Annotated in this window: 55 protein-coding genes and 2 pseudogenes (1 of these 57 cut by a window edge); 12 read left to right on the top strand and 45 right to left on the bottom strand. The window is 50.9% G+C overall.

The window, feature by feature from the left end; all coding sequences use genetic code 11:
- From HGKM_RS09150 to HGKM_RS02475, 9 genes and pseudogenes are all read right to left on the bottom strand, one after another.
- Positions 1-347, bottom strand: the start of a protein-coding gene (locus HGKM_RS09150; protein WP_019133764.1) for an InlB B-repeat-containing protein. Its footprint begins 2,284 nt before the window's first position; only the first 347 of its 2,631 coding nucleotides appear in the window; its start codon is at positions 345-347; its stop codon lies off the left edge, out of view.
- 20 nt (positions 348-367) lie between these two features.
- A complete protein-coding gene (locus HGKM_RS02515; protein WP_019133763.1) occupies positions 368-1,756 on the bottom strand; it encodes an MBOAT family O-acyltransferase in 1,389 nt (462 codons plus the stop codon).
- 3 nt (positions 1,757-1,759) lie between these two features.
- Positions 1,760-2,956 carry a hypothetical protein gene (locus HGKM_RS02510; protein WP_154645906.1) on the bottom strand — a complete coding sequence of 399 codons (1,197 nt, stop codon included), beginning with the start codon at positions 2,954-2,956 and terminating at the stop codon, positions 1,760-1,762.
- A gap of 186 nt (positions 2,957-3,142) precedes the next feature.
- Positions 3,143-3,646 (bottom strand): helix-turn-helix domain-containing protein, encoded by a 504-nt coding sequence (locus tag HGKM_RS02505; RefSeq protein ID WP_019133761.1) that lies wholly within the window; start codon positions 3,644-3,646, stop codon positions 3,143-3,145.
- A gap of 143 nt (positions 3,647-3,789) precedes the next feature.
- A complete protein-coding gene (locus HGKM_RS08190; RefSeq protein ID WP_019133760.1) occupies positions 3,790-4,230 on the bottom strand; it encodes a hypothetical protein in 441 nt (146 codons plus the stop codon).
- A gap of 453 nt (positions 4,231-4,683) precedes the next feature.
- Positions 4,684-4,956, bottom strand: coding sequence for a GNAT family N-acetyltransferase (locus HGKM_RS02490; RefSeq protein ID WP_019133758.1), 273 nt, complete (start codon positions 4,954-4,956; stop codon positions 4,684-4,686).
- A gap of 15 nt (positions 4,957-4,971) precedes the next feature.
- A complete protein-coding gene (gene hcp / locus HGKM_RS02485) occupies positions 4,972-6,609 on the bottom strand; it encodes a hydroxylamine reductase (RefSeq protein WP_019133757.1) in 1,638 nt (545 codons plus the stop codon).
- Positions 6,610-6,622: 13 nt separating this feature from the next.
- Positions 6,623-6,808, bottom strand: coding sequence for a ferredoxin (locus HGKM_RS02480; protein WP_034579368.1), 186 nt, complete (start codon positions 6,806-6,808; stop codon positions 6,623-6,625).
- Between the two features lie 21 nt (positions 6,809-6,829).
- A pseudogene (locus tag HGKM_RS02475) lies at positions 6,830-7,168 on the bottom strand (cupin domain-containing protein); the annotation flags it as partial.
- Between the two features lie 82 nt (positions 7,169-7,250).
- Between HGKM_RS02475 and HGKM_RS02470 the strand changes: the two are divergent.
- Complete coding sequence (locus tag HGKM_RS02470) at positions 7,251-7,916, top strand: Crp/Fnr family transcriptional regulator (protein ID WP_019133754.1); 666 nt, start codon at positions 7,251-7,253, stop codon at positions 7,914-7,916.
- Positions 7,916-8,284, top strand: a complete 369-nt coding sequence (locus HGKM_RS02465) for a DUF488 domain-containing protein (protein WP_019133753.1) — start codon at positions 7,916-7,918, stop codon at positions 8,282-8,284. Before HGKM_RS02470 ends, HGKM_RS02465 begins: the two co-directional genes overlap by 1 nt.
- A gap of 75 nt (positions 8,285-8,359) precedes the next feature.
- Here HGKM_RS02465 and HGKM_RS02460 read toward each other — a convergent pair whose 3' ends face one another.
- The 3 genes from HGKM_RS02460 to HGKM_RS02450 form a co-directional block, all read right to left on the bottom strand.
- Positions 8,360-9,535 (bottom strand): DUF438 domain-containing protein, encoded by a 1,176-nt coding sequence (locus HGKM_RS02460; RefSeq protein WP_019133752.1) that lies wholly within the window; start codon positions 9,533-9,535, stop codon positions 8,360-8,362.
- Between the two features lie 485 nt (positions 9,536-10,020).
- A complete protein-coding gene (locus HGKM_RS02455) occupies positions 10,021-10,293 on the bottom strand; it encodes a type II toxin-antitoxin system RelB/DinJ family antitoxin (protein ID WP_034579360.1) in 273 nt (90 codons plus the stop codon).
- A gap of 86 nt (positions 10,294-10,379) precedes the next feature.
- The gene (locus tag HGKM_RS02450; protein ID WP_154645905.1) at positions 10,380-11,192 is read right to left on the bottom strand and encodes a hypothetical protein; all 813 of its coding nucleotides are present in this window, start codon (positions 11,190-11,192) and stop codon (positions 10,380-10,382) included.
- Between the two features lie 208 nt (positions 11,193-11,400).
- Here HGKM_RS02450 and HGKM_RS08800 point away from each other — a divergent pair, with 208 nt between their 5' ends.
- Complete coding sequence (locus HGKM_RS08800; protein ID WP_172634679.1) at positions 11,401-11,724, top strand: hypothetical protein; 324 nt, start codon at positions 11,401-11,403, stop codon at positions 11,722-11,724.
- A 78-nt stretch (positions 11,725-11,802) separates the two neighbouring features.
- Here HGKM_RS08800 and HGKM_RS02445 read toward each other — a convergent pair whose 3' ends face one another.
- Both HGKM_RS02445 and HGKM_RS02440 read right to left on the bottom strand, forming a co-directional pair.
- The gene (locus HGKM_RS02445; protein WP_019133749.1) at positions 11,803-15,210 is read right to left on the bottom strand and encodes an SHIRT domain-containing protein; all 3,408 of its coding nucleotides are present in this window, start codon (positions 15,208-15,210) and stop codon (positions 11,803-11,805) included.
- Between the two features lie 55 nt (positions 15,211-15,265).
- The gene (locus tag HGKM_RS02440) at positions 15,266-16,525 is read right to left on the bottom strand and encodes an ATP-binding protein (RefSeq protein WP_019133748.1); all 1,260 of its coding nucleotides are present in this window, start codon (positions 16,523-16,525) and stop codon (positions 15,266-15,268) included.
- A 313-nt stretch (positions 16,526-16,838) separates the two neighbouring features.
- Here HGKM_RS02440 and HGKM_RS02435 point away from each other — a divergent pair, with 313 nt between their 5' ends.
- The gene (locus HGKM_RS02435) at positions 16,839-17,606 is read left to right on the top strand and encodes a TatD family hydrolase (RefSeq protein WP_019133747.1); all 768 of its coding nucleotides are present in this window, start codon (positions 16,839-16,841) and stop codon (positions 17,604-17,606) included.
- A 60-nt stretch (positions 17,607-17,666) separates the two neighbouring features.
- On the opposite strand, the gene HGKM_RS02430 is transcribed toward HGKM_RS02435, so the two are convergent.
- The 13 genes from HGKM_RS02430 to HGKM_RS02365 form a co-directional block, all read right to left on the bottom strand.
- Complete coding sequence (locus HGKM_RS02430; RefSeq protein WP_019133746.1) at positions 17,667-18,944, bottom strand: ATP-binding protein; 1,278 nt, start codon at positions 18,942-18,944, stop codon at positions 17,667-17,669.
- Positions 18,945-19,452: 508 nt separating this feature from the next.
- Positions 19,453-20,352 carry an acyltransferase domain-containing protein gene (locus HGKM_RS02420; protein WP_019133744.1) on the bottom strand — a complete coding sequence of 300 codons (900 nt, stop codon included), beginning with the start codon at positions 20,350-20,352 and terminating at the stop codon, positions 19,453-19,455.
- Positions 20,353-20,520: 168 nt separating this feature from the next.
- Positions 20,521-20,706 (bottom strand): hypothetical protein, encoded by a 186-nt coding sequence (locus tag HGKM_RS02415; RefSeq protein ID WP_019133743.1) that lies wholly within the window; start codon positions 20,704-20,706, stop codon positions 20,521-20,523.
- Between the two features lie 145 nt (positions 20,707-20,851).
- A complete protein-coding gene (locus HGKM_RS02410; RefSeq protein WP_019133742.1) occupies positions 20,852-21,601 on the bottom strand; it encodes an ATP-binding cassette domain-containing protein in 750 nt (249 codons plus the stop codon).
- Positions 21,598-22,665: an ABC transporter substrate-binding protein gene (locus tag HGKM_RS02405; protein WP_019133741.1), complete on the bottom strand. Its 1,068-nt coding sequence runs from the start codon at positions 22,663-22,665 to the stop codon at positions 21,598-21,600. The genes HGKM_RS02410 and HGKM_RS02405 overlap by 4 nt, the downstream gene beginning before the upstream one ends.
- Positions 22,662-23,426: an ABC transporter permease gene (locus HGKM_RS02400; RefSeq protein WP_019133740.1), complete on the bottom strand. Its 765-nt coding sequence runs from the start codon at positions 23,424-23,426 to the stop codon at positions 22,662-22,664. Before HGKM_RS02400 ends, HGKM_RS02405 begins: the two co-directional genes overlap by 4 nt.
- A 212-nt stretch (positions 23,427-23,638) precedes the next feature.
- On the bottom strand, positions 23,639-24,316 hold the full coding sequence (locus HGKM_RS02395; protein WP_019133739.1) for an NAD(P)H-hydrate epimerase: 678 nt from the start codon (positions 24,314-24,316) through the stop codon (positions 23,639-23,641).
- A 12-nt stretch (positions 24,317-24,328) separates the two neighbouring features.
- Entirely contained in the window at positions 24,329-25,297 is a 969-nt protein-coding gene (locus HGKM_RS02390) for an ATP-binding protein (protein ID WP_019133738.1), read from the bottom strand.
- Complete coding sequence (locus HGKM_RS08185) at positions 25,297-26,133, bottom strand: DnaD domain protein (RefSeq protein ID WP_019133737.1); 837 nt, start codon at positions 26,131-26,133, stop codon at positions 25,297-25,299. The genes HGKM_RS02390 and HGKM_RS08185 overlap by 1 nt, the downstream gene beginning before the upstream one ends.
- Before the next feature lie 27 nt (positions 26,134-26,160).
- Complete coding sequence (gene dnaB, locus HGKM_RS02380) at positions 26,161-27,534, bottom strand: replicative DNA helicase (protein WP_019133736.1); 1,374 nt, start codon at positions 27,532-27,534, stop codon at positions 26,161-26,163.
- Between the two features lies 1 nt (position 27,535).
- Positions 27,536-27,982: a 50S ribosomal protein L9 gene (rplI, locus tag HGKM_RS02375; RefSeq protein WP_019133735.1), complete on the bottom strand. Its 447-nt coding sequence runs from the start codon at positions 27,980-27,982 to the stop codon at positions 27,536-27,538.
- Complete coding sequence (locus HGKM_RS02370) at positions 27,963-29,978, bottom strand: DHH family phosphoesterase (RefSeq protein WP_019133734.1); 2,016 nt, start codon at positions 29,976-29,978, stop codon at positions 27,963-27,965. The genes rplI and HGKM_RS02370 overlap by 20 nt, the downstream gene beginning before the upstream one ends.
- Positions 29,956-30,912, bottom strand: coding sequence for a DUF2232 domain-containing protein (locus HGKM_RS02365; protein ID WP_019133733.1), 957 nt, complete (start codon positions 30,910-30,912; stop codon positions 29,956-29,958). The genes HGKM_RS02370 and HGKM_RS02365 overlap by 23 nt, the downstream gene beginning before the upstream one ends.
- Before the next feature lie 126 nt (positions 30,913-31,038).
- On the opposite strand from HGKM_RS02365, the gene HGKM_RS02360 reads away from it, so the two are divergent.
- Positions 31,039-31,821, top strand: coding sequence for an NADPH-dependent oxidoreductase (locus tag HGKM_RS02360; protein WP_019133732.1), 783 nt, complete (start codon positions 31,039-31,041; stop codon positions 31,819-31,821).
- Here the strand turns inward: HGKM_RS02360 and dtd are convergent.
- A complete protein-coding gene (gene dtd, locus HGKM_RS02355) occupies positions 31,818-32,264 on the bottom strand; it encodes a D-aminoacyl-tRNA deacylase (RefSeq protein ID WP_019133731.1) in 447 nt (148 codons plus the stop codon). The two genes, HGKM_RS02360 and dtd, sit on opposite strands and share 4 nt — an antisense overlap.
- Before the next feature lie 143 nt (positions 32,265-32,407).
- On the opposite strand from dtd, the gene HGKM_RS02350 reads away from it, so the two are divergent.
- A complete protein-coding gene (locus HGKM_RS02350) occupies positions 32,408-32,731 on the top strand; it encodes an ArsR/SmtB family transcription factor (protein ID WP_019133730.1) in 324 nt (107 codons plus the stop codon).
- A 79-nt stretch (positions 32,732-32,810) separates the two neighbouring features.
- On the opposite strand, the gene HGKM_RS02345 is transcribed toward HGKM_RS02350, so the two are convergent.
- Positions 32,811-34,451 carry a phosphoenolpyruvate carboxykinase (ATP) gene (locus HGKM_RS02345; protein ID WP_019133729.1) on the bottom strand — a complete coding sequence of 547 codons (1,641 nt, stop codon included), beginning with the start codon at positions 34,449-34,451 and terminating at the stop codon, positions 32,811-32,813.
- 181 nt (positions 34,452-34,632) lie between these two features.
- Between HGKM_RS02345 and trhA the strand changes: the two genes are divergently transcribed.
- The 3 genes from trhA to HGKM_RS08180 all read left to right on the top strand — a co-directional run bounded on the left by trhA (position 34,633) and on the right by HGKM_RS08180 (position 37,231).
- A complete protein-coding gene (trhA, locus tag HGKM_RS02340) occupies positions 34,633-35,310 on the top strand; it encodes a PAQR family membrane homeostasis protein TrhA (RefSeq protein WP_019133728.1) in 678 nt (225 codons plus the stop codon).
- Positions 35,311-35,319: 9 nt separating this feature from the next.
- Positions 35,320-35,748 carry a hypothetical protein gene (locus HGKM_RS02335; protein WP_019133727.1) on the top strand — a complete coding sequence of 143 codons (429 nt, stop codon included), beginning with the start codon at positions 35,320-35,322 and terminating at the stop codon, positions 35,746-35,748.
- Positions 35,749-36,424: 676 nt separating this feature from the next.
- The gene (locus HGKM_RS08180; protein WP_019133724.1) at positions 36,425-37,231 is read left to right on the top strand and encodes a PDDEXK family nuclease; all 807 of its coding nucleotides are present in this window, start codon (positions 36,425-36,427) and stop codon (positions 37,229-37,231) included.
- Between the two features lie 2 nt (positions 37,232-37,233).
- Here HGKM_RS08180 and HGKM_RS02325 read toward each other — a convergent pair whose 3' ends face one another.
- Positions 37,234-37,710 (bottom strand): hotdog fold domain-containing protein, encoded by a 477-nt coding sequence (locus tag HGKM_RS02325; RefSeq protein WP_034579328.1) that lies wholly within the window; start codon positions 37,708-37,710, stop codon positions 37,234-37,236.
- A 23-nt stretch (positions 37,711-37,733) separates the two neighbouring features.
- The gene (locus HGKM_RS02320) at positions 37,734-38,594 is read right to left on the bottom strand and encodes a YitT family protein (protein WP_019133722.1); all 861 of its coding nucleotides are present in this window, start codon (positions 38,592-38,594) and stop codon (positions 37,734-37,736) included.
- 226 nt (positions 38,595-38,820) lie between these two features.
- On the opposite strand from HGKM_RS02320, the gene HGKM_RS02315 reads away from it, so the two are divergent.
- Positions 38,821-40,020 carry a glycosyltransferase family 2 protein gene (locus HGKM_RS02315; RefSeq protein ID WP_019133721.1) on the top strand — a complete coding sequence of 400 codons (1,200 nt, stop codon included), beginning with the start codon at positions 38,821-38,823 and terminating at the stop codon, positions 40,018-40,020.
- A gap of 727 nt (positions 40,021-40,747) precedes the next feature.
- Here HGKM_RS02315 and HGKM_RS02305 read toward each other — a convergent pair.
- The 7 genes from HGKM_RS02305 to HGKM_RS08175 form a co-directional block, all read right to left on the bottom strand.
- Positions 40,748-41,854, bottom strand: a complete 1,107-nt coding sequence (locus HGKM_RS02305) for a hypothetical protein (protein WP_154645903.1) — start codon at positions 41,852-41,854, stop codon at positions 40,748-40,750.
- Positions 41,855-41,968: 114 nt separating this feature from the next.
- Positions 41,969-42,412 (bottom strand): hypothetical protein, encoded by a 444-nt coding sequence (locus HGKM_RS02300; RefSeq protein ID WP_019133718.1) that lies wholly within the window; start codon positions 42,410-42,412, stop codon positions 41,969-41,971.
- A gap of 90 nt (positions 42,413-42,502) precedes the next feature.
- Positions 42,503-43,204 carry a DUF4367 domain-containing protein gene (locus HGKM_RS02295; RefSeq protein WP_019133717.1) on the bottom strand — a complete coding sequence of 234 codons (702 nt, stop codon included), beginning with the start codon at positions 43,202-43,204 and terminating at the stop codon, positions 42,503-42,505.
- Positions 43,185-43,745, bottom strand: coding sequence for an RNA polymerase sigma factor (locus tag HGKM_RS02290; RefSeq protein WP_019133716.1), 561 nt, complete (start codon positions 43,743-43,745; stop codon positions 43,185-43,187). Before HGKM_RS02290 ends, HGKM_RS02295 begins: the two co-directional genes overlap by 20 nt.
- 503 nt (positions 43,746-44,248) lie before the next feature.
- On the bottom strand, positions 44,249-44,698 hold the full coding sequence (locus HGKM_RS02285; protein ID WP_019133715.1) for a hypothetical protein: 450 nt from the start codon (positions 44,696-44,698) through the stop codon (positions 44,249-44,251).
- On the bottom strand, positions 44,695-45,600 hold the full coding sequence (locus tag HGKM_RS02280; RefSeq protein WP_019133714.1) for a DinB/UmuC family translesion DNA polymerase: 906 nt from the start codon (positions 45,598-45,600) through the stop codon (positions 44,695-44,697). Before HGKM_RS02280 ends, HGKM_RS02285 begins: the two co-directional genes overlap by 4 nt.
- 116 nt (positions 45,601-45,716) lie before the next feature.
- Positions 45,717-48,152, bottom strand: a complete 2,436-nt coding sequence (locus HGKM_RS08175) for a cell wall-binding repeat-containing protein (RefSeq protein WP_019133713.1) — start codon at positions 48,150-48,152, stop codon at positions 45,717-45,719.
- Between the two features lie 216 nt (positions 48,153-48,368).
- On the opposite strand from HGKM_RS08175, the gene HGKM_RS02270 reads away from it, so the two are divergent.
- Positions 48,369-49,241 (top strand): pyridoxamine kinase, encoded by an 873-nt coding sequence (locus HGKM_RS02270; RefSeq protein ID WP_019133712.1) that lies wholly within the window; start codon positions 48,369-48,371, stop codon positions 49,239-49,241.
- Positions 49,242-49,303: 62 nt separating this feature from the next.
- On the opposite strand, the gene thyA is transcribed toward HGKM_RS02270, so the two are convergent.
- From thyA to HGKM_RS02255, 3 genes and pseudogenes are all read right to left on the bottom strand, one after another.
- Entirely contained in the window at positions 49,304-50,134 is an 831-nt protein-coding gene (gene thyA, locus HGKM_RS02265) for a thymidylate synthase (RefSeq protein ID WP_019133711.1), read from the bottom strand.
- Between the two features lie 564 nt (positions 50,135-50,698).
- Positions 50,699-51,337: pseudogene (locus tag HGKM_RS08990) on the bottom strand (epoxyqueuosine reductase QueH); the annotation flags it as partial.
- A gap of 97 nt (positions 51,338-51,434) precedes the next feature.
- Positions 51,435-52,841, bottom strand: a complete 1,407-nt coding sequence (locus HGKM_RS02255; RefSeq protein WP_019133709.1) for a uracil-xanthine permease family protein — start codon at positions 52,839-52,841, stop codon at positions 51,435-51,437.
- A 640-nt stretch (positions 52,842-53,481) separates the two neighbouring features.
- Here HGKM_RS02255 and HGKM_RS02250 point away from each other — a divergent pair.
- Positions 53,482-53,991, top strand: a complete 510-nt coding sequence (locus HGKM_RS02250) for a GNAT family N-acetyltransferase (protein WP_019133706.1) — start codon at positions 53,482-53,484, stop codon at positions 53,989-53,991.
- Positions 53,992-54,071: 80 nt separating this feature from the next.
- Here the strand turns inward: HGKM_RS02250 and HGKM_RS02245 are convergent, their stop codons facing one another.
- From HGKM_RS02245 to HGKM_RS02230, 4 genes are all read right to left on the bottom strand, one after another.
- Positions 54,072-54,752 (bottom strand): ABC transporter ATP-binding protein, encoded by a 681-nt coding sequence (locus HGKM_RS02245; protein WP_019133705.1) that lies wholly within the window; start codon positions 54,750-54,752, stop codon positions 54,072-54,074.
- Positions 54,749-55,933, bottom strand: a complete 1,185-nt coding sequence (locus HGKM_RS02240; protein ID WP_019133704.1) for an ABC transporter permease — start codon at positions 55,931-55,933, stop codon at positions 54,749-54,751. The genes HGKM_RS02245 and HGKM_RS02240 overlap by 4 nt, the downstream gene beginning before the upstream one ends.
- A complete protein-coding gene (locus HGKM_RS02235) occupies positions 55,926-56,945 on the bottom strand; it encodes an ABC transporter permease family protein (RefSeq protein WP_019133703.1) in 1,020 nt (339 codons plus the stop codon). The genes HGKM_RS02240 and HGKM_RS02235 overlap by 8 nt, the downstream gene beginning before the upstream one ends.
- Positions 56,946-57,008: 63 nt before the next feature.
- Positions 57,009-57,392 carry a hypothetical protein gene (locus HGKM_RS02230; protein WP_019133702.1) on the bottom strand — a complete coding sequence of 128 codons (384 nt, stop codon included), beginning with the start codon at positions 57,390-57,392 and terminating at the stop codon, positions 57,009-57,011.
- Positions 57,393-57,414 lie beyond the last annotated feature (22 nt).

Raw genomic sequence — 57,414 nt, 5'->3', positions numbered from 1 at the left:
TTGTACATCTGATCAATGGCTTGATTGATGGTGTCGTATTCGCCAACAGCTTTCCCATCTTTAATCAGCGTGATGGCTTTTTCATCCTCTCTAGCGAGCGAATGCGTTGGAAAGCCTGTCAAGGCAAAGAGAAAGACCAAAACCATTGCCATCAATACGATACTTCGTTTTTTTCTAATAAAATTCCTCATGATGTCACCTCCCGGTATGTTTTCGTTCACATCAATCTGTACTCTAATAAATATATTATAACATGAATGAAACCGTCTAATCGAGGCCCCCTCCTGCCCTACCTCATTAGTGGTAGTTTGCCGTTTTCGCCGAATCAGCACTATCGGCAGCACCACCCCCAAGACCCCTACAGCCATTAAAAGCGGAAATAGATAAAGGGGTTGAAGCTTGCACTCACAGAAAAGAGGATGCAGATTGCAAAAAGAGCCAGGCAGAGAGTATTACGGACGACCTCGGCCCGCCAACTGTCGCCGAGCCGGATGTCCTGACTGATAGGGGTAGAGAAGATGAGGGCAGGGACCATCCAGAGGAGGGGCGGGACAATGCTAACGTCTGCCGCCAGGGACCGGACCAGGGGAACGTGGGTGAAGTTGAACATCCGGACCAGGGCAAAACGCATCTGGGCGAAGTCGGTCAGGTTGAACATGACCCAGCCTACGCAGACGACGATCATGCAGAGGAGCCAGCGGACGGGCTTGGGGAGGCGTTCCAGGTACTTGCCCAGCCAAAGTTTCTCGACCAGGAGGATGAGGCCATAGGAGAGGCCCCAGGCCAGGAAGTTCCAGTCTGCCCCATGCCATAGGCCCGTCAGTCCCCAGACAATGAGGATGTTCCGGATCCACTTTCCTCGGGAGACCCGGTTCCCGCCCAGGGGGATATAGACATAGTCGCGGAACCAGGTGGACAGGGAAATGTGCCAACGCCGCCAAAACTCGGTGACCGAGAGGGAGATATAGGGGTAGTTGAAATTCTCCAGGAAGTGGAAGCCGAACATCCGGCCCAGGCCAATGGCCATGTCGCTGTAACCGGAGAAGTCGAAGTAGATCTGGAGGGTATAGGCAATGGCGGCCAGCCAATACATGAGCGAGCCATAGTAATTGGGGTCGCCGGCGTAAACAATGGTCGCCACCTGGGCCACCTGGTTGGCCAGGAGGAGCTTTTTAGCCAGGCCCATGACAAATCGCCGAAAGCCGGTGGCCAGGTCATCCATGGTCACGCTTCGGGAGCGAATTTCTTTTTCCACCGTCTCATAGCGGACGATGGGGCCGGCGATGAGTTGGGGGAAGAAACTCACATACATCAGAAGATAGAAGAAATTCCGCTGGAGGCCGATCCTCCCCCGGTAGAGGTCGATGACATAGGAGAGGACCTGGAAGGAGTAGAAACTGATCCCGATCGGAAGGGCGAGATTGGGGTCTTCCAAGCCCAGAAAGGACAGGGTCCGGCAAAGGAAGTTGAGGTATTTAAAGACGAAGAGGTTGCCGATAATGACGAAAATGGCCACCACCAGGACCGCCTTCTTGGCCCCGGGCCGCCCCTCGAAATGGACCATGGCAAAGCCGCTGAGGTAGGCGACCAGGGTAACCAGGGCCATGAGGACCACCATCTTGGGTTCGCCCCAAGCGTAGAAAAGGAGGGAGGCCATGAGGAGGAGGGCGTTTTGCAGGGGCTTGGACCGGACGAAGACGCAGAGGCCGGCCAAGGGGAGGAAGAAAAAGAGGAAGGTTTGACTGCTAAATACCATAGCTTAGTCCTCCAAAAGAAAATCATCGACTGAAAAGTAGTTCATACAACCAACCCAGAGGACCTTGGTGATCCGGTGTTCATCCAGGTAGTCCGCCAGGCGGAAGGGCTTCCCCATGTCCTTCTCATAGCTTCGGAGGTCGACACTATAGACCCGGTCAAAGTGGCTGGCCATGAGCTTAAGGATGGCGTTGTCGTAGGATTCGCCGACCATGAGGAGGTTACCTCGTCCGGTCGTCCCGCTGTCGAAGATGATCTCGCCATCATCCTGGCCATAGATCTCTCCATAGCTGAATGATGTGACCTTTCCCTCCGCTGCGGCCGTCTGCTGGCCATAATCTTCCACCGACTGTCCGCAGATTTGGATGGCCATGGACGGAAAGGAAAAGCGGTAGATGTCCATGGGCTCGAAAAACTGGCCTTGGGCGCCAAGAGACCGGGACTTGGACCCGGCAAAGTGGTCCGTTAAAGAGACCCTCCCCTCCGGCTCCACCAGGTCGGTGAAGCCGAACATGGATGCGGCCTCGCGGTAGCCCCGGTAGGATCCTTGGTAGGACCAGTGGTGGTCGGTCTGGTAGAAATCCCGCTCGAAAGTTTCCAGGTCATCCACGGCGAATTTCTTCATCCGGTCCTTGGGGAGGTTCACGCGGGAAGCCAGGTATTCATAGGCCCCGGTCTTTTCCCCACTATCGAAGAAATTGTCAGAGTCCCGCTCAATATAATAGAGATAGAAGGAAACATCCGGGTGGGCGGCGATGAGCCGGTTACAATTTTCCACACGGCGGTCAAGAGCCTCGGTCACGCTCTCCAGCATGGTCGGTGGATAGGCAAGGTACTTCCCGCCATAAACAAAAAATTTCCCATACCGGACGGGGATATCCGGATGCCGGGAGGAAATCCGCATCATGGCCTCATATCGAATCTGGTTTTCTATATCGTTATAGGTCTTTTTCATTGTCTGGGCTAAGAGAACCTGGTCGCTGAGTGCTGCCTCCACCGAATCCTGAAAGGTCCCATCCAACCAGGAAGCCAATGTCGGAGCGGCGACCCGATTGGCCGGACGGTTTTCATAAAGATTGATATCCTTGGGCTTGACCAAGGTCCTTGCTAGGCCTGCCAGGAGGACCAATTGGGCCAGGCAAAGCATGAGTCCATTGCAGATATTTCGGATACGTTTGTTTTTCTCAGCGGATTTCACCAATCATTCCTCCCCCATCTAAAATTGAAAAGAGTATCGAAATAATCATGCCCTCCACAGGCCGGATTGTCAAGAATGACCATGAGGCGATTTCCTTGCCTTGATTATTCCGCCTCATTCGTGGTGGTTAAGCGTTTTTCGACGAACCAACACTATCTGGGGGCAAAATCAATAGTGGTGAAGCGAGGATCATTTTCTCGTCCGAATGATCCCAATAACCGCAAGGATCATAGCGATAGGGGCAATGCGGGCAAAAGCCCATTCAAAGGAATGATAAGCAGTCCCAAGAACCGCACTTTCCGGATTACCATAGTCCCAATTTAGGTATGGACTATTAAGGAAGAGTAAGACCAGGAAAATGACCGGGATCATCAGAGCCAAAATAATAAAGAGACCATGAATTCTCTTTCTCTTTTTTTCCTTCTCCTCAGAGAGCATAAAATTGATCACTTCTAATTTTTTAGCAAGGATATCCAGGTCATCTACCTCTGCTTTTATCATATTTTCCCCCAGCAAGCTGCTAACCGGTGTTTCAAGTGCTTTGGATATGGCAATCAACATTTCCGAATCCGGCACAGAAAGCCCCTGTTCCCATTTCGAAATCGTCTGTCGCACCACATACACTTTGCCGGCAAGTTCCTCCTGAGAAAGTCCCTTTTCTTTTCGTATTCTTTTGATATTCTCACTTAGCATAGCTGAATCCTCCTTTTGTGGGTAGGATACCGCCATTGTCCCCATTGCCACAAGCAATGAAAACTAACATCAGGATGGATTGGGCTCATGAGGCTTGTTTACACAATCTACGGATTCGAATACGCATCGGTTACCGCCAAAAATCATTTCATCGAATCCTTATCTTCCAACTTCACCAGCTGGTAAAAATCGTCAAAGTTGAGCGGATGGTCGTTGGAGCCACCTTTTTCCACCGCTTTATGACCATTGGAAAAACAGATCTCCAAGCTCCAGGAGTATCCATCCAAAACATTCCAATTGTCGTAGCGCTCCTCCCACTCGCCAATATGTAAGGAAGTAAGGGCCTCTAAAAAAACTTTTTTCTTGCCGGGGAACTTCTGAGTAAATGGCTTTGCACCATTCTGATTGAAACAAGAATAATCGACATCCAGGAAGAGATCTTCCCCTTTGAACGTAATCTTCCTCGTCTCATACCCAACAAACCATTCACCATAAGTAAATTTAATTTCTTTAATGAAGGGAATACTCTCCTCAAAAGATTGGATCCCTTTTTTCCGCCCGTTTGGCCCAGGATTCGTCATCATCTAGCCTCCTTTCGCTTTTTATACCAACCGACTCCCCTTGATTCTCTAATGTTATCAAATGAAAACCAGGATTTGTCGCAACCGTAGTGGTGGTTTGCCATTTTTTGGCAAATCAACACTACGATTTTGAAGGCCCAATAGTGTTGGTTTGGACTTTTTCGTCGAATCAACACTACCATGAGCCACCCTTCTCCCCGCCTCAATAGTGGTGGTTTGGGCTCTTTCGGTAAATCAACACTACCATGAGCCACCCTTCTCCATGCCACAGTAGTGGTGGTTTGGACTTTTTCGTCGAATCAACACTACCATTAACCATAAAAAATAGTGTTGGTCTGGCCTTTTTCGCCAAACCAACACTATTTTCTCCCCGCTAGAGTAGTGGTGGTCTACCATATTTCCCCAAACCAACACTATTCCGAGGCCAAAACACTAGTAGCCGTCTCCTCAATTTCCCTAAACCACCACGTCCGCATAGTCCGGATGCGTGGAAAACCACTTGATAGCATAGGAGCAGGATAGCTCCGCTTTCATCCCCTCATTGCGAAGCCGGTCGGCCAGCTCCTGGGTGATTTTCCCCGCAATGCCTTGACCGCCATAAGAAGGATCCACCTCCGTATGAAGGATGTTGACGACACCTGGTCGGATCACCGAGTGGTCAATCCGTGCAATCTCCCTGCCTGACTCATCTTCCAGCCAGGTTTTTTCATCGTTATTCTTAAAAATCATGATAGATGCTCCTTTTTAGCCGATCAAGATCTCCAGATCCTCATCGACCGTCTTTATTCCTGCTATCCCGAAATTCTCTACCAGGACCTTGGCTACATTGGGAGATAAGAAGGCGGGAAGTGTGGGTCCCAGATGAATATTCTTTACCCCTAGGGAAAGGAGGGCTAAGAGTACGATCACGGCCTTCTGTTCATACCATGCAATATTGAAGGCCAGCGGCAGGTCATTGATATCCTCAAGTTCAAAGATCTCCTTCAACTTGAGAGCAATCAAGGCCAGTGAATAAGAATCGTTGCACTGCCCCGCATCCAAAACCCTTGGAATGCCGTCGATATCACCCAGGTTCAACTTATTATATCTATACTTTGCACAACCGGCGGTAAGAATAACCACATCCTGGGGAAGGGCCTTAGCAAACTCCGTATAATAGTCACGGCCTTTCTGTCTCCCGTCGCAACCCGCCATGACAACAAACTTGCGAATGGCTCCTGCCTTCACGGCATTGACAATGGGTTCCGCCAGAGCAAACACCTGGTTATGGGCGAATCCACCGGTAATTGTTCCGGTCTCGATCTCGGTTGGGGCCGGACAAGCTTTTGCTTGTTCAATGATCGCAGAAAAATCTTTTTCTTGCCCATATTCTCCCGGGATATGTTGGCATCCCGGATATCCCGCTGATCCTGTCGTCCACAGGCGGTCTTTATAGCTCTCCTTTGGCGGTACGATGCAGTTGGTGGTCATCAGAATAGGGCCATTGAAGCTTTCAAATTCATCCTTCTGTTTCCACCATGCATTGCCATAGTTGCCGGCAAAGTGAGGATATTTCTTGAATGCCGGATAGTATTGGGCCGGCAGCATCTCGGAGTGCGTATAGACATCTACCCCGCTACCCTCCGTCTGTTCCAAAAGCATCTCCAGATCGCGAAGATCATGTCCGGAAATCAAAATAGCGGGATTCTTTCGGACCCCGAGATCAACACTTGTGATCTCCGGGTTGCCATAAGTTTCGGTATTGGCTTTATCCAAGAGGGCCATACCCTCCACACCGAATTTCCCTGTTTCAAGTGTCAAAGCAACAAGTTCATCGACTGAAAGAGAATCATCCTGAACTTTGGTCAAGGCCTCCTGGATAAAGGCATCAACCTCTTCATTATCATGAATGAGTGTATTCGCATGTTTGGAGTAGGCAGCCAACCCCTTCAATCCATAAGTGATGAGCTCCCGAAGGCTACGAACATCCTCATCCTTCGTCGAAAGGACACCCACTGTTCCTGCTTTTCCTTCAAACTCTCCTTCACTGCCATTCCAAAGCGCCGCCTCAGTCAATCCTTCCTTGTGGTCAAGCCGGGCAAGCTGGTCTTCCTTCACTTTCAGCGTTTTCTTAATCGCTCCAATAATTGCCTCACGGTCAAAATTTGCATTCGTGATCGTCATAAAGAGATTCATTGTGACAAGGTGATTCACTTCTTTTGGGATTTTCTTCCCCTCTTTACGAAGACCTGTTGTTACTGCTGAAAGTCCTTTTGTCACATAGACCAGAAGATCCTGCATTGCTGCCACTTCCGGCTTCTTCCCGCAAACTCCTGAAATCGTACATCCTTTGCATCCTGCTGTTTCCTGACACTGGAAACAAAACATCTTATTATCTGCCATAGCCTGTCCCTCCTTATGCTTCCTCGATCACTCCAACCGGACATCCGTCCATCGCTTCTGCCGCTGCTTCTTCGAAACCAGCAGGGACATCACTTTCGATCGCCTTAGCCACACCTTCATCTGTCATAAAAAAAACTTCCGGGCAGGTTCCCTCACAGAGTCCACATCCGATGCATCCTTCATTGACTCTATACTTCATTGTCATCGACCTCTCATTCTTTTACTCTAATGTAAGAAGAAGTGCCATCTTAAACTGTTTTGTCGCTTTTACTGAGTGACGATCGGCTTTTGCAAAGTGGAAATTCTCGCCCGCCTTGATCGTATGGTCTTGTCCCTCATAGCTAATCACGGCCTCACCTTCCAAAGCGAAGACAATGGCATCGCCTGGAGCGGCGTGTTCCGGAAGTTCCGATCCTGCATCAAAGGCCATAAGAATCAATTTCACCCTATCATCGTTCACCACATTCATCTTGGCGATCTGGCCTTCTGCATAAGAAACAAGACCTGCCAATTTGAAAACTTCACCTGCTTTGATTACATTGTTCATCCTACCCTCCTTCGACTTCTTTTGATTTCCTACCTCGATCATACTATAATTATTGCAACTAGTATGTTGTCATGGCAACGTATCGGAGGTTTTTATGAATACTTCTTTCTTATCAAACACTCTCCTCTTCCGGGGGATCACCGAAGACGAGATCTCCGTCTTGCTCACCTGCTTAGATGCACAGGAACGCACCTTCCAAAAAAATGAAGTCATCTTCCGGGCCGGCTCATCAATCAGCGAGATCGGCCTTATAGAATCCGGCAGCGTCAATATCGTGGTGAATTTTTATTGGGGGAACAGCAATATTTTTGGCCATATCACCAGCGGAGAGATCTTTGGAGAAAACTATGCGGCGATCCCCGGCAAAGACCTCATCTGCGATGTCATTGCCAGCGAGGAGACTCGGGTGCTTTTTCTTAATATGCAAAAACTCCTGACCCCATGCCAGCGGGCATGCGCCTTCCACACCCGGCTCATTAAAAATATGCTCCGGATTTCCGCCCAAAAAAACCTCAACCTTTCTACCCGGATGATGCATACCGCTCCTTACTCCCTGCGGGAGAGGCTCCTGTCCTACTTGTCCGAACAAGCGCTGGAAGCCGGAAGCTCCCATTTCACCATCCCCTACAATCGCCAGCAACTGGCCGACTACCTCGCCGTCAATCGGAGTTCGATGTCCAAGGAACTCTCCAAAATGCAGGAAGACGGATTGATCACCTACCGTAAGAATGAATTTACTTTAAAGGGAGGCTATGCATAATGAATAAAATATCGTGCAAGCGCATCTATGAGGCATACGAAGAAACAGACGGTTTTCGTATTCTTGTGGATCGACTATGGCCGCGAGGCGTCAAAAAGGAAAAGGCTAACATTGATTTGTGGGCTAAGGAGATTGCTCCATCTAACGAACTCCGAAAATGGTTTTCTCATATTCCCGAAAAATATGCTGCATTTCATGAACGCTACAGAAAAGAATTAGCTGACAACCCGGCTTCGGAGGAATTTAAAGATCTATGCCTACAAAAGATACAAGACAATGCAATAACTCTTCTTTATTCGGCAAAAAATGAGCAGTGTAATCACGCTCTTGTTCTCAAAGAATGGTTAATGGAACAAATGCGTGGATAAAAGAAATAGGAGGGTCATCCCAATCATAGCAGATAGCCCTCCCCATTCTCTACAATTCTATCGCATTGAACAGGCTTATCCCTCGTTTCCAAGAAAATGATCCTTGGCAAATTCCATATCCTGGACCAGCTCGACCGTCCCTAAATACTTGCCGTCCCTATCCCGGACGGCCATATATTTAACCAGCATGGTGCGTCCGCCCTTCTCCATCCAAACAGACACTTCGTCGCGGCCTTTATTCCTGAAGTCCTCGATGATCTTCCGCACCATCGGCTCAATCTTCGGCGGATGGCAGGAGAAGACATTGCGGTCAATCGCCATAGTGGGACGTTTGAACACCTTTGGCCCCTCATTGAAGAAGCGGTTGATGTTGTCCGCATCGACAAAGGAAATCTCCAGAGGGATTGTGTTCAGAAGGGCCGTCAGCTGGGTGACCGTCAGGTGACCACCCGGCATGACGATTTCCCCCTCTCCACCGGTCGACACGGGGGGTTCTACATTTTCAGCATCCTGCCAGACCTCCTGTCCCACGCCAAAGCAGACCTCATAACCCTTGGAATCTCGATAAATCCCAACCCATTCCTCTTTTGTAAAATTGGCGGCGCAGATGGGAAAGAGAATATTCTGTTCTTTATCAACCATCTCCTCGACACGGGTCAATACCGCATCCATGCGGTCCTTCCATGTCTCATCATGGTCCCCCTCAGCAGAAAGACGCCCCAATTCATCTCTGATCTCATCATCCACCGTCCACATCACATCGGACGGCCCGGATATGCCATACTTCACCTTCAGCAAGGGATAGAGAAGGTCTCCTTTCTTGGCATAATGGGACGAAAGCTGACGAATCTCAGGGAGGAGATCCTCCCTGCCTTCCTTATATTCTGCAAGCAGCTTGGATAGCGCCCTATTTTCCTTGGTCAGTGTATACAAGGGATGGCCAATCACCATCTCCAATACATCAGCATTGACCTTCCGATCTTCTGTCGTGGCCCCATGGAAAAGTGCCGCATGAACATCGCAAAGCTTCTGGACCTCGGTAAGCGGCGTTCCCTCCTCCAGCAACTCCTGCTCCGCCTGCATAATCTCAGCCGCTTCCACCTCCCCGAACTCACGGGCAAAATCCGCCCGGACCGTCTCCAACGCTTCCCCTTGGCCAAGCCTCTTCAAATAGCCCTTGAGCTGGTCCGTCCGACTGTTGGTCGAATTGTCGCCTGCCTTTTCTTTATTAAAATCAAATTTCTTTGTCATCGTAATCACTCCTTTCCTTGTTTGTATTTAGCTTAGCCCCATCTCAAGGCAAAGTCTGTTGTTATGGCAACACACTTGTGCAAATTGCAATTTTTTCTGCCGCCGCAATAGTGTTGGTTTGGGCTATTTGGAGAAACTAACACTATGTTTTTGGCGGCTCAATAGTGGTGGTTTGGCGTTTTTGGGCAAACCAACACTACTATGAGCCACCTTAACCCTCGCCACGGTAGTGGTGGTTTCGCCTTTTTCGCCAAATCAACACTACCATCGGGCATAAAAAATAGTGTTGATCTGGCCTTTTTCACCAAACCAACACTATTTTTCTCACGCCAGAGTAATGGTGGTTTGGCCTATTTCCCCAAACCACCACTATAACTACCGGAAAGAAACGAAACAGCCTCAGCAAAGAGACTTAGGATATCAGAATTTTTTAGCATTTTCAGAATTTATACCTCTTAAACACCTTGCATAACTTACTTCATATTTCATAAATCAAGATCTGCCTTGAGGTCATCTACGTTGCGATACCCCTTGACACGAGTGTCAGAAGCAATTCTCCTGCCCTCCTCAATAGCAGAAGCCGTTACCTCATTGGGCACATCTAGTTTTAGTGAGAAAGGTATTCCCTGTTCACGAATGCTTGTCCTTAAAAATAAGTTAATCGCCGTTGTCATATTCAACCCAAGTGCAGAAAAAACAGCATCCGCTTGTTCTTTCACTTCCTTATCGGTTCTAATATTTAAATTTGTAGTAGCCATGCGTATCACCTCCATTGAATATATTATATGTATAAATTCGTCTATTGTAAATACATCGTCATTACTCTGTGATGATGCACTCCCCCTCACTCCGGCCATTTCAACCGCTCTTCAACGGTTTGGCGGATTAGGTCAAAATCGATATACACCTCGTTGGATTCAAAGGAAACCAACAAGCGCTCGCCCAGGCGATAGCCCGATCTTCCGTAAAGCTTCATTTTCTCAAGAGCCCGATTCATATAGTCCACATCATCCATCAAGCCAAAATGCTCCCAATAGACTTCCTCCAAGGTCCTGGAATCCAGGAAGGTGAAATCCGGATAGAGGATGCGGCCATCCCGGAGCCGCAATGGACACTCATATTTATACGGCACCCTGGCATCATGAAAAAAATCCGCCAATATCTTCTCCGATTTGGACCGGACGCTTTCCCCAAGCTTCGTCATAATGGCACGAGAACTTTTGGGCATGGGGTTAGGTGAGTAGGCCTCATCCATCCATTGGGCTAAGCGGTCTTTTTTCGTCATCATCACCGGCTGAATGAGCTCCTTTCGCACATCCGGTAAGTCATCGTAGAGCTTGTCGAGGTCCTCCTCATCAATTCTCCGGCTCAGCTCCTCCATCAAAGGAAGACAGCGATTGATGGAAGATTGGATTTTTCCATAATAGGCCTTTTGCGCCAGCTTCTTTGCCAGGCCTTGCTGATCTTTTCGAAGATATTTCCGCACAGTCTTTCCCTGGTCCCGGTCATAAACACAATAATAATAACGCCTAGCCGCCCCCCTTTGCCGAGTCTCCAGCCAGCCCTCCATGGTCATTACCGGCTCTTCCTCAATGAAACTTTTCACCGCCCGAAATTTCTTCGCCCTTTTCCTCAGCTCATTCTCCAGCTCCGTCATATCCTCTCCCTTCCCCATCAATTCGTCCAACGCTACTTATGTATAGAGTATAAAAGAATGAGGCCGCCTACGCCGTCCCGGGTTGTCTCCATTTTCCATCCCTCCGTCCCAATCTGAGGTTTTCAGGGGACCGCCACTCTAGTTTTGCCGCCTCATGGGTGGTAGTTTGGCCTTTTTCGGCGAACCACCACTATGATTTCGCCGCCTCATGGGTGGTGATTTGCTCTTTTTCGGCGAACCACCACTATCGTTTTGCCGCCCCATGGGTGGTAGTTTGGCCTTTTCCGGCGAACCAACACTCCCAAAAGCCGCCAATCTCCCCGTCTCAGGGGTGGTAGTTTGCTCTTTTTTTGGCAAACCAACACTATGGTTTTGCCGCCTCATGGGTGGTGATTTGGGCTTTTTCGGCAAACCAACACTATCCTTGGTCGCAAAAAGGAGTAGCGGTTTGGCCTTTTTTGATAAACCACCACTATTCGTAGGCAATAAAATAGGGGTAATTTCCTATTCTTCTCAAAAAAACAACCGCTAAGAAAAAACTCTTTGGCGGTTGTTTCCTATTCTATAGAAGCCGGCTGGGATCTAGGCTTTCACTGTATCCAGAATTCGCTTAGTCTTCCTTTTTCCGGCGACCTGAGTGATGAACGGTCCCTACTAATCCTCCACTGGCCAGCAAGAGGGCAGATACCTGGAGGGCAAGCTCGTTGCCCATGGCACCCATATTGGGATTCTTATTCGTCTTGCCCTTTTTGACGTCCTTTGGTGGATTCACCTTCGGCGTCTCATCTTCCTTGCCCGGCTCTGGCTTTGGTACCGGCTTGGGTTCAGGCTTTGGATCCGGCTGGGGTACTGGTTTCGGCTCGGGCTTTGGTTCCGGTTTCGGCTCCGGCTTTGGTTCCGGTTTCGGCTCCGGCTTTGGTTCCGGTTTCGGCTCCGGCTTTGGTTCCGGTTTCGGCTCTGGCTTAGGCTCCGGTTGAGGTTCTGGCTCCGGCTGGGGATCCGGCTTCGGGTCCGGCTGGGGATCGGGATCTGGTTGTGGATCCGGGTTTTTGGTAAACGTCCATGTGCCGATAAAGGTCACATCCGCTCCATTTATAGTTTTTGTTTTCTCGTCCCAACCCACAAAGGTCCAGGTCCCGTTATTCGCTTCGTCTTTATATTCCTTGTTCTCGAAATCAGATGGTTTGACCTCTTCCCCGTTGACTTTGCCCTCCTGGTTGGCCGGCGTCCACTCACGAATAGCTTCAGGCAAGTCCAACGTAATCCCCTCTGCTACTTTGAATTCATGAACCACCTTATATCGTAAAATCTTATTCGTCACCGCGTAGGTCACTAGGGATCCATCAGCATTCGCTTCCGGGTCCGAAATTGTTGCGGTATAGCCCTCTGGAATGGCAGGCTCATCGACCACATACTGGATTGGAGTTTTCCCATCCTCTTGAAATTTGTCCAGACCGTCATAGCTTTTTTCAAGGTCTGTTCTCGTTGCGGTAAAGCTTTCGTTCGTCCCCACAGGAGAAGTCAGCGTGATGGCAGCTTCATCTGACTTCTTATTCTCATCTACCCCCTCATCATCCCAGACTTTCTTCAAGACAATTTCCAGGGGCTTCCAACCCGCATAGACATGCAGCTCATTGGGCGAAACAATGTCCTTTATTCTAGCTTGCGTCTCTACAAAATAAGCATCTGCAAAGTTCACCTTAAGGTCAGAAACATTGTTCTTCTTTGTGTTCCGGAAATCTGCGGCCTCATCATCCATCGGCGGCTGCTTAGGCGTATGGTTATACCAACCATCAAAAATCCATTTAGAATGTGGCTTTTCTTTCAGTTCCTGGAGATAATCTACTTTGACGTTGTCCACCGATACCTTGGGCTCTCCGTCACCGGAGCCATAGAAGGTATAATGCTGTTCTTTCTCCGTCTTTTTGTCATCAAATTTGGCCTTCTTCTCATCATAGTTGGCATGATAGGTCATCTTAGCTCGCTGGCCCAAAACCACCGTATTCTTTTCCGGGTTAAAAACAAAATCCCATTTTCCAATCGAGCTGTGGTCACCGGCATCCGCAATATCTTGGCTAGTATCCTTTGACACATAATGAATCTTCTGGGCATCTCCGGGAGTCACCTCATAGTCATCGGTTCCAGCAGCTACCGTATAGCCGATATACCGCTCCTGGGTCTCGCTATACCGATCAAGAATACTCTTAGGATCCTTATAGGTTTTCGCCTTCTCACTAACAGAAACATTAAGCTGGTTCGTCAAGGCACCCGTTAAGAGGATCTTGGATTGGCCATCCAAAACCCGGATATCCTTGCCATCAAATTTTGCCTCCGGAGTGATGATGACATCCTTGTCCGCGTAGATATTGATGCCGCCCATTTCCTCCTTAGTGAGAACATGTCCATCTCCTGTAGACCCATCGCCTTTTGAATTGCCACTGAAATTCGCATTATCAACCTTCAAATAGCCGTCATTATAGATCCCGCCGACCATTTGGTAAGCAGCATTTCCGGTTATCTGAACAGCGCCCTTATCGCTGCCGGTGATCGTAACGGAACCTTCATTAAAAATACCGCCGGCATTATTTGATGCGGTCTGTGAAGAGATTTTCCCGCCCTTAATCGTTACCGTGTTGCCTTCTCCCACGAACATCGCGCCGCCATGTGCAGTGCCTTGCCATACATACGCAGAGGTGTTTTCGATTGTGGTGTCTGTCATCGTTAAGGTTACGGCCGCCTTATGACCGGCAGCCTTGGCAACCGATATTCCGGCCCCGGCACCGTCTACCATAAAGTTTTTAATCGTTGTATTTTCAATTTTCGCAGTAACCGTCGAACCATCATAGAAACAGATGGCTCCACCGGTATTGGCAGTATGTCTGTTACCATTAAACCATGCGCCGGATCCCTCGAGTGTTGAGTTGGTTAGATTAAATTCACCATCTTTATCGACTTGAATTAAGCCGCCTGCTTCAACTACTCGAGTGCCCTCACCCGCTTTAAAAGTAGACCCGTTAATGGACAGAATAGATCCTTCCGATGTAATTGCGCCACCGGCGACGCCAAATCCCCAATCCCCTTGATTTGGCAATATTATAAAATCACAATTTCCGACAACGGCTTTGTGGCTTCCCTTGCAGTTCTCAAATTTGATTGCACCGCCGGTGTTAAAGGGTCCTTTAATTTGAAAAGTAGTACCGTAGATATATGCTGTTGACTGCGTTGCCTCAATCGCTCCGCCCTGTCTACCACCGGCATCCCCGGAGCCGTCCAGGTGGTTCCCTGTAAATTTCGTTGTATCCTTTTTCGTTGTCTTATCATTATTGATGGTCAGGGTTGAACCCGGATGTAACTTGATGGCTCCGCCCTCTCCGTTGGCACCAGTTTGCGCATCAACTCTTCCGGTATAGTTATCCTTGAACTCACCACCTTTGACCGTGATATTTGCCGAATAAGAAACAATGGCACCGCCATGTGGCGCGCCTGGGCTTGGCACAACCGCTTTCGTATGGTTCTTTTCAAAAATAGTATCTTCCAAATTTAGCGTCGTATGTGCCGCATAAATCGCCCCACCTTCGTAGCGTTGGGCGTTTTTTCCTTCTTTATCAATGGGTTTGAATTTTTCCGTCGTGGCATTTTTTAATGTGGAATTTTTAATCGTTACAGTGGCTTTTCCCGCATCAAAAATCCGGCCATTTCCCTGGCCATCAAAGATGATGTTGTCAAAAGTCACCTTGGCGCCATCCGCGATAGTAAACATATTTTCCACATCAGGACCTAAGGCAAGCGTCTGTCCTGTAGCATGAATCTCGCCCTCATAAGTTGCAGGGATCTCCAAGCCTTTAGTCACCGTAAAGCCTTGTGTCAAGGTAATGGGACTTTGCTTCCCTTCGATCGCTGCTTCCAAGTCCGCCATCGTAGCAACATTGGCGCCTGCCGCATGGACCGGGTTGGCCCAAATCAGGGCCAAAAACAGAAAAAAGGCCACGAGACCGGTAATCTTTTTATGCCGTATCATTTCTCTCCTCCAATGATTACTTTATCAAGCAATATTCATTTTTTACTAGTTTCATCTAGTTTCTTAAACATCCAATCGGTAGAACATATACGCCATCTTCCCTTCTGTATGCGTATCCCGTTCCGGTAATCACTGCTAAAAAGGATGGTTGGTTCATCGAATCCTGATCAATTCTATGAGCAAATCTCTTTAAGCTCTCCGCCCCTTCTTCAATTGCTTTATTTCCTAGCTTTACCTCGATTGCTCCCCACTGTCCGTTTTTAAAATGCAATACCGCACCAGCTTCCTGCCCACTATGGTCCCGATAATGATAGACTCGTCCATCAAGGCTTTCCGTGTAAACTCTTAAATCTCTAATGACTAAGGACTCAAATAAAAGCCCCATTGTCTGTAGGTCGTTTAATAAATCTTGTGGTTTAGCATCAAGAAAATAGGCAGCTATGGCAGGATCCACAAAATGCCTTGTTGCATTTGTTGAAATCACAGTCTTGGATCTTAATTTTGGACTCCAGGCTTGCAAATCTTCTATAACAAATATTTTTTGTAAAGCTTCCAGATATTTACCTACCGTCTTCCGATTTATTGAATCAAAGTTTTTCGTCACATCATGGGTTATCGTTTGAATCGTCGCTTGGGTGGAAATATGACGAGAGTAGGATCTGAGTACCTGGTAGACCTTCTCGCTATCACGCTGAACCCCATCTGATGTGGAAATTTCTGTGTTAATAATAGACTTGCAATACCCTGCCACTTGTCTTTGTTTGACACCTTGAGTTTTCTTCACTGATGCAGGCCAACCTCCACCAACAATGAAATTGGCAATATCTTCAATTGTATGGGGAGAGTGGCCGGCTATCTCTCGGCCTTTTAATAAATCAGAAACACCTACTTCTCCATTGGAATCACCGCTTTCAAAAAGACTCATGGTCCTCATCTTTAATCTTGAAATTCTTCCTGTACCGGAGTGGGCAATGAAAGATTCGTCGATGGTTGTTGAACCGGTAAGAATGTATAAACCCATTTCACCTCTTTGATCCACGCTAAACCGAACCGCATCCCAAAGTTGAGGTGCATCTTGCCATTCGTCAATTAATCTGGGATTATCGCCGACCAATAACAAGGAAGGTTTAATATCTGCAAGTCTTAAGTTCTGTTCTCTTTCATCAGGATTTTGTAAAAATAGTGTGCTGTTTGCTTGATTCAGGCCTGTTGTTGTTTTGCCGCACCATTTCGGTCCTGTGATGAGGACGCCACCAAAAGCTTCTAATTCATCCTTTAATAATCCATCCACGAGCCTAGGTAAATAATTCTTCATAGCTACCCTCCTGGCTAGATTATATAAGATAACTCTCACTTTTTAAACATTCTAACTCCCAACTTTTAATAATTTTAACTCCCATGTTTTTATTATTCCAACTCCCAACTTTTAATAATTTTAACTCCCAACTTTTTCTTTTCAGTGGTTTTTACAATGATAGCTCCAAAAGGGCTTTGGCAAGGAGAAAATATCACCCCCTTCCTATAAAATAAGAAGAGGTTTACGCATTCTAAAGACTAAATGGTTTATAAAAGCAGACGGTCTATGACAAATTTCTTCGCCGCCCCCAATCACACGAAAGGAAAATACCATGCTCATCAATGCACATGACCATATGGAGTCCTACGGAGACCAACTCCCCCGGGCCCTGAATATTATTGAAGAAAAGGAGATCCTGACCCTTGGGGTTTCTATGGACCCCGCCTCCTATGACCGGCTAAAGGACCTGGCCCGGGACCATGCCCTAATCAAGAAGGGCTTCGGGATCCACCCCTGGATGGTTCGCCCCGACACCAGCCTGGAGGGCTTGGAACCCTACTTGGACGACTGCGATTTCATCGGAGAGATCGGCCTGGACCGAGTTTGGGCGCCCCCGGAGAGCCGGCTTCCGGACCAGATCCGGATCCTCCGCTTTTTCTTGGATGAGGCAAAGAAAAGATCCCTGACCGTCAACCTCCACACCAAGGGATGTGAGAAGGAAGTCCTGGATGAGGTCCGGAGGGCAGACGTCCCTTCCCCCCTTATCCACTGGTACAGCGGACCCCTGGACTTGGTCCCCGCCTACCTGGACCTGGGGGCCTACTTCACCATCAGCTCGGACTTCATGGATTCTCAGCTGACCCGGGACCTGGTGGCCATGGTACCCATGGACCGGATCCTGACGGAAACGGATGGGCCCGGGTCCCTGGAGTGGGTTCGGGGGGAATATGGCTGGCCCGACTTGGTGGAGGACATCCTGGACTTCTTGGCCAAGGAGAAGGGAAAGGAGAGGGATGAGGTGGAGGCGATGGTGGAGGCCAACTTTTGGCGGTGTTTTCAAGGAAGTCAGCGAAACCATTCCCTTACCGAGACGAAGTGATCATAAATAAAGCCGAGCAGGAAGCTTGCTCGGCTTTTTCAGCTTTTCGTCAATCATCTTCTATTCTCTTAATGCGGTAATTGGAACGACATATACTCCATCAGGTCTTCTGTATGCTGCATTTGATAAACCACATATTACACAAAGAATTGAAGGAGGTCTATCACCTTCTTTTTCCATAATTGCCTTAAATTTAAGTAAGTCTTCTGCTGCTTTTTCTATTTGATTCGCTCCTAGCTTAATTTCAAAAGCTCCCCATGTGCCATCTGACAATTCAATGATCGCATCTACCTCGTTTCCTTTTTCATCCCTATAATGGAAAAGATTCGCATTAATACTATTGGCGTATATCTTTAAATCATGCTCGCATAAGGCTTCAAATAAAAAACCAAATGTATGTAAGTCATTAAACAACATCTCATTTGTTGCTCCAAGAGCGGCTACAGCTAATGAAGGATCGACAAAATGGCGCTTAGAAGATTTTAAAACTCTTCTGGATGATCTTAGTTTAGTGTTAAAAGCAGGTTGATCATCTAAAATAAATAATCGATTAAAAATATTTAAATAATCACTAATTGTATCTGAATCTATTGATTCCCCATCCATTTGAGCGATATCTCTTCTTAAAGTAGCATTACTTACAACCGTACTTTCATTCCTCGCTAAAGAATGGAGGAGAGCCCAAACCTTTCTTGAATCTCTTTTTACTCCATCTACTGAAAACATATCTTCATCAACAACAATTTTTAAATATTCTTTTGCAGTATTCCCCCAAATATTTTTAGAGATATTAATATCATCAGGCCAGCCTCCCCGAACAACAAAAGATATTAAATCGACTAATTTGACCTCTCCTGTTATAGTATCTTCAAATTCGCCTGAAAATAATTTTTCTAGTGATACGACACCAATTGAGTCTCCAATTTCAAATAAAGACATCGTGGTCATTCTAAGTTTTCCTATCCGACCTGTTCCACTATGCATAATACCTTTATGATTGGGTGTTGCGGAACCGGTTAAAATGAATTTACCTTTCCCCCTGCTCTTATCCACTTCGAATCGAACAGCATCCCAGATAGGCGGCACTTCCTGCCATTCATCAATTAGGTGCGGAGTATCTCCTTCTAAAACAAAACCGGGATTTATTTGAGCTAAGGTTCTATTTTGGAAATTATTTTCTGGATTTCCCATATATACAACACTATTTGACCGACTTAATCCAGTCCATGTTTTGCCACAAAATTTTGGTCCTTCAATACAAACAGCACCAAAAGATTCTAGGTATTCATCTAATTTCATTTCAATTAATCTATTTTTGTATCCATTTGGTTTAAGCATTTTGTCACCTCTCTAAATAATGATAGCTTAAACCGTGAAAATCTTCAATTTCATTCCGTTATAATCTCCAATATTATTCCGTCATTTTCGCTTCTTTTACTCCGTAATAATCACTATTTCTGTCCTTCGATAATCATCCTGACACAAATAATGTTGTAAATTGTAACTTCTAATGCAACAAATCAATGGGCCAAAGGTTTGGCACAGCAACGACGCCTACCGGAAGGTCATCTGTCAGTGCAATCACAAGTTCGATGGTCAAAAATGCACCACCCCGACACTCACCGAGGATGAAATAAAAGAACTGTTCCTCCGGGCCGCCAATCAGGTAATTGACCAGAAGGAACAGTTTATAGCCATATACGAGCAGGTCCTTGCCAAGAGCCTCGATACCCTCACAGCAAAAAGGATATCCGGGTGACCTTCAAGGACGGCACCGAGATCAAGGCATAACCTCATAGACGCAGCAACGCCGCTGAACCAAATCGGCTCGGAGGCGTTTTTCTGTTTAGTTGTTATTCCATTTGATAATCCCGCAAGCAAAGCCGAACCAATCCAGATGATCCATGGCCATTTTTTGAAGTGAACTCATCTGTGGCAGCCTCTTGCGTTTTCCGTCGGCAAATAGATTTTCTATCGCTTGCTCGGAATCGTTGCATTCACCAATAATCATAAACAGTTGATAGAATTTCCTGATCCTTGACTCCGGAGAGAGTCTCTTGGCCATTTGCGGATAGAGCAACCAACTATAACACAGGAATGCTTGAAACTGCTTTTTCGGGAATACCCGCATAAAGAAATCCTTCGCATCCTGCAACGACGCTGTTACCCGATCCGACGAAAGATCAGCATTGCGCTGAATATGACAATTGATTACCGGTGCTCCATTTGGTAGCAATAGTTTTTTCTCTTTTGAGAAAGTCATATAGTGCTCGCCAATAGTCTCTTCATCAAGATAAATCATTTCAAAAGGCTGAAATTGCAAAACTCCAACTTTGAACATGTTGACATTCATTAAGTGGCGAAACCAAATGACATCTTCCTTACTTATTCCGACCTTCTCTGTTTTCTGATAATACAGGGTAGCACGAAGCGTAACATCTCTAAAGGTCTCGAAGATAATATCATCAGCAACCCCTATTGCCTTATACTCTCCATACGTCTTCTGTAACAGCCAAGTCACGACTGCAAGTCTTGTAAGAGGCATCCTCTTGCATAGTGGATAATCGAACCCTTCGCCCGAATAGGCGATGCTTGCGATTTCAGCAATATCCGGCTTTTCCAACTTTTCTTTTACAACCTTCCCAATGTGGGGCGGATATTGCAGTTCATTTAACAACTTTTCCAATGAGAGTGCCTGTTCATTAAACAGGCTGGTGTGTCCTATAACACGGGCTTTTTCTTTCAAATTATGAATCCTCCAGTTTTTTATTGGAGGGTCAAGTTTCGTGGGCCCTCCATACACGATTGTTTTTCATATGTGATCACCCCTTTCGTTGGATTTGAATTGGATTATACCGGAGAAAAATGAACATTTCCACCAGCATAAACATCTTTGCAAGAGATCAGCAGTATACTATCTCTCTTCAGGCGGGCAGATCTTCGGCAGGATTTCAAGGAAGTGCTGGCCGATCTTCTCTGCATCATAGCCGTTGGCCTCGCAGATGAATCGGACGGTATCCGGCAGAAGCACATGACCCTTTGCTTTTTCAGCTTTGTACTTCTGCCACTCTTCGTATTCTTTATTTGTGATTTGCTTCATCGACACTTTCTCCTATAAAAAACAGCCGGGACACCCCGACTTCCACAACTTACCCCTCAAACACCAACTTACCCCTCAAGCGGAAAAATCGGCGCAACCGGTATTTTACCGATTACGCCGATAATTTTTAGTAATCAACCCTCCATCACTTCACCGAATACCCCTCCTGGAAGCAGGTGATGATCTCGGTCTTTTGCCGGAAGAAGTCCTCTTCCAGTTCCATCCCCTCCCTCTTGACCAGGTTGGGTCGGAAGCGCCGGCTGATGGTGCCGGGCTTCCCCTGGAGGAGGAGGATCTCATCCGCCAGGAGGAGGGCCTCTTCAATATCGTGGGTGATAAAGAGGGTGGTCAGGTGGAAGTGGTCCTTGGCCTCCCGGTACCAGGTGATCAGGTCCTTTTTCGTGACCCCATCGAGGGCGCTGAAGGGCTCATCCAGGAGCATAATCCGGCCCTCGGCCAGGTAGGTCCGAAGGAAGGCGGCCCGCTGGCGCATGCCCCCCGAAAGCTGGGCGGGGTAAAAGGTCTGGGTCCCCTCCAGGCCGAATTCCCGGAAGTAGGGGTTGGCCTTCTCCCGGGCCTCCTTCTTGGCTAGCCCACGGATCCGGAGAGGGAGGCTGACATTGTCCACGATTTTCATGTGGGGAAGGAGGAGGTCCTTTTGGAGCATATAGCTGAAGTGGCCCGTCTGCCCCAGGATGGACCGGCCATCCAGGAGGATGTCCCCCCGGTCGGGCTGGAGGAAGCCGGCGATCACGTTGAAGAGGGTGGACTTGCCCACCCCGCTGTCCCCCAAGAGGGCCAGGGTCTCCCCCTCCTCCAGGTCCAGGGAGATGTCCCGGATGATGGGCCTCCCCTCAAAGCTCTTCCCCAGGTCCCTGATCTCCAGGAGGCTCATTTCTGGAATCCGGGGAGGTATTCGTTGGTGAAGCCGAAGTCGGCCGGAATTTCTTTTTCGACCAGCTTCTCCTGATAGAGCCAAGTATAGAAGCGGTTCCAACGGTCCTTATCGATTTGACCCCAATAGGGGGCGTCGTCGATGTACTTGTCGGCCAGGTATTTCTGACTTTCGACAACCACGTCCTTATCCAGCTCCGGTGCGGCTTCGACAAGGATCTCCGCGGCCTTCTCCGGATTTTCGATGGCGTACTTGTAGCCCTTTTCCACCGCCCGAAGGAAGGCCTTGGCAATCTCCGGATTTTCCTTGAGATAGTCGTTGTTGGCGATCAGGGTCGGCGTATAGTAGTCGAAGGTTTCGTTGAAGTCCCGGAAGGGGAAGTAGACGGAGTCAATGTTTTTCACCTTGGCAGCAATTCCGTCCCAGGCATAGAAGACCCAGATGGCCTGATAGTCGGACTCGGCCATGGAGAAAATAGAGGCGGCACTCCCCGTGATGATGTTCAGCTTGTCCGGGTCGCCCCCATCCTTCTTGATGACGTCCTTAACCATGGCCTGTTCAATGGGCAGGCCCCAGCTGGCATAGGTCTTGCCTTCCAGGTCCTTGGGTCGGTTGACCGGATTTTCCTTTAAGGAAATCAGACCGGAAGTATTGTGCTGGATTAGTGCGGCAATGTTGGTCACGGGCAGGGGGTTCTCCCGGGCAAAGGCCGGACCGATGGTGTCCTGGTAGTCCACGCCGAACTGGGCATTTCCGGCGGCCACCAGGGCGGGAGCGCCGTCCTCGGGCGGTTGGATGATGTCAACTTCCAGACCCTCATCCTTGAAATAACCCAGCTTCTGGGCCACATAGATCCCGGTATGGTTGGTGTTGGGGGTGTAGTCCAGAACGAAGGTCAGCTTGGTCATTTCCTTTTCTTCTCCGCTCGTTTCCTCGGATTGGCTGGATTGGCTTTCGCTTTCACCGGAGGAGGCGGGGGCTTCCTTCCCCTCCTTGGACCCGCAGGCCGTAAAGACGACCAACATGAGGGCCATGAGGAGGTAGCCCAATTTTTTCTTTGTCATGATGACTTCCTTTCTTTTCTTTTCCAGGGCATAACAAGCCCTTCCAATAGGTTGACCCCGGCCATCAGGAGAAGGCTGAGGGCGGTGATAAAAATGATGATGGCGAACATTTCATCATAAGAATAGGACTTCCTTGCCCGGGTCATATAGACCCCCAATCCGTCATTGCCGCCCAACCACTCGGCGATGACCGCCCCGACGATGGAGTAGGTCACGGCGATCCGGAGGCCCGAGAAGAAGTGACTCTGGGCAAAGGGGAGCTTGACGTAGCGGAACATCTGGCCGTGACTGGCCCCCATGGAATCGAGGAGCTGGATGTAGTCCGGGTCGATGGCGTGAAATCCATCCAATAGGCCGATGGTGATGGGAAAGAGGGTGGAGATCACGACGATGATGACCTTAGGCAGGAGGTCGAAGCCGAACCAAATGACGAGAAGGGGGGCAATGGCCACGGTGGGGATGGTCTGGCTGATGATCAGGACCGGATAGAACATGTCATAGAGAAGGGGGAAACGCTCCATGAGGAGGGCAAAGACAAAGCCCAGGCTGACCCCGATGGCCAGGCCGATGGCAGCCTCCAAAAGGGTGGTCGCCGCATGGTGGCGCATCAGGGGCCAATGGTCCACAAAGGAGCGAAAGACATCGATGGGCCCCGGCAGCATGAATTTCCCCATGGGATGGAGGCTGGACACCAACTGCCAGAGGAGGAGGACCAAGAGGATCCCCATGATTGATTTGAAATACTTCCCGGTCTTCTTCATCCCTTTCCTCCATAAAAAAAGTCTCCTCCATAGGGAGAAGACTGGAATTAATCCATTTGACGTCGGCCTACGCTGGCATTACCCAGGTCAGGTTGCGGGTCCGGTCCTACCGTTCTCAGCAAAAGCTCCCCTACGCTCATTCAGTTCAACTAAGACTACCATGGTCGACGGCCCTTGTCAACGCAAGAGGCCGACATGAGCCCCCAAGCCAGCTATTCGCGGTCAAAATCCTCCCCCAGGACAAAGGCCTTGGCCTGGCGGGGGATGCCGATGGGGAGGACCCGGACGGGGACCCCTCGTGAAGCAAGTTTCTCCATCCCCTCCTTCATGCATTCGAAGGTGAGGACGGCGGAGGCCTGGACGTAGGCCCCATAGGACTGGCCGGTGGTGGCATCCAGGCCGGAGGGCATATCCAGGGAAATGGTGAAGATCCGGGACTCGTTCATGATTTCGATGATGACCGGGGCCATATCCCGGAGGGGACGGTTGAGGCCGGTGCCGAAGAGGGCGTCGATCAGGGTGTTGAAATCCTGGAGCTCCCGGGGGAGGTCTTGGACCTGGCCCAGGGTTTCCAGGAAGCGAAGGTCGGCCCCCATGTGCTGGAGGATCCGGTAGTTGGTCATGAAGTCAGGGCTGGCCTTTTCCAGGGACCCCACCAGGTAGAAGCGGACCCGCTTGCCCCGGCTCATGAGGTTCCGGCCCATGGCCAAGCCGTCGCCCCCGTTGTTCCCCATCCCGCAAAAGATGGCGAAAGAATGCCGGCGGTCCAGGTCCACCTGGTCCATGGCCGCTCGTGCTGCATTTTCCATGAGGACAATGGAGGGGATTTCCAGCTGCTCGATGGCATAGTGGTCAATCCGCCGCATTTCCTCTCCGCTTACCGCCCGCATGCTTCCTCCCTTCTAGGCCTTCCGGCCCGGGTTCCCCCGCAAATCGGATCCATACACCTCATAAAGGATGTATTCGTTCCCGATCCGGGAGAAGATTCGGTCATCGTAGCGCTTGCCCAGCTCATAGGGCTGGAGGTTGGAGGAGATGATGGTCGGCTTCTGACGAATCATCCGGCCGTTGATCACCTCAAAGAGAGCCGACTTGGTCATGGAGTTAATGTTCTCCGTCCCCAGGTCGTCGATGACCAAAAGGTCTGCATCAAAGATATAGTCCCGTTTTTCCTTCAAGCTCCCCCGGTCCTCCTGGCGGGTGAAAGAATAGTCCACCATAAATTCCAGGAGGTCATAGGAGGTTTGGTAGAAGACGGTCTTTCCCCGGTCCAGGAGGGCCTTGGCGATGGCGTTGACCAGGTAGGTCTTGCCCGTCCCCACCCGGCCGAAGAAATAAAGGGAAGGCGATTTATCCCCAAAATAGGGGATGTAGTCCTCCCGGATGTCCTTGAGGATGGCCTTCATATTCTCATAGGGAGAAAGGTCCTCCCCCTCCTGGCGGTCCTTCCGGAAAAGGTCCAGGTCGAAGTGGTCGAAGTTCTGGCGTCGGAGGAGGTCGCCGATGGAGGACTTCTCATAGAGTTTGTTGAGGATGAGGAGGTTCCGGCAGTGGCAGGACACCCCGTCCACAAAACCGGTATCCTGACAGTCGGGACAGGCGTAGTGGACCTCCAAATAGTCAGTCGGGAGGCGGAGGGCTTGGAGGGTCCGGTCAAAGGCCTGGCCCACCTCCTCCATCTTCTCCCGGTCCTCCCCTGCTCTCTTCTTATCTCCGGCAAGAACAGCCTGGACCATATCCTTGCCCAGACGGATTTTCTCCTCCTGGAGGTCAGCCAGGTCCGGGTGGTCCCGGTAGAGGGCCCGGACTCGCTCCTCCCGGTCCCCCTCCGCCCTCTTCCGCCGGGCGGCTAAAATCTCATGTACATCCATCACTCATTCCCCCTTAGCGAACGCCGTCTGGACTTCTCCATGGCCTCCTTGACCCATTCCTCCCGGTCCTTCCGGGACATCTTCTTGCTTTGGGAGGTGTTCTCCGCCCCCTCTTTTTTCGGGCCGGGTCGCCGCCCTTCCTTGCCCTCCTTGTCCCGGGCTTCCTTGTCTAGGAATTGGTCCAGGGCCTCCTTGTCGGTGATCCCTTCAAAGCGGACCCAGTTCTCCACGATGGCGGTCACATAATTGAAGGACCGGGAGGAGGCTTCGGCATGGTTGACCGCTTTTTTATAGGCATAGAGGTAAAAATCCGGACTCAGCTTATACGTATTGAGGACTTGGTGGATGGCCTGGATTTCATTGGCCTTGAGCCGGACCCGGTAGGCATGGCCCTCCGAAAGGAAGTCCTCCAAGTCGTCCATCATGGTCTTCCGGGCCCGGTCGTCCGGACTCAGGAAGGTGGCCGGATCCGGGTCCTCCGCAGGAAGGGGGGCAGGGTCAGACTCGTCTTCCCTGGCCTCATCAATCCCCGCATAGAGGAGGAGGATGGACTTGAAGCGGAAGACGGGGTGGCCCTCCTGACGGTCCTCTTCCACCAGGCCCTGGTCGATCCAGTAATTAAGAGCGTCGACCACTTCTTCATCCGTCATGGACAGGGCCTGGGCGATATCCCCATCGTAGAGGGTGGGCCGCTCCGCCTGGTAGGCGGCCTTCCATCCATAGAGGTAGACCTTGAGGGCATTGCCGTCGGCTAAAGAAAGATAGGTTTGTAGAAAAAGATTTTCAACCGGCGTGACCCGGAAGTCCACCGAAGACAAATCAAATTGAAGTTTCATGGCAAGCCTTTCTGCTTGGCCGGCCCACTAGGCGTCCGGCCCCTCTTTATAGTCCACGGAATAGAACATGGTCTGCTCTTTCTTGAAGTAGAGGTTGACCTTGCCCGTCGGTCCGTTCCGGTGCTTGGCGATGGTCAGCTCGGTGATGTTGGGGTGGTCGGTGTCGGGATTGTAGTAGTCTTCCCGGTAGAGGAGGAGAACCACGTCAGCATCCTGCTCGATGGCTCCCGACTCTCTCATGTCCGACATGACCGGCCGGGAACCTTCCCGGGACTCCGTCTTACGGGAGAGCTGGGAGAGGGCCAGGACCGGACAATCCATCTCCTTGGCCAGGGCCTTGAGCCCCCGGGAGATCGTAGTAATCTCCTGTTGTCGGTTCTCATTCCGCCGGCCGTCATCCACGGTCATGAGCTGGAGGTAGTCGATAACCACCAGGTCCAGCCCGGTTTCCATCTTGAGCCGCCGGCACTTGGACCGGAGGGCCTGGACCGAAAGGGAGGAGGTGTCGTCAATATAGATGGACAGGTCCTTGAGCTGGTCCACCCCCCGGGTCAGGATGTCGAAATCCCGGTCGGCCTCCAGGTCGCCGGAGATAATCTTCTTGAGGTTGATTCCCGTGGCCATGGAGAGGAGGCGCTGGGAGAGCTGGAGTTTGGACATTTCCAGGGAAAAAACCGCTACCTTATAGGGATGGATCCCTTCCTTATCCTGGAAGCGGGCCGCATGGTAGGCCATGTTCAGGCCTAATGAAGTCTTCCCCATGGAAGGCCGGGCAGCCAGGAGGATGAGGTCGGAGGCCTGGAAGCCGGACAGGGTCTCATCCAAATCCCGGTAGCCGGTCGTGATCCCCGTCAGGTCCCCCTTGTGGAGGGAGAGGTCGAAGACCTTGGCCAGGGTGGCATCCATGGTCTCGCTCAAGGGGGTCAGGCCGGTGTAGAGCCGATCCTCATTGATCTCCAGAAGCCGACTTTCCGCAGATTCCAGGATAGCATCGGGGCCCTCCGACCCGTCAAAGGACCGGCGGCGGATGTCCTCCCCGAAAGCAATCAGGGCCCGGAGGTTGGCGTTTTTCTTGACGATATCTATGTAGCTGTTGATCCGGGAAGAATAGTAGTTGGGCGAGCCCAAGGAGAGGAGGAGGTTGAGAATTTCCTCTTCGCTCAGGGTCTTCCGCTTGGTCAATTCTTCTTTAAGGGTGGTGTAGTCGATGGGCTCATGGGCACCCGAAAGCGCCAGCATGGCCTCATAGACCTCAACATGCTGGGGGTGGTAGAAATCTTCAGGAAGGAGCTTTTGACTGACAATATTGATATCGGGGTTGTTGTAAAAAATACAGCCCAGAACCGCACGCTCGGCGTCCAGGTTCGCAGGCTGTGTAAGCTTCTTCTCTTGGTCGGCCATCTTATGCCTCTTCGATAAAGACCTGGAGCTGGGAGACCATTTCCGGGTAAATCCGGATGCCCACCTTGTGGCCGCCCAAAGTTTTCAGGGGATCAGCAATCTCGATCTTTCTCTTGTCCATCTCAATCCCCACCTGTTTCTTCAAGGCATCCGCAATGTCCTGGGTGGTGACGGCGCCGAAGAGCTTGCCCCCCTCGCCGGCCCTGGCCTTGATGGTAACCTTGGATTGGCCGATTTTTTCGTCCAATTTCAGGGCCTCCTGGCGGCGGGCTTCCTCTTCCTTGGCCTTCTGGGCTTCCGCCTGCTTCCATTTTTTGATCACAGCCGGGGTGGCCTGGAGGGCCAGGCCCTGCTTGGCCAGAAAGTTATTGAAATAACCGGGCTTGACGTCGACAAGCTCGCCTGCCTTCCCGGTTCCCTCTACGTCTTTAAGCAAAATGGCTTTCATCGTCTTCCTCCTTAAAATAGTTATGGATGGCTTCTTTGAGCTTTTCTTCCGCCTCATCCATCGTGGCTTCAACTTGGGTGGCGGCTGCGGTCAGGTGTCCGCCCCCGCCCAAGGCTTCCATAATGAGTTGGACGGAAACATCCCCGAAGGACCGAGCGGAAATATGGACCTTATCCCCCACATAGCAGAGGACAAAGGAGGCTTCCACCCCCCGGATCCCCATGAGCTCATCGGCCGCCTGGGAGGCCACCAGGGTGGTCCCCTCCAGCTTCCTTTCGAAGCGTCCGATCATGGTCTGGTGTTCAAATTGGATAGCGCTGGCCAGGATCTCCGACCGGTATTGGGTCAGGGTGAAATCATCCTGGAAGAGCTGTTTAATGACAATGGAGTCGGCCCCCTGGCGCTTGAGATAGGCCGCGGCCTCGAAGGTCCGGGTCCCCGTCTGGTAGTAGAAATCCTTGGTGTCCACGGTGATCCCCGCCAAGAGTCCCTCGGCAACGACCCTGGGGAGCTTGGGGTTGGTGTCCAAGTAGGAGATGAGCTCGGTGACCATCTCGGAGGCTGATGAGGCATAGGGCTCGATGTAGGAAATCTCGGCATCGTGGATGTAGTCGGCCCCTCTCCGGTGGTGGTCAATGATGATGATCCGGTTGCCCTTGTCCAATAGGGCCGGGGCAGCGGTGGAATCGTGGCGGTGGTTATCGACGACGATGATGATGGAGGAGTCGGTCCGTCGGTCCATGGCCTCCTCCGGGCTGATGATGAGTTCATCCGCTTCCGGGAGCTCATCCATTACCTTCTTATAGAGGTTCTCCACTGCCGGCGACACCTCGCCCATAACGATATAGGGCTTGCCGCCCACCGAATTGGCGAAGGTCGCCATGCCCAGGCAGGCACCCAGGGAGTCCATGTCGGGATTTTCGTGGCCCATGATGAAGGTCCGGTCCGAATTGAGGATGAAGGACCGGATAGTATTGGACATGACCCGGGCCTTGACCTTGGTGAAGCGCTGGGTGGCCTGGTTCTTCCCCCCATAGTAGTCCAGCTGGTCCCCCGACTTGAGGACGGCCTGGTCCCCGCCCCGGGATAGGGCGATGTCCATGGCCTGGCGGGATTCCGTCCAAATCTCCTGGGGGGTCAGCTCCCCATAGGCAATGCCCAGGGATAGGGTGGGGGTGATTCCCGTGCCTTCGATGGTCTTGATGTCGTCCAGGATGTGGAAATTCTCCTTCCTGGCCTTGTCCAGCATGGCCTGGCTGGTGATGAGGATATAGCGGTCGTTCTCATATTTGATGCAGACGGCTTCGAGTTCGCCGGCATAGGCATTCATGAGCCGGTCGACCTGGGCTGTCAGCAGGGGGCGGTCCTGCTCGGAGGTCTTGGACCGGACCTCATCATAGTTATCAAAGAAAATGGAGAAAATGACCAGCTTGTTGTCTTCGTACTTGGCCTCCATGGTCTTCTCGTAGGTGTCGTCCACGCCGTAAAGGAGGTAGAGGCAGTCCTCCTTATCCTCCGAGGTCACATTGTGGTAAAAACGGTAGTGGGAGGATCCTACAGTCAGGGGGAAGGCCTCCTTGCTTTGGCCCAGGCCTTCCAGGGAGATCTCCCCCATGGCCTTTCGGTAGGATTGGCCTAATAGAGAGGTCTGAATCTGAAAAACTTCCTTGAAGAGGGAGTTATACCAAAGGAAGGACCCTTCTTCATTAAGGACGGCCATGGGGAAGGGCATCCGGAAGATAGCGTTTTTGGTGATTTCATCGAAATTCTTGTCCATGTTCTCGACGGCCACCCGGGCCCTCTGCCGGCTCTCTTCTTCCATCCGGGAGGCGGCCAGGTAGGAAAAGACCGTCAGGACCAGGCCGAAAATCCCGGCCAGGGGGTGGAGGATGAAGAGGAGGAGGGACAGGACCAGGGTCGCCAGAGGGGCTAAAATCAGCTTGGACTGAGCCATCTGGATCGCCTGGTGGTTTTTATTCGTTGGAGTTTTGTCCATGGTTTTGGCCTCTCTCTCTGAATTTCATCCGAAGGCCCAAAAGACCGTCCCCTATGCCCAAAAAGAGGGCCAGAAAACCGGGAAGGACCAGGAAAATGAAAAAGAAGTATAGGATCAGACGACCCATCCAATGGATCATCCGCCATTGAAAACGAAAGTCGATGTAGCCCATCCCGTTCAGGAGAAGGAGGGAGAGGGCGACAACGACGGCATTTCCGTAGTAGGGGTTTCCCGAAAAAACAGAGCCCAGGGCCAGGGCCCCAAGCAGGACCAGGGTCCAAAAACGGGAAAGTTCAAAGTCCGCCAGGGCAAAGGGGCGGACGTCCAAGTGGCTGGACAGGGAAATAAAATGGGAAAGGAGGCCGGTCACCAGGGCGGTGATCAGGCTGGAAACATAAAGGATGCCGGGGATAGAATGGACCAGGATATCCATGGCGACGGAGACCTGGTACTGGAGGGCCGGCAGGTCGGCTTCCTCCACCTGGCTCCCCAGGTTGGCCAGTTGGCCTTCGACCCCTGCCTGGATCCCCTGTCGGACCGACTCAAACCAGGAGGTCCCGGCGATTTTGTCAGCCAGAAAGAGTTGACCCAAAACGGCGGCAAAAATGACCAGGGAGGTCAAAAGAAGCTCATCCCGGGGCTCGCTTTTCCGGCGGATCATCTCCCCCATGCAGAGGCTGGCCGGGATAAAATAGATGGCCTGAACCAGGGTCTCCTCCCAACCCACCAGGATCCCCCCGGCGACCAGGGTCAGGACCATGGAGAGGCCTGTCCACTTGGGCCCTTCCGACACATAAAGCGTCACGAAGGGAAAGAGAAGAAGGACATGGAGAAGAGGCATGACGGTGGTTGTAAAATAGAACAAGGCAACTGTCAGGCCGGCCGCGAGCAGGGCGTTGAGCAGACTGGATTGTTTGGCTTCCTTCATTTCCATAAATGACTCCTTTTCAACATTCTAACATAAAAGGGGACCGGATCCTTCCCAAATTGGGTAGAAAGAAGGGGAGAAAGTTCCAGAAAAAAGAGGGCCCGGGGCCGGGCCGGAAAGGATGAGATCGCCGTGTATATCAACCCCCTGATTGACCAGATGCTGAACCACCGGAGCTACCGGGAGTTTAAGGACCTTGCGGTGGAGGAAGAGAAGATCCAGGCCCTCCTGGAGGTGGCCCGACACACCGCCACTTCCGTCGGCCTCCAATGGGCCTCCCTGATCCGGGTCAAGGACCCGGAGAAAAAACGGGCCCTGGCCTACATCGGCCACCAGGACTACATTGCCCGGGCTCCTGAAGTCTGGGTCTTTGTGGCGGATGGCTACCGGAATGCGAAAATTGCCGAAGAAAAGGGAGCTCCCTCCCCCTATGCCTGGGACGTCAACTTCTTCGCCCAAGCCCTGACGGATGCCGCCCTCATGGCCCAAAACGTCATGGTGGCCCTGGAGTCCATGGACCTGGGCGGGGTTTTCCTGGGATCCATCCTCAATGACCCCGACCGCCTGGTCGAAGTCCTGGACCTCCCCCAGGGGACCTTCCCCGTATTGGGTATGCTCTTCGGCTACCCTGACCAAGCCCCCCAGAAAAAGCCAAGGATGGACATGGCCTTCCGGACCTTTGTCGACGGCTATGAGGACCGGTCCCCCTATTTGAAGGCCTTGGCCGACTACGATGAGGAAATGCAGACCTACTATGACCTCCGGGATGCCAACCGCCGGGTGGACTGCTTCAGCGACCAGGTAGTCAAGAAAATCGGGACCATGAACCTTAAGCGGAACCGCCTGACCAAGGTCGCAAAAGACCAGGGCTTCCACCTCTATGAGGAGGGGCCGGATCCCTCAGTCAAAGCCTAGAGTTCGGCGGTATCCAGCCAGATGGTGAAGGGGCCGTCGTTGACCAGGTGGACCTTCATGTCAGCGCCGAATTCGCCGGATTCCACCCGGTCCAGGTCCTGCTTGGCCCGGGCAACGAAATCCAGATAGAGCTTTTCGCCCAGGGCGGGAGGAGCGGCCTTGGTAAAGGAGGGGCGGTTTCCTTTTCGGAAATCACCATATAGGGTGAACTGGGAGACGATCAGGCAGGAGCCTCCTACTTTTTCCAAATTCCAGTTGGTCTTGCCCTGGTCGTCCATAAAGACCCGGAGGCGGTAGATCTTATTCCAAAGCTTCTCCACCTCTTCGGGGCCGTCCTCCGGACCCACCCCCAAAAAGACCAGGTAGCCCTTTCCGATTTCTCCGATGGTTTTTCCCTCGACCTCTACGGAGGCCTGGCTGACACATTGGACGAGTGCTCTCATCTTTCCTCTCCTTCCTCTTCGGGCCCTCCTGGATTTTTCAGCCGAGGAGACCCTCCTTTAAAAAACAGGCAGATTCTTTCCATTCAATGGTAAGATAATAGTAGAAAGTACTACCATACTAAGCTAATGAATAGGGGTTGTAAATGTCAAATCTACGTGTGGACAAACGAGAGATGGAAATCAACGAAAACCTGGCCCGCTTCTTCTTTGTCCTGGGCGATCCTACCCGCCTCCGGATCCTCCATGAACTGGGCGAAGAGGAAAAGAATGTGAGCGAGCTTTCGGAGCGGCTGGGCCTGACGGTTTCCGCCATTTCCCACCAATTGAAAATCCTACGGGATAAGGACCTGGTCCGGTCCCGCCGGGATGGGAAATTTATCTACTACCGGATGTCGGATGACCATGTCCGCGACATCATTCGGATCTCCCGAGACCACCTCTGTGAGGACCACAGCCAAGAAAACTAGCCTTTTTGAGCCTATCCAAACAAAGAAAACCCCAACCGGGCCCTTGCCCGGTCGGGGTTTTTCTATTCCAAATGATGGATTATTTTTTCAAGGTTTCAATGACCTTCCGAAGGGCCTGGGCCGCTTCGTCGGGAAGCTGGTTGAAGTCGTCCAGGTTCTCGATGTAGTCGAGTTTGACTTCGAAGGAGTGGGTGGCCTTGTCCTTGTAGCCTTCCTCCTGCTTGTCCGGTTCGAAGCCTTCCACCGGCATATAGTCGAATTCTTCCAGACCCAGCCAGGGCTTCCACTGATCCTTCTTCTCGACCAGGTTTTCGATGACGCCCAGGGTGACTTCCTTGGGGATCTTCTTATCCATGTAGAAGCCGGTGTTGAGGATGTAGCAGGCGGTGTCGTTTTCGATGAGCTCCAGGAACTTCCGGTAGTCATTGGCCAAGGGGTAGGTCCGGAAGGGGTTGGCATAGGGCTCGATGACCAGAGCGGTGGGGTCCACGCCCTTGGCCAGGCGCTCTGCGGAGGTTCTCTTGGTGGAGAGGGTGGCCCCCATGAGGGTGCCCATGACCTTGGAGTTGACCCGGAGGAGGGGGGGCAGGGTGGGATCCTTCATGATCCAGAAGATGGCGTCGATGGGGTCGGACAGGCGGTCGACCCGGTTGGGGGACCAGAGTTTGGATTTGATGGCCCGGCCGTTGCCGTTGCGGATATCCTGGGTGATGGGGACGATCTTGCCCTCATCATCCACTGTGGCTCCGCAGTTCTGGAGGCTCAAGAGGTAGGTGTTGTCCGGGGAGTCAGTAGGATAGTCCTGGGTCTTGTCGAAGTAGGTGGGCTCCATGGCAATCCCGTATTTTTCCGCCACGTTGATGACAAAGGCGTCGTCGTGGAGGATCTTGATCTCATACTTATCGCCATGCTTGGCATGGGTGATGGTGGATTTCCCGGAACCGGATAGGCCGAAGACGGCCATGGTGTAGGGGTCGTCCCCTTCGTGGAGGATAGTCTTGGCCCCGCCGTGGCAGGAGGCATAGCCGTTGCGGTTGGCGATGGACCAGGCCAGGGTCAGGGTCCCCTTCTTGTGCTCGCCGAAGTACTTCATGCCCAGGAGGGCGGCGCAGTTATGTTCGCTGTCGAAGTAGGTCAGGCCCATGGGATGGTCGGGGTGGGACCATTGGGGGTCGGAGAAAACGAAAATATCGGTCTCTTCGATCTTCTTGGATTCCTTATACATCTCGGCATACTTGGTAGTCAGGGGCTGGAAGTTCAGCATCCAGTTATAGAGGAGGTTTTCCTCGCCTTCAGGAAGGAGGAGGTGGGCCCGGACCATGAAGTCCTCATCCAAACCAATGACGGTCTGGGCATGGTAGAGGGTCCCCCAGCGGGAATCGTAGATGGCGTCCATGACCTTCTTGTTGAGGTCGTCTTCATCCACGCCCTTGAAGCCCTGGATCCGGCGGGCGGCTGCCGCTCTCCCGGTGACTGAGCCGTCGTTGAAGAGCAGGACCTTGGAGTCCTTCCGCAGGCCCATCACCTCAGGTTTATAGATGGGCAAATCCGTGACAATGGTCCCCGGGGACTTGACGGCCAGGTCGTAGGCCGTCTGAATATCATTCACTTCAATGACATTGTTCCCATAGAATGGGGTCATGACCAGGGACCGGAGTCTGGAAATATCCTTGTTGTCCGCATTAATCTGGGACCGGTTAAAACCAAGAATCGTTGACATCGCATATCCTCCTTTTAAGAAACAGTTTGGCAAAGTTCTGCTTGTATCATATTTATCATACCCGATTTTATCCATCCGGAAGAAAAATTATTGTCCTCCTCCTTTTTTCCTCCACCAGCTCCCCTTCTCTTTTGCGTTATAATGAAAAAAATGATTCCACCAAAGGAGAAAGGAGGCCCCCATGGACCAAGCCCAACGACAAGACCCCGTCCAAGAAGCTCAACGAAAAATGCGACTCAAACTGGAAATCCTCAATTCCGTCACCCACGGCATCGGTGTCCCCCTGGGCATCCTCTTCCTCGTCATCCTTATCTTAACCCAGGTCCGCCGCCAGTCCATCCCCGGCATCGTTGCTTATGCCATCTATGGCGGCTGCTTCATCTGGCTCTTCCTCTGCTCCACCGTCTACCATGCGGTCCAGCCCCCCAAGGCCAAAGCCATCCTCCGGATCTTTGACCACACGGCCATCTACCTCTTCATCGCCGGGTCCTTCACGCCCCCCATCTTCTTCCTGACCGAAGGCCTCCCCCGGATCCTCTTCATGGCCCTCATCTGGACCATCGCCATCGCCGGAACCCTCTTCAAAATCATCACCTACAAGAACTACGACAAGTGGATTCGGGTCACGGTCTTCCTTTATATTGCCATGGGCTGGTTGGGTCTCCTCTTCCTCAAGCCCATCATCCAATACGGGCTCTGGAAATTCTTCTTCCTCATCGCCCTGGGCGGCATCCTCTACACCGTCGGCACCTACTTCTACCGGAAGACCGAGTGGAAGTGGCACCACGTCATCTGGCACCTCTTCGTCCTGGCCGCTGCCGTCACCCAATTCTTTGGCTTCTACCTTTACCTGTCTTAGGAGGATTCTATGAGGAAAAATATTGTCTTTTTGCTGGCTTTCATGATGGTGGTCCTTTCCGCCTGTGGCGGGCCGAATGCCCCTGAAAGCCAAAGCTCGGAAACGCAAAGTGAGGCGGTGGAATCCGGTGCAGTAGAAGCTGAGGCAGACGCCCGCCCCATGGTCAAGGTCGACGGCGTGGTTTATGCGGACACGGGCTATAAAAACGCTATGGTCACCTGCGGCACGCCCGATGGGGAAATCAAAAGCACGGTGGATAGAAGCAAGACGCCGGCCAATGATGATGAATCCAACTTCGGCAAGGGCTATGCCTACCAAAGGTGGGAAAAGGGCTATCTCAATGTCCGGACCGATAATGGCTGGACCCTGTTCCGGGATATCAAGCTCAAAGAAGAAAGCGACCAAATCCCAAAATGGGTCGGGCAGACAAACCCTTGAAGGAAAATCGGTTGAAGTCTATTTTGGCAGAGAAATCAAAAACACCCAACCTGAAAGCTCCATCCCCATCTCGCTCGAAGAAATTTACCGCATCTCTGTGAAATAAAAGTTGAAGAAAAGCCTTTCGGCTCATGCATGGCTCCCAAAGACCGGATCTCCCCATCCGGTTTTGGGGGCCATGTGTTTTTTGGCCCGCCTGGTGGGTCCCCGGGGCTTATGGAAGCCCCCCTGTCCCCCGACTTCTCCAGATGAGGAGGCCCATGGAAGCCCCCCTTTCTCCTGGTTTCGCCGAATGAGGGGGCTCATGGCAGCCCCCCTGTCCCCCGACTTCTCCAGATGAGGAGGCTCATGAAAGCCCCCCTGTCCTCCGATTTTGCCACATGAGGGGGCTCTGCTTGGCCCCCTTTCCCCCAATTCCGCCAAATGAGGAGGCTCATGGAAGCCTCCCTGTTCCCCGATTTCACCATATGAGGGGGCTCCGCATGGCCCCCCTGTCGCCTGAATCCGCCATTTGAGGGGGCTCCGCTCCGCCCCCTTCTCCCCGATTCTGCCAAATAAGGGGGCAACTTGACCCACCGGCGGGATTTTTCTCCTCATTTTTAAGACTCTGCCAACACATTTCATGTGTAAGAATAATAAGCATATGGCGGAGGCAGATAGAAATAAAGGAGAAGTTGTGAAAAACATAGTAAAAGAAAAAATTCAGCTTTTAAATGACAATCTAGAGAAGATCCAAGTGGAGGCTATCGACGGGAGCTTGTATATCAAGTGCGAAAAACATAGGACTCAGTTCTATCATCAGAGATATGTTGAGGGGAAAGCTACCCGCCGATATATTCCCGTGAGCGACATAGCCCTTGCCCGCCAGCTGGCCCAGCAGTCTTACAACCGGTCGGTCGGGGCCCTCCTCTCTTCGATCAAGGGGAAAGAAATGCGAATCGAAGAGATTGACCGGGCCATCGATGACCTGCTTCTGGGCCTCTGTCCGAAGAGGAGGGGGCTCATCACCCCTGTCCAACCGACCTTGCAGGAGAAGCTGGCGGAGTGGAAAAACAGGAGTTATCAGGGGCGGTCATTCCGCCAAGATGACCCCCTGATTTATACGAACAACCATGAGCGGGTCCGGTCAAAGACGGAGAAGATTATTGCGGATGCCTTGGAAAAAGCCGGGGTGACTTATAAATATGAGGCCCCACTCCTCATGGAGGACGGGGCCACGGTTTATCCGGATTTTACTTTCTTTGATCCAAGCACGGAAAAGGAAATCTATTGGGAGCATTTCGGTTTGATCGGCGACAGCAATTATATGGTGAATGCGGTCAAAAAAATCCGTGCCTATGAGCGGAACGGATTTCGACTGGGCTACCGGCTCTTCGCCACTTTTGAAGGAGGGGGCCTGAGTCCGGATTATGAGCGGATCGATGATCTGATTGAGACGATTTTCATCCCCTTGATCCCTCCTCAGGCTCGGACCCCCTCCTGATTTTACATGTCCTTCTTCACGTCCACAGCCACCATCTTGGCCTTGGCGCGAGGCTGGCCGGCGGCTTCCATCTCCATGATGATGACGGCCTTGCGGTCGGTGAGCTCTTCCAGGCGGCTGGTCACGGTGACCGGCTCATTCATGGGCACCGGGCGGAGGAAATCGACCTCCAGGTGGGCCGTGATAAAGCGGCCAATGACCGTGTCCGGAGTCAGGTCCAGGCCCTTGTTCTTGTGGGCAAACCAGGCGGCTGAGGCGGTCCCATGGCAATCGAAGATCATGGCGATCATGCCGCCAAAGAGGTTGGCCGGGACGCCGCCGGTAAACTGGTCATCCGGCGTGACTTGGCAAACGCAGGTCTCCCCATCCTCGCCGGGATAGGATTGGAGGTGGAGCCCACCCTCATTCTTGGGCCCGCAACCCCAGCAATGCTGGAATCTTTCCCCGTAAGTGTCTTGAATAGAAATCTTTTTATTCATTTTTTTCTCCTTTTTTTGTTTTTTCATCGCTCAGCCTCATGGCCCAAAACCGGCTTGGGGATATAGCGGACTTCGGTCACGTTGTAAATGGTGACAAAGGCCTGGGGATCCGTTTTTTCCAAAAAAGTCATGAGCTGCTGGTATTCCTGCTTGTTCACAATAGTAATAATCTCTCGGCGGGGCTGGAGGTCAAAGCCGCCGATCGCCTCATAAATCGTAGCCCCACTCCGGAGTTCCTGGAGAATGAACTGACGGACCACCTCCTCCCGGGAGGTCATGATGCAGACCCGCTTCTTCCCCGTCTGGCCGAAGATATAGTGGTCGAGGACGATCCCGTTGAGATAGGTCCCCAGGAGGGAAAGAGCCACGGTCTTCGTGTCATAGACCAGGGCCGAGGAGAGAGCGATGGCAATGCCGGCCAGGGAGAGGGCCTGGCCGATCTCCATATGGAGGAAGCGCTGGAGGATCTTAGCCACGATATCCAGGCCGCCGGATGAGGCGTTGTCATTGAAGAGCATGGAGAGGCCAATGGAGACCACAAAGATGTAGCAGGCCACATCCAAAGTGGCATCGCCGGTCAGAGACCCATTGTTGGGAAGGAGGACCTCATAAAGGCGGAGGAGCAAGGGGAGGAGGATCGAGGTGTAGACCGTTTTTCCGCCGAACTCCCGGCCAAAAAGGATAAAGCCAATGATCAGTAGCCCCACATTCATGACCATGGTAATTTGGGCGACCGACAGGGGAATAAAGTGGGTCAAGACAATAGACAGGCCCGTGATGCTGGATACAGAAGCTTTGCTGGGCATAAGAAAAAAGAAAATGGCAGTAGCGATGATAAAGGTGGCCACGCTAAGATAGAGAATGTTGCCGGCCAGGTCCAGCATCCGATTCGACCTCCCGGTGGGGACCTTCCATGATTTCGGTTTCAAATCGTTTTCCTCCCTCCTGAAGATGAGTGTTTATTATTTTTCTACCTCCTGTATTGTACCTCAAAACAGAAGAGAAAGACCGGCAGATAACATTTGACAGAAGGAGGACGAACAAATAAACTAATACTACAAAAATACTGCAATCATTGGGAGTCCAGTCCATCGGGTCCAAGGAGAAATTATGCCTGTTTTTAAAGCTGTTTTTTATATCCTCTTCGTCCTTGTCAACTTCTATGGACTCTATTTTTTTGTCATCGGCTTAAATTTTTTCCGCCGAGGAAAAACTTACCCGGAAGCCAAGATCTTCCATAAATTTGCCATTCTTATCCCGGCTAGGAATGAGGAGGCGGTCATCCGCCAATGCGTGGAATCCCTGGGCAAGCTTGACTATCCGGATGAGGCCTATGAGGTCTTTGTCCTGGCTAATAACTGCACGGACCGGACCGTTGAGGAGGCGAAAAAAACAAGGGCCACCGTCCTTGAATACAATGAGAATATTCGGAACAAGGGCGACGTCCTCCACCGGACCTTCATCGACCTCCATGACCGTGACTTTGAAGCCTACCTTCTTTTCGATGCCGATAATACCGTCGATCCAAATTTTCTTGCCGAGATGAACCGGGCTCTGGATGCCGGCTTTGAGGCTTGCCAGGGCTTCCGGGAGGGGCAGAACCCCTCCGCCACCTGCGTTTCCAGTGCCCACTCCATCTATTTGCTGCTTGTGGATCTTTTTTATAACCATTCACGGTCCGTTTTGAGCATGAATGCCATCATCACCGGAACCGGCTTTATGGTCAGCAAGGCCCTCCTGGATAAGTCCGGAGGCTGGAACACCTCGACCCTGACTGAAGATATCGAATTTACCGTCCAAAATTCCCTTTCCGGAAACCACATCGCCTATGCTCCAAAAGCTATTTTTTATGACGAACAGGTGATCACCCTGTCCCAATCCCTTGTCCAACGGTCCCGCTGGGCCAAAGGGGCCAAACAGGTTTTTGAAAAAATGGGCCGGTCAACGATCAAATCCATTTTCACGGATCAAGGGAAAAACCCCTTTGATTCCCTGATGATGATGACCGGAACCTATATGGGAAACATCGGCTTGATTTTACCCATCCTGACCCTCATCTTGGTTGGTTTTGTCAATACCACGACGGGCATCCGCCTCCACTTTACCTTGATGAACTTTCTCTTCATGGTCCTTCCGCCCACCCTCCTTGCTCTTTTCATCACGATCTACTGTAAAAAAGGCCTGCGAGACTACTGGAAGGGAATCCTCTTTTTCTGGTTCTTCCTTCTGACCTGGATACCGGTTAATCTCTATGCCCTCTTTTCCAAGAGCATGGACTGGAAAGAAATCAAGCACGGGCTCAAGGCCTAAGGTATCAACTCCCATAAAAACAAGCCCTTGGTCTTCCAGTCCCTGGACAATCCCTACCATGTCCTGCTTGCTTAATAGACCCTGAAAATTCATCTCGACTTGAATATCCTTTAACCCGACTTCCGCAAAAGTGGTCGGTTCAAGGCATACTTCAAGGCGATCACCCTCTTGATAGGTTAAGCCGGATGAATGCTCGCCGACGATGGGAAGGACGTGACCATTGATTTCAACCCTATCCTTCACGGTTGCCTCTCGGTATCCCGCATTCACAACGACCCCTCCCGGGTTCTTCTCTAATTTTTGCTTTACCTCCCAACCTACTGCCGCATCTCCGGTGTGTCAGGAAATATCATGGTCCTCATCAAAGCTTATCCAGGAAAAACGATGGGGATTGGGGATGGTGGCCAGAATTTTTGCATCCTTCCGATCCATCTTATCCATATGAAAACGAATAGGGTTTGCGTTAAATCCGTTGGGACCATGAAATCCTGAAGCATAGGAGGAAATCTCTGCATTGCTATAGAAAAGGAGGATAACGAAGGCGACAAGAAAACCAATCGTGGTAAGGACCGGGAGAAAAGCGGAATGATTAAAAATTCGAAAATAGCGGATGAATTTTTTTATAGGCAAACGGGGCGGCACGTATTAACATGCCGCCCCACTCCTTTCCGTATTGAGTCTATAGGACCTCGTTCATTCATTTGGGATAAGTCTCCTGCTCTTTCAATCAGTCCACTGCTAGCACAGCAGAGACATAGTATCCATCTGCTACATTCAGCGGATAGCTATTTAATAATTCAAAACTTGGTAATTGAAACTGATATATGCCTGCCTGATTGGCAACAATAAAACTATTTTCAACAATAGCCGTATTTGTTAGTGTTACTTTAAGGTCCTTAAATGTTTCCCTTCCATTCGGTTCAATGATCGACACCTGCGTTCCTTGATCAACTACGGGATCGTAATGCGTGACGATGAGATCTTGTTGGTATTGATAAATTGCATGCGGTGAATCCTTAGAAGTTGAGATCTCTTCGATTGTAAAATTATCCTGATGAATTTTTAAGATTTTCCCTATCGGAGCATACTCTTCATCCACATTCACCGTAACAAAGAGATACTCGGAATCCGCTATACCAATCCCTGAAAGCATTCCATATTCAGAAATATCCTCTTCCTTCAGCAAGTTCAATTCGCTCGTATAGACGTGCATTGTACTAATATACTTGTTGGGATCTACTGGATTCTCCTGCATATCAAAGGCAAATAACTTATGATTACCGGCAAATATACAATAAAAATGGACTCCTGGTAACTCAACCGTCTTACTCGATTGATTTTTTTTGTCCCACGCCTCCAAACAACTGACACCATTTAGCGTATTAATAGCGTATACTCTGTCATCGGCCGCTGCCATATGATTAAGTGCAATATGCTGAAATGGATATTCGGTTATTTCAAGTGACCCTTTATTCACACCGATCACTTTTTTTGTATCCTTTTGATTTCCAAGACCCTGAGGGATGAGAAATAGCTCGCCATGATCCTCAACCGGAACATAGAAGGGGGATCCCAAGGCCGCGTAGGAGAGTTCTTGCTCCTGGGCTGCCTCTAATTCTGAGTCAAACCATAAGATTTTCGAATGATATGCACTCTCCGTTGTAATAACTACGCCAAAATCGATCGAATCCCTATCCAGTTCTGATAGTGTCTTGTTACGGTTAACTGAACACGCACTCAAAAGAATAAAAAAGAGCAAGGCCTCTGTAAAGAATATACACTTTACAATTTGTGGCTTTTTCCCGGTTTTCAGCTGTTGAATCCGGCCAGACATCATTGTTCTACTCCTTAAATTGATTATTTTCTATAAACGATAATCGTCTTATCTGTTGAAACTAACTCCATTGGATGAATAGCACCCAAAAATTCAGAGGTATTCACCCTCCTTTCAATAATATTTACTACTACTCGTCACTGTCTTATTTTCGACATCAGTCCCCTTATAAGATTGAATAGTAGCAAGCAGTCGATAAGCATAACCTCTACTTACTCTGTGGCTTTCAGAAATGATCAGTTGATAGAAGTTTGTAGATTCTGAAAATTCTCTAATGGACGCCCAACGGCCATTGGTATATTGTTGTAGCATTACCTTTGCTTGAATTCTTGAGGTAGTCCCCCTATAACCGACTATTTGGCATTTCACAGTTGCTTTTCCAGTAGAATCAATGGTTAAATAAGCGTTTGCTGTAGAAAGGTATTCCATTCTTTGGAGGATCAACCGGGGTGTCTCCACTAGGATTTTTGTGTTACAATCCTCTGCTCTTGCAAGAATCGGGAAATTGAATAGACATAGAGCCAGGCCGGCAATTAAGAGACTCTTCCTTTTTTTCATAAAAAATAACCTCCTTCTTTCTGCTCTTACTTATATAACGAAGAAGGAGGCCATTTTGTGACCCAAAAATAAATATTTTATTAAAAAATTCTACGATCCCAACATTTTTTTAACGATTTGCATTAAAATATCAGCTTTTACATCTCCTAATATCTGGTACCGACATTCATAGTCATGCCAAAAGAAAAAGCTCATCCCATTTTTTTCAAAGTAGGAAACGGTTACTCCTCCTATTTTTTCTTGATGAAGTATTGTATCTTCGGTATCAATTATTATCTGCTCATCAACAAGCGGATGTGTAGTAAAGAAAATTTCATTTCCAGCCGCATTTTGATAGAAGATTTCTAAAAAGTCTTCTGTTTGCTTTCGAGAGGTCTCCTTGAATCCGGGTGCCAAAGACCGGGGTTCTTTCGGCTTCCAAATCCAATCACTCTCGCTTGACGCACCGGGGAGGGGCTCTTCATGGACAGAAATCGTCATAAAGTCAGTAAATGTTTTACGAATAAAAAGAAAGATTGACTTTCGTGACATCTCCCCGGCCAGGACAGAACCTAGCGTAACGAGGAAGCACAAGGTCAAAACCGCTGCAATGGTTACCGCACGAGGTGATGAAAAAAGGAATCTTTTCTTCTTTTCCTCCGATTGAAAACCAATGATTTCTTTCCTCCGCTCTTCAAAGGAATCGGAAAACACATGATTCAATTCCTCTTCTTTTGGCAAAGCCATAAGATCCTTCTCAACGATTTTTGGAATTTCTTTGTATAGAAACTCATCATCCAATTTTCTTTTCATGGTCCGACCCCCTTTCCATCAAGACTTCCAATCTTTTTTTCGCCCGCGAACACCGCTTTCGAACCGTCGCCTCCGATAAGTCAAGAACCTGTGCAATAGCAGAATAGGGCAAACACTGATCATATCTCAGCTGGAGAACGGCTCTGTGCTCGAAAGAAAGCTTGCGGAAGGCTTCTTCCAAGCTTGAATCCCCATCTTCCGAGGAATCCTCATCTTCCAAAGAATCCTGGTCTTTTGTCAGCAATTTTTCCACTTCATCCACCGGCAAAATGATCACCTTCTTTTGCCGTTTCAGGCAATCAAAGGCGATATGCTTGACAACGATATACAGGAGCGCACCGGTTTTATGAGGATCTTTTTCATCAATATGGTCTAGATGAGAACGGACACGCAAGAAGGTATCCTGCACGGCATCTTCCGCAGCCATGGGATCCTTCAAAATTTGAACCGCAAAATAAAAGAGCCTCTGTTGGTAGGATTGATAGAGTCGGCTTAGTTTTTCTCGATTGGCTTTCTCTTCCTTTCCTATCAAAAATTCCATAACAAACTTCTCTTTCTCCCGGCATTTTGACCAGGCATCCTTTATATGATTTGCTATACTGCATTCTCTAATGAACAGGATATCCCTTGATTTCATTATCCACAAGAGGAACCGGAAAGGCGGCCCTGGCAGTGGCTCCTGCCCTGGGCTCCGAACTCATGAGTTGCTCGGTTCCAGGAGACCCCAGACCCTGATTACCTCGGAATTTTGCGGATTATCAGGGTTTCATCCCCTGACATTATCGCTATATGCCAAATTATCAGGGCCTTTTTTTGCCCTGCTATTCTTGAAATTCTCTAATTTGACAGGGTTTTTCCCCTGACATTCTTCGGTCCTGGTCTTTTATCAGGGCCATTTTTGCCCCTGCTACTTTTGAGATTCTGGAAATTGTCAGGGCTCCGGACCCTGATTATCTCGGGAATTAGCGGATTGTCAGGGTTTTTGGCTCTGGCGGGGCTAGGAGCTGGCGAGCGCATGATGTTCCCAGGTCAGGCTAGCCCTGGTCAACCTTCCCCCACTCCCTCCCCCATAATCTCCACTTCTCTCAGCTGGTCAATGGGGATTTCCTCCCCATCCTCGAAGAGGAGGAGTCGTCGGAAGGCCCGGATCTCGGCGACCCGCCCTTCTTTGACAAGGTAGGCGCCGCCTTCTTTTCGCTCATCCTCCCGGAAAAAGCGGATCCGGATGCAGGGGTGGTCTCCAGCCCGGCCCCCAGGCCCTTCCGCCAGCCGGTCGGTCAAGTATGCCAGGGCTCGGTTGATCTCATCCACCTCATCTTGGGAGACTTGGGCCTTCTCTTGGGTCGGCCGCCCCGCTTCTTGGATGGCGACCTCATAGCCCGTCAGGGCCTGGAAGGGGGAGAACTGGGCGGCCCGGTTTTCCCGGGACATCCGGGGGTGGTTTTTGGGCTCCCATGGGCCCAGGTGGGCAATCTTTTTGTATGCGTCTTTCATGCCTTATGCCCCCCAATCCGGTCATTCCGGTCCTTGGCCGTGGCACCTTCTTCCAGGTTCATCCCACGAAGGACCGCATTCTTCCCATACTTCCTCTTAATCTCCACCAGGGCCTCCTGGACCCGACGCTCCTTGTCCAGGTCCTTCTTCGGGGCCTCTTCCCCGCTCCGGCCACCCGGTCCCTCGTCCCCGGCCTCATCCATCCGGCCAAAGAAATCCAGCTGGGAGGCCTGGTCCGTCCTGACTTCCCTCTCAGCCATGACCCGGTCGGCCACGACATACAGCCGCCGGATATAGAGGCGAGGGTCCACCACCTGGTCGAAAATCCGGGTCAGGGCCTCCATAATGACCGAGGATGCGGCCGTCTCCATCCCCAAGGGGAGGGACTTGTGGGCCTCCTTCGGCAGCCGGCGGCCGTACATATCCTTCTTGTCTTCTCCATGGTAGGCCTGGGCCAGGTGGGGATCCCGGAGGTTGACCACGTCATAGCCCACGGTCAGGGAAACCTGGTCCGTCACCAGGCCCCTGGCCACCAGGTCCAGGGCCAGGAGGTCGGCCATCTCCCGCATGACCAGGCGGGCCTTATCAAAGGAATAGGGGGTGGAGAGGACCTGGCCCCGGGAGAGGGACTTGGACCGGGGGACATAGGCCTTGATGTCCGAAATTCGGCAGGGTTCGTAGCCCCAGGCATGGTCGATGAGGAGCTCCGCATTGACCCCAAAGAGGTCATAGAGGAGGTCCTCATTGTAGGCGTGGCCCGGCTCCCCCACCGAGCAGAGGGCGATATCCCCCATGGTGTGGAGGCTGTACTTGGTCAGGCGCTGGGCCGTCCCCCTCTCCACGCACTCCACCGAGGCATAAAACGATTTTAAGTCAATGGATAAATAGGTTCGCTCCGCCATGGTTCCCTCCTTTCTTCTTTATTGTACATGAGGGGGCAAAAAAAGAGAAAAGGGGAAAGGCCACCGGGCCTTCCCCCTTTTCCCTATAGACTAAGGAGAGAAATAATCGGAAAAAACTATTTGATGAGATTGTCCGCTCCGCTGGCGACAGCATCATCCACCGCAGCATCCCCGCCAAGGACAATGACTTCCTTGATCTTGGACTTCTTCAGATAGGAAGCCACCGCATCCGGGAGCTTCTTGGGCTGGACCAGGAGTATGGGGGCTTGCTTTTCGGCAGCGACAGGACCGGCGACTAAGGCGTCGGCAAATTCTTCGCCCGTTGCCAGGTATGCCAGCTTGGCTTCCACCATTTTTTCAGCGATCATGGCCGACGTTTCATAGCGGGTTTCCCCTTCCAAACGGCTAGCTCCGGGGAGGGCAGCGGCAACGGCTTCAGAAACCGCCTTTTTCCCACCTAAGATGGTGACATTCTTCACGCCCAGGCTCTTGATGCCGTCCTTGACGGATTGGGGCAAGGCATCGGGACGGGTGAGGAGGATGGGGCGGGCTTGACCGGCGGCCAATGGAGAAACTGCAAGGGCGTCGGCAAAGTTGGTTCCGGTGGCGACGTAGACGCCGTCCACGGTCTTGTTGGCCTTAGCGATGAGGCCGGCTAACTTGACCGAGGTATCATAGCGGTCGGTCCCGTCAATGCGGGAAACTTCCAAACCCTTGATGTCCTTGAGTTCTTTCTCACAGGCCATGGAGAGGGCCTTATCTCCGCCGACCAGGATGGCTTTCTTGGCACCCAGTCTGGCAATTTCCGTCTTAATGCCGTCATAGAGGAAGTCGGTCTTGGAGAGGAGGATGGGGGCCTTCAGCAACTTGGCATAGACGGAAGCCGACAGGGCATCGGCAAAATCGTCGCTGCGGGCGATGAGGACGGTGTCCGCCTTCTGGTAGGCCTGGGCATTGGCCAAGGCTGTTTCCAAACGAGTGGACCCGGCAACCCGCTGGGGGGCCTGGCGGCGGAGGACGGTGAACCGGTCATAGATATAGGCCTCCTTGTCCACCTTGGAGGTCTTCTGGTCATAGTGAAGCTTGTAGGTGGTGAATTCGGCACGATCGGCCGTCATATCCACAATGACCACGGTGGTATCTTTCTTCTCGCTGGAGGGAGGCACTTCTTTTGCCCCGTTCTTATCCAGGAACTTGTAGTCCGGGGTCAGGGGGTCGCCCTTGGTGATGTCCTTGGTATAGTCAACCGCTTCATACCACTTGAGACCGCCGGCATGCTCGGAAACCATATGGAAGGGGGCGTTCTTGACATGGTAGAAGACATTTCCTTCCGCTGCGGTGTTGGCTTGGGTTGCCTTTTCCCCTTGGGCATTGATGAAGCCACGGGAGTAGACATGGTCATGGCCGTTTAGTACCAGGTCAATATCTAAGTCGGTGAAGACCTTGTTCATGGCCTTGCGGTAGGCGGCCACATCGTCATCACTGATGTGGGAGGCCCCGGTATAGAGGGGCTTGTGGAAGCCGACCACGGTCCATAGGCCCTCTTCCTTGGCTGACTTCACTTCCTGCTTGAGGTAGGCCATCATCTTCTGGAAGTTGGCATTGTTGGCCAGGTCCTGGGTCTCATAGGAGGCATTGTTGAGGATGATGAACTTCATGGGACCGGCGACATAGGAATAGACGCCTTTGACAAAGTCGGTGTCTTTTTCGTTGTTGTAGATGGGGTCAGGGACATTGATCCGACCGTTGAAGTCGGTGGTGTCGTGGTTTCCCTGGGTGGAGAGGAGGAGGTGGTTGAGGAGGGCCTTCTGGGTGGCATTGGGATACTGACCCTTATTATTAAAGAAGTCTTCCCATTCATGCCCGAAAGGCAGTCCCGATGCCTTCTTGTCATTGGCATCCTTGGGCGTGTCCACCTTGGATTGGACCTCATAACCCTTGTCCGTATGGTCCCCGGCAATGTAGATGAAGTCGAGGGAGTTCTTGGCAGAGATCTCGGAGATCAAGTTGAAGATGGCCCCGGTGGCCTCTCCGTGCTTGCTGTTGTGGACCTGGGGGTCGCCCAAATAGGCAAAACGGACATGGCCCGCCTGGTTCTTGCCGATGGCGGTCTTGAACTGACCTTTTTGGGTCTGGCCCAGGGCCTCAACGGTATAGGTATAGAGGGTATCCGCCTCTAAGTCCTTGAGTTCAAATTGGTAAGTATAAACATAGTCGTTGGTGGAGTGGGCAATCTTGGAATGATCCTTCCTATCGAAGTAGGGATCACCGCCCTTGTTACCATTGGCCAGGCTTTCTTCAAAGACGACGACATCGCCCTTTTTGACTTGAAGTTTTCCCGGCCCATCCGTCTTGGTAGCAAAAGAGATGTTGGCACCAAAGCCATTTTTGGAACTCTCTGAATAGTCCCCAACATGGGCATTGATGGACAGGATCTTGTTTTCCTGAGCCTCTTCCGCAAAGGCCGTCATGGGCAAGGCAAAGGTCAGGACCAGAGCCAAAGCCAAGAGGCCGGCAAGAAAGCGTAGGCCCTTTGATGATTTGGAATACATGAGTTCTCCCTTCATTTTCAATAATTTTGGGGCAATCCACACAAACAGGAATGCTCATTTTTCATTCTAAAGGCCCATTGTAAAGTTCATGTTATGAGGGAGAAAAAACTATTCTTTTTTCCTTTCGAGTTCATGCGAAAAATGAATATACCGGGGCATTGTCTACAAACCTTTTCAGGAGTAGACTACAAGAGCACAAAAAACAAGGAGGTAATGATGAAAAAAAATAATGATGTGATTCTCTATGAGCGTCAAGGCAAGTACATCCCCAGAGTGGCAGCCGTTCACGACCTCTGCGGCTATGGGAAATGCTCCCTTGGAGTGGCTATCCCCCTCCTATCCGCTGCCGGCGTTGATGTCTGTCCCTTGCCCACCTCGCTTTTCTCCACCCATACTCTCTATTCGGACTTCGTCATGCATGATACGACGGACTTCCTGCCCAAGGTATTGAACCACTGGAAGAACGGGGCCAATATGGCCCTGGATGGAGTATATTCCGGCTTTCTGGGTTCCGCCGAACAGGTGGAAATCATCCAGTCCATCTACCAGGACTATCCTCATGCCCTCCGTTTAGTTGACCCCGTCATGGGCGATGGTGGACAGCGGTATCCGACGTACTCGGAAGAGATGTGTGAAAAGATGAAAGACCTGGTGGATGGAGCTGACCTTCTCCTTCCTAATCTGACAGAAGCCGGTATTTTAACCGGGATGGACTACCCCGGTCAAAGTCCCGATGAAAAGCAGGTCCACCTCATTCTGGATGCTTTGCTGGAAATGGGGGCTAAAGTTGTTGTTCTAAAAGGGATCCAAAAAGAAGGGAAAATCATCAACTACATCCAAGGCCAGGACAGCGAAATGACTGCCGTTTCGGAAGACCTCCTGGATTTCTTTATCCACGGGACCGGGGATCTCTATGCTTCCTCCCTGATCGCCGCCCTCTATACCGGAAAGGACCTGGAAAGTGCCGTCCGCTTTGCTTCCAAGTTCGTTCATGATGCCATGCTCAACACCCGCTACCAACCCGACTATCTCCAGCGGGGTGTCTCCTTTGAGCTCAACCTCGGTCAAGTCACCGATCTATTAAAATAAGAAAAGAATAAGAAAAGCCTCCCATCCTGGTGGACGGGAGGCTTTTTTGTGAAAGAAGGGGATTATTCTGCAACAGGGATCCCCTTGATATTGGGGCCATGCTCATAGCCCTCCAGGCGGAAGGAGTCGGCATCGAAGGCATAGAAGTCGGTGATGGACTCATCGATGACCAGCTTGGGGGCCGGAAAATCTTCCTGGTCCAGGAGCTTCTCCACGATGGGGATGTGGCGGTCGTAGATATGGGCATCGGCGATAACATGGACCAGCTCGCCAGCTTTAAGGCCTGAAACCTGGGCGAACATATGGACCAGGAGGGCATACTGGGAGACGTTCCAGGAGTTGGCCACCAGCATATCCTGGGACCGCTGGTTCAGGATGGCGTTGAGGGTGTCGCCGGAGACGTTGAAGGTCATGGAATAGGCACAGGGGTAGAGGGCCATCTCATGGAGGTCCTCGAAGTTGAAGATGTTGGTCAGGATCCGCCGGGAAGCGGGGTTGTTCTTGAGGTTAAAGAGGACCCGGTCCACCTGGTCCATTTCTCCCTCGGGATACTTGTGCTTTAGGCCCAATTGATAGCCATAGGCCTTGCCGATGGACCCCTTCTCATCGGCCCACTGGTCCCAAATCTTGGACCCCAGGTCCTTGACATTATTGGACTTCTTCTGCCAGATCCAAAGCAGCTCATCATAGAGGGCCTTGAAGTTGATCTTTCGGATGGTCTGGATGGGGAATTCCTCGGACAGGTCGTAGCGGTTGACCAGGCCGAATTTTTTGATGGTGTGGGCGGGGCTGCCGTCCTGCCAGCGTGGGCGGACCTCCATCCCCTCATCCGATACGCCATGGTTGAGGATTTCACGACAATTCTCTTTAAAAATTAGGTCTGCACGGCTCATGTCCGGCTCCTTTCATTCAATACACAGGTTCAGAGACAACATTTTTTATAGGGGACGGCGGTATGGGTCATCCCCGGAATTCGGCCCTTCCCCGCGGGTGACGGAGAGGGCGTATAAAATAAAGCCATGGAAAATCACTTCGGCCAGGGCCATGGTCCGATTAAAAGAGGAGTCGCCGGAAAAGAGGAAGCCGATGATGGCAAAGACCAGGAGGATGCCGGCGAATTGCTGGAGTCGGTCAGCCTTCAGGGGGAGGGCCTGGGCAGACCGACCCGCCATCCAGAAGAGGAAGACCCGGATCCCGAAAAGAACGAGGATGATAGGGATGGCAAGGACAGCCATAACCCCGGCGATGGGGAGGAAAAGGCCGAAGGAGACGATGGTGCCAACCAGTCCAATCCCCAATACGGAAAGAATCTTCAGGGCCATCCCGATGCCGGAAATCACGGCCAGGATCTTATAGATGAGGGCAACCTTATCAAAAATCTTTTCTTGATTATCTTGAATCCACGTTTTCATCATGCTTAGGTGGCCGGGCCACCTTCCCCCCCTTCTCTCTTTATCTTGCCGAATTCTTTCCGCCTCATGAGCCCGGCGGGCTTGGTAGGAAAAAAGGCAGCCACAATAATCTTGTCGGTACATCCCATATTCATCCGTCATTTCCTTGGACCGCTTGAAGCCGTTTCTCTTCTTGAAGTCTGAGTAGAGATAGGCCACCCCATATTCTTCTTCCAGATCCCTCCCGATGGCGTTGAGCCTTTGGGCGTCCTTGTGGGGCGAAAGGGAGAGGGTGGTGGTGAAGTAGTCGTAGCCCCCCTCTTTGGCCCACCGGGCGGCTTCTTCCAGGCGGAGCCGGTAGCAAAGGCTGCACCGGTCTCCCCTCTCGGGATCCCCCTCATGGCCTCGGATCTTTTGGTAGTAGTCCTCGGGATCGTAGGTTGCCCGCTGAAAATGGATGGGGTACTTGCTGGGCAGGCGACGGATGAGGTCCTCCTGCTCGGCCTCCCGAAAGTCATATTCCTCCTTGGGGTAGATGTTGGGGTTGTAGTAGTAGACGGTGATTTCAAAATAGTCGGACAGGTAGTCCAAGACATAGGTGGAGCAGGGTCCACAGCAGGAGTGAAGGAGGAGGCGGGGAGTCCGCCCCTCTGCTTGAATGCCTTCGAGGATTTGGTCCAAGATCAATTGGTAGTTTTCCCCCATTTTCCCCTCCTTACCGGTCCATGTCACTCCATTTTACCATAGAAAAAAGCCCGGCTGATTCCTTTTGCCGGGCTCTTTCTTTAGGCTTCTTTTTTTATTAGTCGAATTGGCCGGTAGGCTCTTCGCCGTCACTGTAAGACCAGTTGTAGGGCTTACCCTTGAAGGTCGCATCGGTTCCGGAGAAGTTGACGCCGGTGGGGGTCGGATGGTCGTCAGAGAAGTCGTAGTCCTTGCCGGGGAGGAGGGCATTCAGGAGGATGCCGACCAGAGCGGCAATGGCCAGTCCGGACAGGGTGATGGTGGTGCCGAAAACATCGAAGGAAAGTCCGGATACGCTACCGGTGAAGCCCAAGGCGGAGACGAAGATGGCCGCCGCAACGATGAGGTTCCGGGACTTGGTGAAGTCCACCTGGTTCTCGACCAGGTTCCGGACGCCGACAGCGGAGATCATCCCGTAGAGGATGAGGGAAACGCCGCCAATGATGGCCATAGGGATGGACCGGATGAAGCCGGAGACCACGGGGAAGAAGGAGAGGATGATGGCGAAGACGGCAGCCAGGCGCATGACGGCGGGGTCATAGACTCGGGTCAGGACCAGGACGCCGGTGTTTTCTCCGTAGGTGGTGTTGGCTGGGGCGCCGAAGGCCGAGGCTAATGAGGTGGCCAGGCCGTCGCCCAGGAGGGTCCGGTGGAGGCCGGGATCCTTGAGGTAGTTTTTCTTGACGGTGGCGGAGATGGCCGTGATGTCACCGATGTGTTCCATCATGGTGGCCAGGGCGATGGGGGTGATGGAGATGATGGCGGAGGGGTCCAGCTTCATGAACCGGCTGGGGTCAAGCGGGAGGGCCACCGCCTGGGCCGCCTGCATGGAGGAGAAGTCCACCCGCTTCAGAAGGAGGGCAACCACATAAGAGGCGACGATAGCCAGGATGATGGGGATGATCCGGGCCATGCCCTTGCCCCAGATGTTGAAGTAGACGATGACCGCAATGGCGACGGCGGCCAGGAGCCAGTCCGTGGAGGCGTTCCCCACGGCAGAGGGAGCCAGAGTCAAGCCGATGGAGATGATGATGGGCCCGGTGACCACAGGGGGGAAGTACTTCATGACCCGGGAAACCCCGAAGGCCTTCACTAATCCCGCAATGACCACATAGACCAGACCGGCAAAAAAAACACCCCCACACGCATAGGGGAGCATATCCAGGTTGGGCGCATCGTTGATCATGGGTGCTACGGCTGCGTAGCCTCCGATAAAAGCGAATGAGGATCCGAGAAATGCGGGAACCTTGCCCTTGGTTAATAAATGAAATAATAAAGTGCCTAGACCCGCCATAAATAAGGTGGTCGAAATATCCAAACCGGTCAACAGAGGAACTAAGATGGTCGCCCCAAACATGGCAAACATATGTTGAAGTCCTAAGAGACCCCGGGTCCCGATGGAGAGGGACCGGACGTCCCAAATGGCTTCCTTTCCGAGTTCTACTTTCTTCGATGGTTCTTTCAAGATCGTACTCCTCTCGATTTATGCAATTGCACCCAAAATTTCAACTAGTATAGCAAAAAAAGAGGTCCCTTGTCCAATCTTTCGGCGGAGATTTTGGGGCGGGGTGGGGGCGTGGCAAGGGGACGGTGACCAGAAGGCGCGGGGGCGGGCGGGGTTGACCTTGGTGGCCCCCTTATTTGGGGAAATCAGGGAAAAAGGGGGCTATGCGGAGCCTCCTCATTTGATGGAATCGGGGAATGAGGGGGATAAACTGAGCCCCCTCATCTGGCGAAATCGGGGATTAAGGGGGAAAACCTGGGCCCCCTTATCTGACGGAATCGGAGAATGAGGAGGATAAACCGAGCCCCCTTATCTCGCGGAATCGGGGAATGAGGGGGATAAACCGAGCCCCCTCATCTGGCGAAATCAGGGATTAAGGGGGAAAACCTGGGCCCCCTCATTTGGCGGAATCGGGGAATGAGGAGGATAAACCGAGCCACCTCATTTTGCGGAATCGGGGAATGAGGGGGAAAATGTTGGGCCTCAAAATCTACCTTTATTATCATTTTAGGGATAAAATATAAAAACACCAAAAGCCCTATCACCATGCCTTCATGACGCATGATTTCTATCCATTCAAACAATCAGGGAGGAAGCGATAATGATCGAAACAGAAAGACTTGTTCTTAGAAAGCTTCAGGAAAGCGACTTAGATGCCATTTTTGCCTGGGCATCCGATGAAGAGGTGTCGAAATACGTCACCTTCCCTACTCATCGAACAAAAGAGGATACCAAAAGAATTTTAGACCTCTGGTTACGCCAATATGAAGATGAAGATACGATCCGGTTTGCTATCGTGAAAAAAGACAGCTCTGAAGTGATGGGAATGATCGATGTACCCAGAATCACTCCCGAAGGATATCCTGAAATCGGATATTCTTCTGCAAAAAAATATTGGGGAAAGGGCTACATGACAGAAGCTTGTAAAGCCATGGTTGCCTATCTCTTTGAGCGTGGTTATCAAAAAATACTCATCAGAGCAAGGGTTGAAAATATCGGGTCAAACCGGGTGATCGAAAAATCCGGTTTTGTCTTTATCAAAAGAGAAGAGGTCCATCTGGAGAAGCTGGATAAGATGGTAACCTTGAATTTCTATGAGATGGAGAGGTGAGGAATTGAATTTGGGCACTATTTTCAAGTTGTACTTGAAAATAGTGCCCAAACTTCATTTTTCTATTCTTTTTCCCTTTTTTATGACTCACTGGGGAGGCCGGTCATCAACTTTCCGTCGCGGATATGGATGATCCGCTGGCAGAGGGAGGCGATTTCTTCATCATGGGTGACCATGAGGATGGTCATGCCCGAATCATGGAGGCTTTTCAGGAGTTCAAGGATGGACATGGAGGTGACGGAATCCAGGGAGCCCGTCGGCTCATCCGCAATGAGGATGTCGGGCCGGGCAATCAAGGCGCGGGCGATGGCCACCCTTTGCATCTCGCCTCCGGATAGCTCCTTGACCTTTCTCTTTTCAAAGCCGGGGATTTGGCAGATATTCAAGACCTCTTCCACCGACATGGCTTTCTTCTTCCGGCCCTTTTGAAAGAGAAGGGGAAGGGTAACATTGCTCTCCACGCTTTCATTGAGGAGGAGGGCAAAGTTCTGGAGGATGATCCCCACATGAGAAGCCCGGAAGTTGGCCAGCTCATGCTCCTTCAGGGTGGTCAGGTCAAGTTGGTCATAGAAGATGTGGCCCGAGCTGGGTCGGTCCAGACCCGCCACCATATGAAGGAGGGTGGTCTTCCCCGCCCCGGATTTTCCGGTGATGGCCATCAACTCCCCGGGAGCAATGTCCAGATTAATTTGGTCGAGGACCAGGTTCTCGTTGCGCTTTCCTTTGAAATAGACCTTGGATAGGTTTTTTAAGCTGATCATTTTATCTCCTTTTTCAGTAAGAGGGCCATGGGAAGGGTCATGAGAGCCGCCAGGACAAAACTCAGCCCCACAAGAAAGGCTACCCGGTTCCAGCGCAGGACATAAGCTAGGCTCCGGCCGAATTTGGCATAACGATAAGTCAAGAGCATGAATAGAATATAAAGGCCGACACAGAAAAGCAGAAGGAGAGCACAGGCTCCAAAGTACATGACTAAACAGGATCGACGAGAGGCTCCACAGAGCCGGTAGACACGAAATTGAGGAAGGAGCTTCTTCACATTTAATATAGCTAAGCTGACCAATCCGGAAACGAAGATCAGGCCCACCGTCAAGTTAAAGGGCAAGTCATTGATCAAACGTTGAGAAAAAATCTTCTGGGTCTTATCTGCTAGATCACTGATAGCGTAGGTCGGTGCTGTTTCCTTGCCTTTGTCTACCAGTTTCTTCAGAAGATCGGGCGAAGCTGTATCGTCAAAGTAATAAAGTTGGAATCCCATAGAGTTCCCTTTGACATGAGCATCAACACCTAAAAAGTGTTTGACATACAGATCTTTTTGGGCAAACATGATCTTTAAGTCAAAATCCTCCCCTGAGTAAAAAGACTGGCCATCGTTTAATAATTCTGTTTCTAGATAAGGAGCCAATCCTTCTATTGTCATATTGTCTAGAAAATTCGGTTTTTCTCTCTCCTGGTCATCCCACACCATGGAAAAGGGAATTTTTTCACCAAGGCTATTTCCTTGGGCACCTTTAGCCGTACTCCCTAATGCAATGACCTGGCCGGACTCCGTGAAGGAATCCGATGGATATCTACCACTGGAGAGATGAGGCATAAAAATTTTGGCCGTCATGGGATCATAGACTGTAAGAGTGGCCAGTTCTCCGTTTTCTTCAATCTCCGTAGAAAAAATCTCCGCCTTCCCTTGATAAGCTTTTAGTTTTTTTAAGGACTTTTTCCAGTCATTTTCCTTCCCCTGAAGGTCAGTGTTCTCAAATCGCACAATACTTGTTTGAAGAATGGGGCGATCCCGATAGTACTTGAGCAAGTCTCTGTTTTCGTCATAGCGATTCAGGGAAGTGGTAATGATAAAAAAGGTCAAGCAGGCCTCTGCTACTAGAACAAAGGTAAAAAACTTGTTCTGAAGGATCATGCGTCTCAGCATCTTTAGAAATTTATTCATTCCAATTCTCCTTTATCAAGCTTCCCAAGGGTTTGGAAAGAAGGATACTTGCCATTATCTTTGTCGCCAACCAGATTACTGCATTGGCTAAGAGAAGAAAAACAAGGACATCGGTAAAAAGAAAATAATGGCTTAACCGATGGAGAACCAAAAAGAAGAGGATGAGGACAAAAACACTGGCCACCGCACTATAGGTCATCATCTCCCATGCAATGAGGCTGCTTCCTTTCCTTTGGGATAATCCAAAAGTCCGAAGTATCGAGAGCCCTCTTTGTCGGGTCGAAAGGACATAGTTGAAGAGAGCTAAAATATTTAGGCCAATAAAAATAAAAAGAACCATTAAGTAGAGTAAAAGAGCCCCCTTCTGTTTCACCATTAAATCATTTTCAAAATCTGGAACTGCAATCTCTCCAATGGACATCCCTTGACTTTGAAGAGCTTCAACAATTTTGCCCATCTCCTGACTGCTGGGAAATCCCTCTAAAAATAATTGAACAAAAACCTGTGAGAACCCCATTTTTGAGAAGGAAGCAGGACTGATGTAAACCCGCAGGGGCCGACCTTTTTCATAACTAATATTCTGATCATCTTCACCGATGATTAAAAATTCTTGACCCTCAATCATCAACCGGTCTTTTCCCGTCACCCTTTGATAACCTGCTGGGACGATAACCCCTTTCGGGTTTTCCTCCAGCTTTTTCAGCAAATCGGTCGACAGATAAGAATTCTGGGATAGTACTGTGATTCCTTCCTCCCCTTCCGTAGAGGCAGACCACTGAAAGTTGCGGACGCCCGGAATATCAAGGAGTACTTTTCCTGCTTTTTCATCCATGTCGCTCAGGGTAAAGCGTAGAGGAAGAACATAGTCCCCTTTTCCATCAACGACACGAGCCGCATAGCCGGAGATTTCGGCATTACTAAAGAAAAGAAGAAGGCTGAAGGATAAAATAAAACTTAAAATAATGAGGATAGGAACATATAGAGGTCGGCTAAAGATCTGGAAATAACGCATCATTCTTCTCATGAATATGTGGGGCTTGTATAGTAACTATACAAGCCCCCCTCCTTCCACTCTTTAACGGACTCTTAAATAGAGCTGACCTTCGCTATTTTTTGTCTTCGAATATGAACCAGAATCAAAATAATCAACGCCTGAAAGCTCAACAATTGCCCGGCGTCCAGTATCTACTGCATGTTTACCGCCTGCCCAAGCTTCACAAATTGATGTTTGGTAGGAGGAAGAATTGATTTCTGCTTTTAACCAGGCATCATCGTTAGGAAGCCATGATCCAAAATCGTATTCTACATACATGCCCCCTCTTTTTAACCAATCTTTCTGATTTCGATTAACTGTGGCCGATTGTGTAAAAGCGTAAGTTAGGCCTGATGCCAAAAAAGTGAATATAAGAAACGATAGAACCAGCCTTTTTACAGTTACGTATTTAAAATACTTTTTCATTGACAGCTCCTTTCGAATTTCT

The organism is Kallipyga massiliensis ph2, from assembly GCF_000311985.1.
GTDB classification, from domain to species: domain Bacteria; phylum Bacillota; class Clostridia; order Tissierellales; family Peptoniphilaceae; genus Kallipyga; species Kallipyga massiliensis.
This window is presented reverse-complemented; position numbering and strand designations above follow the sequence as displayed.

Coding starts and splice junctions, on each gene's coding strand:
- HGKM_RS02315 (WP_019133721.1), top strand. CDS start 38,821: ATGCCTGTTTTTAAAGCTGTTTTTTATATCCTCTTCGTCCTTGTCAAC.
- HGKM_RS02470 (WP_019133754.1), top strand. CDS start 7,251: ATGAATACTTCTTTCTTATCAAACACTCTCCTCTTCCGGGGGATCACC.
- HGKM_RS02455 (WP_034579360.1), bottom strand. CDS start 10,293: ATGGCTACTACAAATTTAAATATTAGAACCGATAAGGAAGTGAAAGAA.
- HGKM_RS08190 (WP_019133760.1), bottom strand. CDS start 4,230: ATGATGACGAATCCTGGGCCAAACGGGCGGAAAAAAGGGATCCAATCT.
- HGKM_RS02435 (WP_019133747.1), top strand. CDS start 16,839: ATGCTCATCAATGCACATGACCATATGGAGTCCTACGGAGACCAACTC.
- HGKM_RS02505 (WP_019133761.1), bottom strand. CDS start 3,646: ATGCTAAGTGAGAATATCAAAAGAATACGAAAAGAAAAGGGACTTTCT.
- HGKM_RS02395 (WP_019133739.1), bottom strand. CDS start 24,316: ATGCGGGCGGTAAGCGGAGAGGAAATGCGGCGGATTGACCACTATGCC.
- HGKM_RS02460 (WP_019133752.1), bottom strand. CDS start 9,535: ATGACAAAGAAATTTGATTTTAATAAAGAAAAGGCAGGCGACAATTCG.
- HGKM_RS02465 (WP_019133753.1), top strand. CDS start 7,916: ATGAATAAAATATCGTGCAAGCGCATCTATGAGGCATACGAAGAAACA.
- HGKM_RS02230 (WP_019133702.1), bottom strand. CDS start 57,392: ATGAAAAAGTATTTTAAATACGTAACTGTAAAAAGGCTGGTTCTATCG.
- HGKM_RS02515 (WP_019133763.1), bottom strand. CDS start 1,756: ATGGTATTTAGCAGTCAAACCTTCCTCTTTTTCTTCCTCCCCTTGGCC.
- hcp (WP_019133757.1), bottom strand. CDS start 6,609: ATGGCAGATAATAAGATGTTTTGTTTCCAGTGTCAGGAAACAGCAGGA.
- HGKM_RS02335 (WP_019133727.1), top strand. CDS start 35,320: ATGAGGAAAAATATTGTCTTTTTGCTGGCTTTCATGATGGTGGTCCTT.
- HGKM_RS02365 (WP_019133733.1), bottom strand. CDS start 30,912: ATGGAAATGAAGGAAGCCAAACAATCCAGTCTGCTCAACGCCCTGCTC.
- dnaB (WP_019133736.1), bottom strand. CDS start 27,534: ATGGCCGACCAAGAGAAGAAGCTTACACAGCCTGCGAACCTGGACGCC.
- HGKM_RS02270 (WP_019133712.1), top strand. CDS start 48,369: ATGAAAAAAAATAATGATGTGATTCTCTATGAGCGTCAAGGCAAGTAC.
- HGKM_RS02400 (WP_019133740.1), bottom strand. CDS start 23,426: ATGAAGAAGACCGGGAAGTATTTCAAATCAATCATGGGGATCCTCTTG.
- HGKM_RS02410 (WP_019133742.1), bottom strand. CDS start 21,601: ATGAGCCTCCTGGAGATCAGGGACCTGGGGAAGAGCTTTGAGGGGAGG.
- HGKM_RS08175 (WP_019133713.1), bottom strand. CDS start 48,152: ATGTATTCCAAATCATCAAAGGGCCTACGCTTTCTTGCCGGCCTCTTG.
- thyA (WP_019133711.1), bottom strand. CDS start 50,134: ATGAGCCGTGCAGACCTAATTTTTAAAGAGAATTGTCGTGAAATCCTC.
- HGKM_RS02480 (WP_034579368.1), bottom strand. CDS start 6,808: ATGAAGTATAGAGTCAATGAAGGATGCATCGGATGTGGACTCTGTGAG.
- dtd (WP_019133731.1), bottom strand. CDS start 32,264: ATGAGAGCACTCGTCCAATGTGTCAGCCAGGCCTCCGTAGAGGTCGAG.
- HGKM_RS02235 (WP_019133703.1), bottom strand. CDS start 56,945: ATGCGTTATTTCCAGATCTTTAGCCGACCTCTATATGTTCCTATCCTC.
- HGKM_RS02240 (WP_019133704.1), bottom strand. CDS start 55,933: ATGAATAAATTTCTAAAGATGCTGAGACGCATGATCCTTCAGAACAAG.
- HGKM_RS02415 (WP_019133743.1), bottom strand. CDS start 20,706: ATGAAGCAAATCACAAATAAAGAATACGAAGAGTGGCAGAAGTACAAA.
- HGKM_RS02405 (WP_019133741.1), bottom strand. CDS start 22,665: ATGACAAAGAAAAAATTGGGCTACCTCCTCATGGCCCTCATGTTGGTC.
- HGKM_RS02290 (WP_019133716.1), bottom strand. CDS start 43,745: ATGGAATTTTTGATAGGAAAGGAAGAGAAAGCCAATCGAGAAAAACTA.
- HGKM_RS02305 (WP_154645903.1), bottom strand. CDS start 41,854: ATGTCTGGCCGGATTCAACAGCTGAAAACCGGGAAAAAGCCACAAATT.
- rplI (WP_019133735.1), bottom strand. CDS start 27,982: ATGAAAGCCATTTTGCTTAAAGACGTAGAGGGAACCGGGAAGGCAGGC.
- HGKM_RS08800 (WP_172634679.1), top strand. CDS start 11,401: ATGGGTGGTGATTTGCTCTTTTTCGGCGAACCACCACTATCGTTTTGC.
- HGKM_RS02245 (WP_019133705.1), bottom strand. CDS start 54,752: ATGATCAGCTTAAAAAACCTATCCAAGGTCTATTTCAAAGGAAAGCGC.
- HGKM_RS02445 (WP_019133749.1), bottom strand. CDS start 15,210: ATGATACGGCATAAAAAGATTACCGGTCTCGTGGCCTTTTTTCTGTTT.
- HGKM_RS02350 (WP_019133730.1), top strand. CDS start 32,408: ATGTCAAATCTACGTGTGGACAAACGAGAGATGGAAATCAACGAAAAC.
- HGKM_RS02370 (WP_019133734.1), bottom strand. CDS start 29,978: ATGGACAAAACTCCAACGAATAAAAACCACCAGGCGATCCAGATGGCT.
- HGKM_RS02490 (WP_019133758.1), bottom strand. CDS start 4,956: ATGATTTTTAAGAATAACGATGAAAAAACCTGGCTGGAAGATGAGTCA.
- HGKM_RS02295 (WP_019133717.1), bottom strand. CDS start 43,204: ATGAAAAGAAAATTGGATGATGAGTTTCTATACAAAGAAATTCCAAAA.
- HGKM_RS02440 (WP_019133748.1), bottom strand. CDS start 16,525: ATGAAGAATTATTTACCTAGGCTCGTGGATGGATTATTAAAGGATGAA.
- HGKM_RS02250 (WP_019133706.1), top strand. CDS start 53,482: ATGATCGAAACAGAAAGACTTGTTCTTAGAAAGCTTCAGGAAAGCGAC.
- HGKM_RS02320 (WP_019133722.1), bottom strand. CDS start 38,594: ATGCTGGACCTGGCCGGCAACATTCTCTATCTTAGCGTGGCCACCTTT.
- HGKM_RS02345 (WP_019133729.1), bottom strand. CDS start 34,451: ATGTCAACGATTCTTGGTTTTAACCGGTCCCAGATTAATGCGGACAAC.
- HGKM_RS02285 (WP_019133715.1), bottom strand. CDS start 44,698: ATGAAAGACGCATACAAAAAGATTGCCCACCTGGGCCCATGGGAGCCC.
- trhA (WP_019133728.1), top strand. CDS start 34,633: ATGGACCAAGCCCAACGACAAGACCCCGTCCAAGAAGCTCAACGAAAA.
- HGKM_RS02280 (WP_019133714.1), bottom strand. CDS start 45,600: ATGGCGGAGCGAACCTATTTATCCATTGACTTAAAATCGTTTTATGCC.
- HGKM_RS02325 (WP_034579328.1), bottom strand. CDS start 37,710: ATGAATAAAAAGATTTCTATTCAAGACACTTACGGGGAAAGATTCCAG.
- HGKM_RS02450 (WP_154645905.1), bottom strand. CDS start 11,192: ATGACGGAGCTGGAGAATGAGCTGAGGAAAAGGGCGAAGAAATTTCGG.
- HGKM_RS02430 (WP_019133746.1), bottom strand. CDS start 18,944: ATGCTTAAACCAAATGGATACAAAAATAGATTAATTGAAATGAAATTA.
- HGKM_RS02390 (WP_019133738.1), bottom strand. CDS start 25,297: ATGGATGTACATGAGATTTTAGCCGCCCGGCGGAAGAGGGCGGAGGGG.
- HGKM_RS08185 (WP_019133737.1), bottom strand. CDS start 26,133: ATGAAACTTCAATTTGATTTGTCTTCGGTGGACTTCCGGGTCACGCCG.
- HGKM_RS02300 (WP_019133718.1), bottom strand. CDS start 42,412: ATGAAAAAAAGGAAGAGTCTCTTAATTGCCGGCCTGGCTCTATGTCTA.